This window comes from Azospirillum baldaniorum (assembly GCF_003119195.2).
In the GTDB taxonomy this organism is placed as follows: domain Bacteria; phylum Pseudomonadota; class Alphaproteobacteria; order Azospirillales; family Azospirillaceae; genus Azospirillum; species Azospirillum baldaniorum.
Map to the genome: position 1 here is coordinate 2,243,729 of NZ_CP022253.1, position 56,437 is coordinate 2,300,165.

At 68.9% G+C, this 56,437-nt stretch carries 51 protein-coding genes, 1 other RNA gene and 1 pseudogene (2 of these 53 cut by a window edge); 20 read left to right on the plus strand and 33 right to left on the minus strand.

What is annotated here, in order from left to right:
- The 6 genes from ilvC to Sp245p_RS10680 form a co-directional block, all read right to left on the minus strand.
- Positions 1-129, minus strand: the 5' portion of a protein-coding gene (ilvC, locus tag Sp245p_RS10655; RefSeq protein WP_014239996.1) for a ketol-acid reductoisomerase. Its footprint begins 891 nt before the window's first position; the window shows 129 of its 1,020 coding nt (coding positions 1-129); the start codon lies at positions 127-129; its stop codon lies beyond the left edge, outside the window.
- 175 nt (positions 130-304) lie between these two features.
- A complete protein-coding gene (ilvN, locus tag Sp245p_RS10660; RefSeq protein ID WP_014239995.1) occupies positions 305-811 on the minus strand; it encodes an acetolactate synthase small subunit in 507 nt (168 codons plus the stop codon).
- Between the two features lie 50 nt (positions 812-861).
- On the minus strand, positions 862-2,625 hold the full coding sequence (locus Sp245p_RS10665) for an acetolactate synthase 3 large subunit (RefSeq protein WP_014239994.1): 1,764 nt from the start codon (positions 2,623-2,625) through the stop codon (positions 862-864).
- A 304-nt stretch (positions 2,626-2,929) separates the two neighbouring features.
- On the minus strand, positions 2,930-4,144 hold the full coding sequence (locus Sp245p_RS10670) for an aminotransferase-like domain-containing protein (RefSeq protein WP_014239993.1): 1,215 nt from the start codon (positions 4,142-4,144) through the stop codon (positions 2,930-2,932).
- An 18-nt stretch (positions 4,145-4,162) separates the two neighbouring features.
- Positions 4,163-5,155, minus strand: coding sequence for a tRNA (adenosine(37)-N6)-dimethylallyltransferase MiaA (miaA, locus tag Sp245p_RS10675; protein ID WP_014239992.1), 993 nt, complete (start codon positions 5,153-5,155; stop codon positions 4,163-4,165).
- A 92-nt stretch (positions 5,156-5,247) separates the two neighbouring features.
- On the minus strand, positions 5,248-5,739 hold the full coding sequence (locus Sp245p_RS10680; RefSeq protein WP_014239991.1) for a cupredoxin domain-containing protein: 492 nt from the start codon (positions 5,737-5,739) through the stop codon (positions 5,248-5,250).
- A 162-nt stretch (positions 5,740-5,901) separates the two neighbouring features.
- Between Sp245p_RS10680 and serB the strand changes: the two genes are divergently transcribed.
- Positions 5,902-6,813, plus strand: a complete 912-nt coding sequence (gene serB, locus Sp245p_RS10685) for a phosphoserine phosphatase SerB (RefSeq protein ID WP_014239990.1) — start codon at positions 5,902-5,904, stop codon at positions 6,811-6,813.
- Positions 6,814-6,897: 84 nt separating this feature from the next.
- On the opposite strand, the gene Sp245p_RS10690 is transcribed toward serB, so the two are convergent.
- From Sp245p_RS10690 to hflK, 4 genes are all read right to left on the minus strand, one after another.
- Positions 6,898-8,427: a DegQ family serine endoprotease gene (locus tag Sp245p_RS10690; RefSeq protein ID WP_014239989.1), complete on the minus strand. Its 1,530-nt coding sequence runs from the start codon at positions 8,425-8,427 to the stop codon at positions 6,898-6,900.
- A gap of 257 nt (positions 8,428-8,684) precedes the next feature.
- Positions 8,685-8,873: a DUF2065 domain-containing protein gene (locus tag Sp245p_RS10695; RefSeq protein ID WP_014239988.1), complete on the minus strand. Its 189-nt coding sequence runs from the start codon at positions 8,871-8,873 to the stop codon at positions 8,685-8,687.
- Between the two features lie 121 nt (positions 8,874-8,994).
- On the minus strand, positions 8,995-9,942 hold the full coding sequence (gene hflC / locus Sp245p_RS10700; protein ID WP_014239987.1) for a protease modulator HflC: 948 nt from the start codon (positions 9,940-9,942) through the stop codon (positions 8,995-8,997).
- An 11-nt stretch (positions 9,943-9,953) separates the two neighbouring features.
- Entirely contained in the window at positions 9,954-11,120 is a 1,167-nt protein-coding gene (hflK, locus tag Sp245p_RS10705) for an FtsH protease activity modulator HflK (RefSeq protein ID WP_038528604.1), read from the minus strand.
- Positions 11,121-11,304: 184 nt separating this feature from the next.
- Between hflK and apbC the strand changes: the two genes are divergently transcribed.
- Complete coding sequence (gene apbC / locus Sp245p_RS10710; protein ID WP_014239985.1) at positions 11,305-12,477, plus strand: iron-sulfur cluster carrier protein ApbC; 1,173 nt, start codon at positions 11,305-11,307, stop codon at positions 12,475-12,477.
- Between the two features lie 138 nt (positions 12,478-12,615).
- Positions 12,616-14,424 (plus strand): monovalent cation:proton antiporter-2 (CPA2) family protein, encoded by a 1,809-nt coding sequence (locus Sp245p_RS10715; RefSeq protein ID WP_109138492.1) that lies wholly within the window; start codon positions 12,616-12,618, stop codon positions 14,422-14,424.
- Positions 14,425-14,440: 16 nt separating this feature from the next.
- Here the strand turns inward: Sp245p_RS10715 and Sp245p_RS10720 are convergent, their stop codons facing one another.
- From Sp245p_RS10720 to Sp245p_RS10730, 3 genes are all read right to left on the minus strand, one after another.
- Positions 14,441-15,181 carry an ABC transporter ATP-binding protein gene (locus Sp245p_RS10720; RefSeq protein ID WP_109138493.1) on the minus strand — a complete coding sequence of 247 codons (741 nt, stop codon included), beginning with the start codon at positions 15,179-15,181 and terminating at the stop codon, positions 14,441-14,443.
- The gene (locus tag Sp245p_RS10725) at positions 15,178-16,077 is read right to left on the minus strand and encodes an ABC transporter permease (protein WP_014239982.1); all 900 of its coding nucleotides are present in this window, start codon (positions 16,075-16,077) and stop codon (positions 15,178-15,180) included. Before Sp245p_RS10725 ends, Sp245p_RS10720 begins: the two co-directional genes overlap by 4 nt.
- 159 nt (positions 16,078-16,236) lie before the next feature.
- Positions 16,237-17,205, minus strand: a complete 969-nt coding sequence (locus Sp245p_RS10730; protein WP_014239981.1) for an ABC transporter substrate-binding protein — start codon at positions 17,203-17,205, stop codon at positions 16,237-16,239.
- Between the two features lie 80 nt (positions 17,206-17,285).
- On the opposite strand from Sp245p_RS10730, the gene Sp245p_RS10735 reads away from it, so the two are divergent.
- Together Sp245p_RS10735 and Sp245p_RS10740 are read left to right on the plus strand one after the other, a co-directional pair.
- Positions 17,286-17,489, plus strand: coding sequence for a hypothetical protein (locus tag Sp245p_RS10735; RefSeq protein WP_014239980.1), 204 nt, complete (start codon positions 17,286-17,288; stop codon positions 17,487-17,489).
- Positions 17,490-17,549: 60 nt separating this feature from the next.
- Entirely contained in the window at positions 17,550-17,954 is a 405-nt protein-coding gene (locus Sp245p_RS10740; protein WP_014239979.1) for a DUF983 domain-containing protein, read from the plus strand.
- A 6-nt stretch (positions 17,955-17,960) separates the two neighbouring features.
- On the opposite strand, the gene Sp245p_RS10745 is transcribed toward Sp245p_RS10740, so the two are convergent.
- Both Sp245p_RS10745 and thyX read right to left on the minus strand, forming a co-directional pair.
- Positions 17,961-19,871 (minus strand): O-linked N-acetylglucosamine transferase, SPINDLY family protein, encoded by a 1,911-nt coding sequence (locus Sp245p_RS10745; protein WP_014239978.1) that lies wholly within the window; start codon positions 19,869-19,871, stop codon positions 17,961-17,963.
- Between the two features lie 31 nt (positions 19,872-19,902).
- Entirely contained in the window at positions 19,903-20,841 is a 939-nt protein-coding gene (thyX, locus tag Sp245p_RS10750) for an FAD-dependent thymidylate synthase (protein ID WP_014239977.1), read from the minus strand.
- Between the two features lie 95 nt (positions 20,842-20,936).
- Here thyX and ssrA point away from each other — a divergent pair.
- The 3 genes from ssrA (at position 20,937) to Sp245p_RS10765 (ending at position 22,316) form a co-directional block, all read left to right on the plus strand.
- Positions 20,937-21,313, plus strand: a transfer-messenger RNA (tmRNA) gene (gene ssrA / locus Sp245p_RS10755).
- A 31-nt stretch (positions 21,314-21,344) separates the two neighbouring features.
- Entirely contained in the window at positions 21,345-21,914 is a 570-nt protein-coding gene (locus Sp245p_RS10760) for an SspB family protein (RefSeq protein WP_041810983.1), read from the plus strand.
- Positions 21,915-21,938: 24 nt separating this feature from the next.
- A complete protein-coding gene (locus tag Sp245p_RS10765) occupies positions 21,939-22,316 on the plus strand; it encodes a TfoX/Sxy family protein (protein WP_014239975.1) in 378 nt (125 codons plus the stop codon).
- Positions 22,317-22,320: 4 nt separating this feature from the next.
- Here Sp245p_RS10765 and Sp245p_RS10770 read toward each other — a convergent pair whose 3' ends face one another.
- Positions 22,321-23,028 (minus strand): COQ9 family protein, encoded by a 708-nt coding sequence (locus Sp245p_RS10770; protein ID WP_014239974.1) that lies wholly within the window; start codon positions 23,026-23,028, stop codon positions 22,321-22,323.
- A 1-nt stretch (position 23,029) separates the two neighbouring features.
- Positions 23,030-23,572: a peptide deformylase gene (gene def, locus Sp245p_RS10775; protein WP_014239973.1), complete on the minus strand. Its 543-nt coding sequence runs from the start codon at positions 23,570-23,572 to the stop codon at positions 23,030-23,032.
- 216 nt (positions 23,573-23,788) lie between these two features.
- On the opposite strand from def, the gene rpsU reads away from it, so the two are divergent.
- On the plus strand, positions 23,789-23,992 hold the full coding sequence (gene rpsU / locus Sp245p_RS10780; protein ID WP_012974546.1) for a 30S ribosomal protein S21: 204 nt from the start codon (positions 23,789-23,791) through the stop codon (positions 23,990-23,992).
- A gap of 192 nt (positions 23,993-24,184) precedes the next feature.
- On the plus strand, positions 24,185-25,009 hold the full coding sequence (gene panB, locus Sp245p_RS10785; RefSeq protein ID WP_014239971.1) for a 3-methyl-2-oxobutanoate hydroxymethyltransferase: 825 nt from the start codon (positions 24,185-24,187) through the stop codon (positions 25,007-25,009).
- Between the two features lie 71 nt (positions 25,010-25,080).
- On the opposite strand, the gene Sp245p_RS10790 is transcribed toward panB, so the two are convergent.
- The 4 genes from Sp245p_RS10790 to Sp245p_RS10805 form a co-directional block, all read right to left on the minus strand.
- The gene (locus Sp245p_RS10790; protein ID WP_014239970.1) at positions 25,081-25,368 is read right to left on the minus strand and encodes a DUF1330 domain-containing protein; all 288 of its coding nucleotides are present in this window, start codon (positions 25,366-25,368) and stop codon (positions 25,081-25,083) included.
- A gap of 96 nt (positions 25,369-25,464) precedes the next feature.
- Positions 25,465-26,859: an NAD(P)(+) transhydrogenase (Re/Si-specific) subunit beta gene (locus Sp245p_RS10795; protein WP_014239969.1), complete on the minus strand. Its 1,395-nt coding sequence runs from the start codon at positions 26,857-26,859 to the stop codon at positions 25,465-25,467.
- 2 nt (positions 26,860-26,861) lie between these two features.
- Positions 26,862-27,284 carry an NAD(P) transhydrogenase subunit alpha part 2 gene (locus Sp245p_RS10800; RefSeq protein WP_014239968.1) on the minus strand — a complete coding sequence of 141 codons (423 nt, stop codon included), beginning with the start codon at positions 27,282-27,284 and terminating at the stop codon, positions 26,862-26,864.
- 27 nt (positions 27,285-27,311) lie between these two features.
- On the minus strand, positions 27,312-28,469 hold the full coding sequence (locus Sp245p_RS10805; RefSeq protein ID WP_014239967.1) for a Re/Si-specific NAD(P)(+) transhydrogenase subunit alpha: 1,158 nt from the start codon (positions 28,467-28,469) through the stop codon (positions 27,312-27,314).
- A gap of 422 nt (positions 28,470-28,891) precedes the next feature.
- Here Sp245p_RS10805 and Sp245p_RS10810 point away from each other — a divergent pair, with 422 nt between their 5' ends.
- Entirely contained in the window at positions 28,892-29,140 is a 249-nt protein-coding gene (locus Sp245p_RS10810) for a DUF2312 domain-containing protein (protein WP_014239966.1), read from the plus strand.
- Positions 29,141-29,175: 35 nt separating this feature from the next.
- Here the strand turns inward: Sp245p_RS10810 and Sp245p_RS10815 are convergent, their stop codons facing one another.
- From Sp245p_RS10815 to Sp245p_RS10825, 3 genes are all read right to left on the minus strand, one after another.
- Positions 29,176-31,389: an anthranilate synthase gene (locus tag Sp245p_RS10815; protein ID WP_014239965.1), complete on the minus strand. Its 2,214-nt coding sequence runs from the start codon at positions 31,387-31,389 to the stop codon at positions 29,176-29,178.
- A 237-nt stretch (positions 31,390-31,626) separates the two neighbouring features.
- On the minus strand, positions 31,627-32,319 hold the full coding sequence (locus Sp245p_RS10820) for a cation efflux transmembrane domain-containing protein (RefSeq protein ID WP_014239964.1): 693 nt from the start codon (positions 32,317-32,319) through the stop codon (positions 31,627-31,629).
- Positions 32,320-32,400: 81 nt separating this feature from the next.
- The gene (locus tag Sp245p_RS10825; RefSeq protein ID WP_014239963.1) at positions 32,401-33,339 is read right to left on the minus strand and encodes a cation diffusion facilitator family transporter; all 939 of its coding nucleotides are present in this window, start codon (positions 33,337-33,339) and stop codon (positions 32,401-32,403) included.
- Between the two features lie 184 nt (positions 33,340-33,523).
- Between Sp245p_RS10825 and Sp245p_RS10830 the strand changes: the two genes are divergently transcribed.
- The 3 genes and pseudogenes from Sp245p_RS10830 to Sp245p_RS10840 form a co-directional block, all read left to right on the plus strand.
- Entirely contained in the window at positions 33,524-33,961 is a 438-nt protein-coding gene (locus Sp245p_RS10830) for a CBS domain-containing protein (protein WP_014239962.1), read from the plus strand.
- Positions 33,962-34,142: 181 nt separating this feature from the next.
- Positions 34,143-35,174, plus strand: coding sequence for a response regulator (locus tag Sp245p_RS10835; protein WP_014239960.1), 1,032 nt, complete (start codon positions 34,143-34,145; stop codon positions 35,172-35,174).
- Positions 35,175-35,536: 362 nt separating this feature from the next.
- Positions 35,537-39,055, plus strand: a pseudogene (locus Sp245p_RS10840) (indolepyruvate ferredoxin oxidoreductase family protein); the annotation flags it as partial.
- 54 nt (positions 39,056-39,109) lie between these two features.
- Here the strand turns inward: Sp245p_RS10840 and Sp245p_RS10845 are convergent.
- The 7 genes from Sp245p_RS10845 to Sp245p_RS10875 form a co-directional block, all read right to left on the minus strand.
- A complete protein-coding gene (locus tag Sp245p_RS10845) occupies positions 39,110-40,036 on the minus strand; it encodes a hypothetical protein (protein WP_014239959.1) in 927 nt (308 codons plus the stop codon).
- On the minus strand, positions 40,033-41,703 hold the full coding sequence (locus Sp245p_RS10850) for a tetratricopeptide repeat protein (protein WP_129557164.1): 1,671 nt from the start codon (positions 41,701-41,703) through the stop codon (positions 40,033-40,035). Before Sp245p_RS10850 ends, Sp245p_RS10845 begins: the two co-directional genes overlap by 4 nt.
- 25 nt (positions 41,704-41,728) lie before the next feature.
- The gene (locus Sp245p_RS10855) at positions 41,729-42,394 is read right to left on the minus strand and encodes an SGNH/GDSL hydrolase family protein (RefSeq protein WP_014239956.1); all 666 of its coding nucleotides are present in this window, start codon (positions 42,392-42,394) and stop codon (positions 41,729-41,731) included.
- A 180-nt stretch (positions 42,395-42,574) separates the two neighbouring features.
- Positions 42,575-43,519 (minus strand): anti-sigma factor family protein, encoded by a 945-nt coding sequence (locus tag Sp245p_RS10860; RefSeq protein ID WP_109138496.1) that lies wholly within the window; start codon positions 43,517-43,519, stop codon positions 42,575-42,577.
- Entirely contained in the window at positions 43,519-44,028 is a 510-nt protein-coding gene (locus Sp245p_RS10865; RefSeq protein WP_014239953.1) for a sigma-70 family RNA polymerase sigma factor, read from the minus strand. The genes Sp245p_RS10860 and Sp245p_RS10865 overlap by 1 nt, the downstream gene beginning before the upstream one ends.
- Positions 44,029-44,241: 213 nt before the next feature.
- Positions 44,242-45,513 carry a YeeE/YedE thiosulfate transporter family protein gene (locus tag Sp245p_RS10870; RefSeq protein WP_014239951.1) on the minus strand — a complete coding sequence of 424 codons (1,272 nt, stop codon included), beginning with the start codon at positions 45,511-45,513 and terminating at the stop codon, positions 44,242-44,244.
- Between the two features lie 39 nt (positions 45,514-45,552).
- On the minus strand, positions 45,553-46,515 hold the full coding sequence (locus tag Sp245p_RS10875; protein WP_014239950.1) for a sulfurtransferase: 963 nt from the start codon (positions 46,513-46,515) through the stop codon (positions 45,553-45,555).
- Between the two features lie 262 nt (positions 46,516-46,777).
- On the opposite strand from Sp245p_RS10875, the gene Sp245p_RS10880 reads away from it, so the two are divergent.
- Positions 46,778-47,074, plus strand: a complete 297-nt coding sequence (locus Sp245p_RS10880) for a DNA-binding protein (RefSeq protein WP_014239949.1) — start codon at positions 46,778-46,780, stop codon at positions 47,072-47,074.
- A 77-nt stretch (positions 47,075-47,151) separates the two neighbouring features.
- Here the strand turns inward: Sp245p_RS10880 and Sp245p_RS10885 are convergent, their stop codons facing one another.
- Together Sp245p_RS10885 and Sp245p_RS10890 are read right to left on the minus strand one after the other, a co-directional pair.
- The gene (locus Sp245p_RS10885) at positions 47,152-49,074 is read right to left on the minus strand and encodes a propionyl-CoA synthetase (protein WP_014239948.1); all 1,923 of its coding nucleotides are present in this window, start codon (positions 49,072-49,074) and stop codon (positions 47,152-47,154) included.
- A 183-nt stretch (positions 49,075-49,257) separates the two neighbouring features.
- Positions 49,258-50,382 (minus strand): extracellular catalytic domain type 1 short-chain-length polyhydroxyalkanoate depolymerase, encoded by a 1,125-nt coding sequence (locus Sp245p_RS10890; RefSeq protein ID WP_165359970.1) that lies wholly within the window; start codon positions 50,380-50,382, stop codon positions 49,258-49,260.
- 291 nt (positions 50,383-50,673) lie between these two features.
- On the opposite strand from Sp245p_RS10890, the gene Sp245p_RS10895 reads away from it, so the two are divergent.
- The 5 genes from Sp245p_RS10895 to Sp245p_RS10915 all read left to right on the plus strand — a co-directional run.
- Entirely contained in the window at positions 50,674-51,030 is a 357-nt protein-coding gene (locus Sp245p_RS10895; protein WP_014239945.1) for a hypothetical protein, read from the plus strand.
- A 169-nt stretch (positions 51,031-51,199) separates the two neighbouring features.
- On the plus strand, positions 51,200-53,005 hold the full coding sequence (locus Sp245p_RS10900; protein WP_041811654.1) for a M3 family oligoendopeptidase: 1,806 nt from the start codon (positions 51,200-51,202) through the stop codon (positions 53,003-53,005).
- Positions 53,006-53,085: 80 nt separating this feature from the next.
- Positions 53,086-53,487 (plus strand): bacteriohemerythrin, encoded by a 402-nt coding sequence (locus Sp245p_RS10905; protein ID WP_014239943.1) that lies wholly within the window; start codon positions 53,086-53,088, stop codon positions 53,485-53,487.
- 179 nt (positions 53,488-53,666) lie between these two features.
- A complete protein-coding gene (locus Sp245p_RS10910; protein ID WP_109138498.1) occupies positions 53,667-55,091 on the plus strand; it encodes an FAD-binding oxidoreductase in 1,425 nt (474 codons plus the stop codon).
- Positions 55,092-55,163: 72 nt separating this feature from the next.
- Positions 55,164-56,437: the 5' portion of an ABC1 kinase family protein gene (locus tag Sp245p_RS10915; protein WP_109138499.1), read on the plus strand. 73 nt of this gene lie beyond the right edge of the window; only the first 1,274 of its 1,347 coding nucleotides appear in the window; its start codon is at positions 55,164-55,166; the stop codon falls past the right edge of the window.

The following is a 56,437-nucleotide window of genomic DNA, read 5'->3' on the forward strand; positions in this document are numbered from 1 at the left end:
CACGTCCTTCACACCGCTGTCACGCAGGTTGTTGGCGTGGGCGTGGCCCTGGCTGCCGTAGCCGACGATGACGACCTTCTTCCCCTTGATCAGGTTCACGTCGGCATCACGATCATAATAGACGCGCATGGTGGTCTTCCTTGGATTTTTCGATCTGGTGGTGCGAGTTTTGCGCAGCGGAATTACTCCACCGGCGAAAGGGCCGCGTCAAGCACAAGACTGTTCGGCAGACCTGCAAAAGGACGGCGGGCTGGGTCGCCTCCCTGTCATGGGTGGCGTCATAGCCCGCCGTTTCGGGCCGGGATCAGAACCCGGTGGCTCCCTTCGACATGGCGACGACGCCGGTCCGGCTGGCCTCGACGAGGCCGAGCTGGGCCATCAGCCCGACGAAGTCATCGACCTCCGCCGTCGTGCCGGTCAGTTCGAACACGAAGGAGGTCAGGGTGGCGTCCACGACCTTCGCCTTGAAGATGTCGGCCAGGCGCAGCGCCTCGATGCGGCGCTCTCCGGTGCCGGCCACCTTGACCAGCGCCAGTTCGCGCTCCACCGACGGCCCCTCGTCCGTCAGGTCGTGCACCTTGTGCACCGGCACGAGGCGGTCGAGCTGGGCCTTGATCTGCTCCACCACCATGCGGGTGCCGGAGGTGACCAGGGTGATGCGCGACAGGTGGTCGGCGTTGTTCACCTCCGCCACCGTCAGGCTTTCAATGTTGTAGCCGCGGCCCGAAAACAGGCCGATGACGCGGGCCAGCACGCCCGGCTCGTTGTCCACCAGCACGGCGATGGTGTGCTTCTCGATCTTCTCTTCCACGATCCGTACTCCGCCAGAGGGCCTTCAACCGTTCGTCTTGGTCGCCGCGATCAGACCAGCACCATGCCGTCTTCCGGCGTGGCGTCGGACGGGCTGTCCTCCGGACCGAACAGGATTTCGTTGTGGGCCTTGCCGCCGGGGATCATCGGGAAGCAGTTCTCCTTCGGGTCCACGGCGATGTCGATGATGCAGGGGCGGTCGGTGACGGCCAGCATCTTCTCGATGACCTCGTCCACCTCGGCCACCGTGGTCGCGCGCAGGCCGACGCAGCCCCAGCTTTCCGCCAGCTTCACGAAGTCGGGCAGCGCCTCGGAGTAGCTGTTGGAGTAGCGGGAGCCGTGCAGCAGCTCCTGCCACTGGCGCACCATGCCCATGTACTTGTTGTTCAGGATGAAGATCTTGACCGGGGCGCGGTACTGCACCGCCGTGCCGATCTCCTGCATGTTCATCAGGAAGGACGCCTCGCCCGACACGTCCACCACGATGGCGTCGGGGTGGGCGAGCTGCGCGCCGATGGCCGCCGGCAGGCCGTAGCCCATGGTGCCCAGGCCGCCGGAGGTCATCCAGCGGTTCGGCTCGTCGAAGGGCAGGAACTGGGCGGCCCACATCTGGTGCTGGCCGACCTCGGTCGTCACGTAATGGTTCTTGCCGCGCAGCGCCTCGCGCAGCCGCTCCAGCGCGTACTGCGGCTTGATGACCGCCTCGGTGCGGTTGTAGTTCAGGCAGTTGCGGGCGCGCCAGCCCTCGACCTGACCCCACCACTCCTTCAGGGCGGTCTGGTCGGCACGCTTCTGGCGGGCCTTCCAGATGCGGATCATGTCTTCCAGAACGGCGCCGGCGTCACCGACGATGGGGATGTCCACCGCGACGTTCTTGTTGATCGAGCTGGGGTCGATGTCGACGTGGATCTTCTTCGAGCCCGGCGCGAACTCCGACAGCTTGCCGGTCACGCGGTCGTCGAAGCGGGCGCCGATGTTGATCATCACGTCGCAGTTGTACATGGCGAGGTTCGCCTCGTACGTGCCGTGCATGCCCAGCATGCCCAGCCACTGCGGGTCCGACGCCGGGAAGGCGCCCAGCCCCATCAGGGTCGAGGTGATCGGGAAGCCGGTCATCTTCACGAACTGGGTCAGCAGCTTCGCCGCGATCGGGCCGGCGTTCACCACGCCGCCGCCGGTGTAGAAGATCGGGCGCTTGGCGGTGGCGATCAGCTCGATGGCCTCCTCCACCCGGGCGATCTCGGGCTTCACCTGCGGGCGGTAGGTCTTGTGCTTGACCTCGGTCGGCGGGATGTAGGTGCCGTCGGCGAACTGCACGTCCTTCGGGATGTCGACCAGCACCGGGCCGGGACGGCCGCTGCGCGCCACGTAGAAGGCCTCGTGCATGGTGCGGGCCAGCTGGTTGACGTCCTTCACCAGATAATTGTGCTTGGTGCAGGGGCGCGTGATGCCGGTGGTGTCAGCCTCCTGAAAGGCGTCGTTGCCGATCAGGTGGGTCGGCACCTGCCCCGACAGGCAGACCAGCGGAATGCTGTCGCACAGCGCGTCGAGCAGGCCCGTCACGGCGTTGGTGGCGCCGGGGCCGGAGGTCACCAGCACGCAGCCCACCTTGCCGGTGGAGCGGGCGTAGCCTTCCGCGGCGTGCACGGCGGCCTGCTCGTGCCGGACGAGGATGTGCTTGATGTCGTTCTGCTGGAAGATGGCGTCGTAAATCGGAAGTACCGCGCCGCCCGGATAACCGAAGATGATGTCTACGCCCTGATCCTTCAGGGCCTTGATGACGATCTGCGCGCCGGTCAGCTTCTGTTCGGGCATAGCTCACGACCTTCCAATGGGGGCCCCTCTTTTCACGGGCGGCCCTGTTCCTTCTCAAACCCCGGCGATGGCCTGCTGGGAAAACAAGGGGTTATCCCCAAAGGCGAAGGCCGGGACCGGCAAACTAGACAATCCGTCCGTCTTTGGTCAACCCATTTTGCGAATGATCGAAAAGATTTTTTGCCGCAGTTTTTCCAAATATTTCGCAAGCTGGAAAGACCGCCCTCCCCGCAAAGCCGCCCGCACACGCGAACGGCCTGCCCCGCGGGTGCGGAGGCAGGCCGTTGCGCGGGGGCTGGCGGAGTTAAGCCGCGACGGTCTGAAGCAGGCCGCAGAGGCGGCGGATGCCTTCGCGGATGCGCTCCGGGTTGTTGTTGGAGAAGCTGAGGCGCAACGTGTTCTTGCCCGAGCGGTCGGCGTGGAAGGCCGAGCCGGGGACGAAGGCGACGTTGGCGTCCTTGATGGCACGGGCCAGCAGGTCCACCCCGTCGGTGCCCTCCGGCAGCTCGATCCAGACGAACATGCCGCCTTCCGGCTTGGTCCAGGTCACCCCGGCCGGGGCGAACTCGGACAGCGCGGTCAGCATGGCGTCGCGGCGCTCCTTGTAGCCGGCGCGCAGGCGGCGGATGTGGCTGTCGAAGTTCTGCGACACCACGTCGTGCAGCACGATCTGGTTGATGGTGCTGGTGTGCAGGTCGCCGGCCTGCTTCATCAGGACCAGCCGGTTGATGACCTCGGCCGGGCCGTTGATCCAGCCCACGCGCAGCGCCGGCACCATCGTCTTGGAGAAGGAGCCGCAGAAGAGCACGTTGGTGATCTTGCCACCGTTGCGGGCGGCGTCCAGCGCGACCATGGACGGGATCGGCTCGCCCTCATAGCGCAGCTCGGTGTAGGCGGCGTCCTCGACGATCGGCACGCCGTGCTTGGCGCAGAGGTCGAGCAGCGCCTCGCGGCGGGCCAGCGAGATCGTCGTGCCGTTGGGGTTCTGGAAGTCGGGGACGAGGTAGAAGAACTTCGGCTTCTGCTCCAGCGCCGCCTCCACCGCGGCGAGGTCCGGCCCCTCGGCGTCGCCGGGAACGGAAAGATACTGCGGCTCGTAGGGCGAGAAGGCCTGGAGCGCGCCGAGATAGGTGGGGCGGGTCACCAGGATCTTCTCGCCCGGCCCGATCAGCAGCTTGCCGACGAACTCCAGCGCCTGCTGCGATCCGCTGGTCACCAGCACCTCGTCCAGCCCGGCCTGGATGCCGCGGCGGCCCAGATAGGCGCAGATCCACTCGCGCAGCGGCGTGAAGCCCTCGCTGATGGTGTATTGAAGCGCGCCGCCGGCCCCGCTGTTGGACTGGAAGATCTTCTCATAGGCGCGGGCAATGGCCGCGGTCGGGAAGAAATCGGGGTCCGGGATGCCCCCGGCGAAGGAGATGATTTCCGGCCGTTCGAGCAGCTTCAGCAGCTCCCGGATTTCCGAAGCTCCCATACCGGCGACGCGACCGGCAAACACGTTTCCCCAATCGACCGTCACTTTCAATCCTCCTGAGGGTCAACGACGCAACGTCGTTTCAAGATAGGTCAGTATTGCTTCACTAAGTGGTCTTGTGTAGAGCGAATTGATCGTATGGCAGCCATGCAGCGCGGAGGCCGGAGGCCGCGCCGCGAGCTGGTGGCGGAACCATGTGACCTGCCGCTTCGCATAGCGGCGCGTCGATTGCTGAGCCAGCGCAATGGCTTCGTCGAGGGTCAGCGCACCGCGCAGATGGTTGCGCAGTTCCGGCACGCCCAGCGCCTTCATCGCCGGCAGGTCGGGATCGAGGCCGAGCGCGTCGAGCCGCCGCACCTCCTCCAGCGCCCCCTGCCCCATCATCACCCGGAAGCGGCGGTCGCAGTTGGCGTAGAGCGCGTCGCGCGGCGGATCGATCACCAGCACAGAGAACAGCAGCCCCTCCGGCGCGCCCTCGGCGCGCTGGGTCTGCCAGTGGGACAACGGATGGCCGGTGGCCTCCAGCACTTCCCAGGCGCGGGTCAGGCGGGTGGTGTCGCCGGGGTTCAGCTTGGCCGAGGCCGGGTCACGGCCCACCAGCTCCGCGCGGAACGCCTCGCCCCCCAGCTCCTGGAGCCGGGCGTGGGCGGCCTTGCGGACCTCGTCGGGGACGGCGGGGACGGCGCTCAAGCCCTCCATCAGCGTGCGCAGGTAGAGGCCGGTGCCACCGACGACGATGGGCAGCCGCCCGGCGGCGTGAGCGGCGGCGATCTCGGCCAGCGCCATGTCGCGCCAGCGCGCGGCGGACCCGCGCTCCGCCGCCGGCAGCACGCCGTAGAGCCGGTGCGGGGCCAGAGCCAGATCCTCCGCCCCCGGACGGGCGGTCAGCACGTCCAAGTCGGCGTAAAGCTGCATGCTGTCGGCGTTGATGACCGTGCCGTTGCGCGCCAGGGCAATGTCGAGCGCCATGCCCGACTTGCCCGAGGCCGTCGGACCGCCGATCACCACCACATGCCGGTGCTGCACATCCCGGTTCCGCGGGCTGTCCTCTGCCATGTCGCCTTGCCTGACGTTCCTCCGGCTACAGCGTATGGCAGGGGAAGGCTCGGCTTGGCAAGGGCGACCGGTGCGGCGACCGGTGCGGGGCCTCAGCGAACCGTGATCGTCCCGGTCATGCCAAAGCTGCTGTGCAGCGGTTCGTGGCAGGCCAAGTCATAGGTTCCGGCCTCGACCGGAACGAACTCCACCACGTCGGCTTGGCCGGCGGGGATTTCCAGATTCACCAGGGCCGGCGTCTCGACGGCGCCTTGCGCGGTGGTGACCCGCCGTACCGCGATGGCTTTGAAGAAGCCTTCGGAGGTGAAGGTGTGCGCGACGGTCCCGCGGTTCTCCAGCGTCAGGCGGTACGGGGTTCCCCGCTCGAAGGCCAGGCGGTCGGGCTGGAACCGGAACTCGTCCAACTGCACGGTCACGGGGCGGGCCTGCGCCCAATCCACCGCCGAGACGCGCGCCGCCACGTCGCCGACATAGCCGGGCGGCGGGCGCTGCGCCAGATCGGTCCCGGCGCCGCATCCGGTCAGGAGGAACAAGGTGAGTGCGAGAATGGGCGGGGTAAGAAGGGTGGCAGGCCGCTGGATCATGGACGAGCCCTCCGGCGATTTGAGCCGAAACGCGGCGGGAGGCTTCCGGGTCCCCGGCGCGGAATGTCTACGACGCTTGGCGGAGTGGGTTGGCGCAAACTCCCGGCTGTGCTAGGGAGCGCGCGCGCCCTTTCCCCCACGGCTCTTCCAGGATCGCCCGCCATGAGCGCTGTCGTTACGCTGATCGCCGCCGCCTCCGCCGTTCTCGACGAGCAGGCCGTGCAGGCCGCCCGCGCGTCCCTGACCGCGCTGGGGGCCGACACCGCCAAGCCGGACTGGCTGGCGCCGGACCGCGCCTGCGACATCGCCGAGGAAGGGCTGGTGCCCGAGCAGGCCGAAGCCGCCGTGCGCCACGCGCTGGCCAATCTTGCGTTGGGCGGCCTTGCCGTGGACGTCATCGCCCAGAAGCCGGGCAGCCGGAAGAAGCGCCTGCTGGTCGCCGACATGGAATCGACGATCATCGAGCAGGAGATGCTGGACGAGTTGGGCGATTACGTCGGGCTGAAGGACCACATCGCCGCGATCACCGCCCGCGCCATGAACGGCGAGATCGACTTCAAGGGCGCGGTGCGCGAGCGGGTCGCCCTGCTCAAGGGCCTGAACGAGAGCGTCGTCGACGAGGTGTGGCAGCGCGCCACCCTGATGCCCGGCGCCAGGACGCTGGTCTCCACCATGCGCGCCAACGGGGCGACCTGCGTGCTGGTCTCCGGCGGCTTCCGCTGCTTCACGGAGCGGGTGCGCCAGTGGGTCGGCTTCGACGACGACCGCGGCAACGTGCTGGAGGTGGTGGACGGCGTCATGACCGGCGCGGTGGTCGAGCCGATCCTCGACAAGGACAGCAAGCTGGAGGCCCTGCTCGCCTACGCCGGGGAGCGCCACGTCCCGACCGTCGAGACGATGGCCGTCGGTGACGGCGCCAACGACCTGCCGATGCTGCTGGCCGCCGGGCTGGGCGTCGCCTTCCACGCCAAACCGACGGTGGCCGCCCAGGCCCGCGCCCGCGTGGACCATGGCGACCTCACCGCCCTGCTGTTCGCCCAGGGCTACAGGATCGGGGAGTTCGTGGAGGGCTGACCACCCACCAACGCACCTCACAAAGCGAAAGGGCACCGGCGGTCTCCCGCCGGTGCCCTTTTCGTTTGGGGACAGCCCCCCGGATCAGCCCTGGCTGAGCGGGATGGCGACGAAGCGCAGGTCGCCGTGACGGTCCACCAGCAGCAGGATGGACTTCTTGCCCTGCTCCTTGGCCTTCTGGATCTTGGACGTCACGTCCTCCGGCTTGCGGACCTCCTCCTGGCCGACCTCGATGATGACGTCGCCGGCGCGGATGCCCTTCTCCGACGCGGTGGAGTTGCCGGCCACCTCGGTCACCACGACGCCCTTCAGCTCGGGCTTGATCTCGAACTGCTGGCGCAGCTCCGGCGTGATGTTGGTCAGCTTCAGGCCCAGCGTCTCGGTCGGCTTCTGGGCCGGGGCCTGCTGCGGCTGGCGGCGCTGCTCCTCCGGATTGGCGGCGAGAAGACCCGATTCCTCGGCGGCCTCAAGCTCGCCCACCTTCACCTGGAGCTGCTGCGACTTGCCCTTGCGCCACACCTCGATCGGGACGGCCTTGTCGATCGGCGTTTCGGCGACGACGCGCGGCAGGCGGCGCATCTCGTTGATTTCCTTGCCGTCGAACTTGGTCACCACGTCGCCCGCCTGGATGCCGGCCTTGGCCGCCGGGCCGTTCGGGGTGATAGAGGCGACCAGTGCGCCCTTGTGGCCCTGCAGGCCCAGGCTCTCGGCGATCTCCGGGGTCACGCCCTGGATGCGCACGCCCAGCCAGCCGCGGCGGGTCTTGCCGTACTCGCGGAGCTGCGCGACCACCTGCTTGGCGAGGTTGGACGGGATGGCGAAGCCGATGCCGACCGAGCCGCCCGACGGCGAAAAGATCGCCGTGTTGATGCCGATGACCTCGCCGTTCAGGTTGAACATCGGGCCGCCGGAGTTGCCGCGGTTGATCGAGGCGTCGGTCTGCAGGAAGTCGTCGTAGGGGCCGGCGTTGATGTCGCGCTGGCGCGCCGAGATGATGCCGGCGGTGACCGAACCGCCCAGGCCGAACGGGTTGCCGATGGCCAGCACCCAGTCGCCCACGCGCATGGCGTCCGAATCGCCGAAGGGCACGGCGACCAGCGGGTGGCTGGTGGTGATCTTCAGCAGGGCGACGTCGGTCTTCGGGTCCTTGCCGATCAGCTCCGCCTTGATGTTGGTGTCGTCCTGCAGAATGACGGTGATCTCGTCGGCGTCCTGGATGACGTGGTTGTTGGTGACCACGTAGCCGTTCTTGGCGTCGATGATGAAGCCGGAGCCGAGCGAGGTCGACTTGCGCGGCTGCTGCGGCTGGTCCTGCTGCTGACGGTCGAAGAAGTCGCGGAAGAATTCCTCGAACGGCGAGCCCGGCGGGAACTGCGGCATCTCAGGACGGGCGCCCTGCTGGCGCTGCGGCACCGCCTGGCTGGTGGAGATGTTGACCACGGCGGGCAGCAGCTTTTCCGACAGGTCGGCGAAGCTGGTCGGCGCCGGGCGCGACTGGGCCATGGCGGGGGTGCCGACGGCGGCGGACAGCCCCAACAGGAGAGCGGCGATCAGCGGCACGACGCGCAGCCGGCGGCCGGATTCGGCGCGGTGGATGGGGTGGTTCGGGTTCAACTCAGCTCTCCCTGCCGGACATCCGGCACCTTCTTGTTCCAATCGGCCATCTGTTCCAATCGGCCCGCGGTTTCATGCGAATCGCGGTCCGAGGGGGCGCTTCACCGATCCGTGTGCCGGATGTAATCCCCGCGCGTCACCGCTTCAAGCAAAGGCGCACGGGTCCCATCCGCCACGGAGGACGCGCGAGTATAGAAGTCGGAGTATGGCCGGAAAATGGCGGCGCGGTCCAGCGACGCGCGCGCGGCAAAAGGGTGTCAGGCGCCGCGCAGAAGCCAGACGAATCCGACGCCGGCCATCGCCGTCACCAGCCCGACGGTGCGCAGCCGGTTCTCCGGCATCGTCAGCGCTTCGACGATCAGACGCCGCATCGCGGACGGGAACAGCGCGTAGAGCACGCCCTCGATCACCAGGACCAGGGCCAGCGCGGTGAGAAAATCCGTCATCGGTCGGGCGGCATTTCCGAGAAGGAAGTCTGGGCGGGAAGACAAAATCGGGGTGGGAGAACGGGAGCCCCCACCCCACCCCCTCCCCCGGGACGGGGGAGGGGGAGACGAGCGCGACGTCTTACTGCTGCTGGGCGGTCGCCGGGGCCGGGGCCCGCTGCGGCACGGCACCGCTGCCCGAGGCCGGCGCCGGCTGGCCGTTGCCGCCACCGGTGATGTCGCCGAAGTAGCGGAAGAACTCGCCGGTCGGGGACAGCACCATGGTGGTGTCGTCCTTGTTCAGCGACTTCCGGTAGGCTTCGAGCGTCCGGTAGAAGCTGTAGAACTGCGGGTCCTGCGACGTCGCCTCGGCGATCATCTTCAACGCTTGGTTGTCGCCTTCACCGCGCAGGATCTGCGAATCGCGCTGCGCCTCGGCCAGGATGACGGTGCGCTCGCGGTCCGCGCGGGAGCGGATCTGCTGCGACTGCTCCTGACCCTGGGCGCGGGCCTCGGCGGCTTCGCGCTCACGCTCCGACCGCATGCGGGCGAAGATCGATTGGCTGGTTTCCTCCGGCAGGTCGGCGCGGCGGATGCGGACATCGACGATCTCGATGCCGAAGCGCTTCGCCTCGTCGTTCACCTGCCCGCGGATGTCGTTCATCACGCGCGGACGCTCGTCCGACAGGATGGCGAGCAGCGTCACGCTGCCGAGAACGCGGCGGAGCGCCGAGTTCACGATGGCGTTCATCCGCGTCTCGGCCACCGCCTCGTTGCCGGCGGTCTGGTAGAAGCGCAGCGGGTCCAGGATGCGGTAGCGCGCGAAGGCGTCCACGTCCAGGCGCTTCTGGTCGGCCAGGATGACCTGCTCCACCGGCGGGTCGAGGTCGAGCACGCGGCGGTCGAGGATGCGGACTTCCTGGATGAAGGGAACCTTGGCCTTCAGGCCGGGTTCGCGGATGACGCGCATCGGCTCGCCGAACTGGAGGACGAGCGCCTGCTGCGCCTCGTTCACCGTGAACAGCGAGGCCGAGGCGAGCACGCCCGCGGCGAGGATGCCGATGCCGGCGACCAACAAAGTGCGGTTCATGGCATCCCTCCTCAACGGGCCGGCTGCTGGCCGGCGGGCCGCGCCGGAGCAGGCTGAAGCTGGTTGAGCGGCAGGTAGGGAACCACGCCCTGGGCACCCTGCGCGTTGCCGTCGATGATGACCTTGTTGGCGCCGCTCAGGATCTCTTCCATGGTCTCCAGATACATGCGCTTGGCGGTCACGTCCTTGGCGGTCGAGTAGGCGTCGAACACCTTGCGGAAGCGGTCGGCGTCACCCTGGGCCAGGTTCACGACCTGCTCGCGGTAGGCGGACGCTTCCTGGATCAGCCGTTCCGCGTCGCCTCGGGCGCGCGGGATAACATCGTTCCGGTAAGCCTCGGCCTCGTTGCGGGCGCGCTCGCGGTCGGCGCGGGCGCGCTGCACGTCGTTGAAGGCGTCGATGACGGGCGACGGCGGGTCGGCCTTCTGCAGCTGCACCTGCGTCACCTCGATGCCGCCCTCATAGTCGTCCAGCATGGCCTGGAGGAGCTGGCGGGTGGAGGTTTCGATCTGCTGGCGGGCCTCGGTCAGGGCCGGCTGCAGGTCGGTGCGGCCGATGACCTCGCGCATCGCGCTTTCCGCCGCCTTCTTCACGGTGGCCTCGGGGTCGCGGATCTTGAACAGATACTCGCCCGCGTCCTTGATGACCCAGAAGACGGTGAAGTCGATGTCGATGATGTTCTCGTCGCCGGTCAGCATCAGCGACTCGTCGGGAACGTCACGGTCGCCGCGACGCCCGTCGCCGGCCGAGCGGTAGCCGACCTCGATGCGGTTGACGCGCGTCACCTTGGGCATCAGCACCGTTTCGATGGGCGACGGCAGATGGTAGCGCAGACCAGGCTGCTCGGTGCGCACCCACTGGCCGAAGCGCAGCACGACGCCCTGCTCGTCCGCCTCGACGCGGTAGATGCCGCTGGCCAGCCAGACCACGGCCAGCAGGCCGACGACGAGCGCGATGCCCCGGCCGCTGCCGACGCCGCCCGGCATCACCCGCTTCAGGCGGTCCTGGCCGCGGCGCAGCAGATCTTCCAGGTCCGGCGGCTGCGGCCCTCCACCGCCGCCGCCACCGCCGCCTCCACCGCCACCCGGCGGACGGCCCCACGGATTCTGACCGCCACCACCCGGCGGAGGACCCCAGGGGCCGCCACCGCCGCCCCCTCCCTGATTGCTCCACGGCATTCCGTTCGTTCCCCTTCGCGCTCTCTCAATTCTTGGGACGGAAATTCCGGAAAACAAATCGTTTCCAGACCGTCCGATCCCTTTACCATTATTGTCCGCCGGCCCTATAGTGCCCATCCCATTCGGGGAAGGATTTCACCGACGGATATCCGCCAATATCGGGAAGGAAGCGGAGTTTTCAACCATGGCGCAGGTCAGCGAAGCTCAAGTCCTTGAAGCTCTGAGGACGGTTGTCGATCCGGAACGGGGCAAGGACGTCGTCAGCCTCGGCATGCTTTCCGGCCTTGTCGTGCGTGACGGGCACGTCGCCTTTTCGATCGAAGTGGACCCCAAGCGCGGCGCCCAGGCCGAGCCGGTGCGCCACGCCGCCGAGAAAGCGGTGGAGGCCCTGCCGGGCGTTCTGTCGGTCACCGCGGTCCTGACGGCGCACCGCCCCGCCGGCCAGGGTGCCGCCCCGCAGCAGGGCCACGGGCACGATCATGGGCACTCCCATGGCGGCCATGGCCATTCCCACGGCGGCCATTCCCATGGGCAGCCGTCGGAGCAGAAGCCGCTGGTGCCGGGCGTGAAGGCCATCGTCGCCGTCGCGTCGGGCAAGGGCGGAGTCGGCAAGTCCACCACGGCCAGCAACCTCGCCCTCGCCATGGCGGCGAACGGGTTGAAGGTCGGGCTTCTGGACGCCGACATCTACGGCCCGTCCATGCCGCGCATGCTGGGCATCTCCGGCCGACCGACCAGCCGCGACGGCAAGATCCTGGAGCCGATGGAAAACTACGGCATCAAGGTGATGTCGATGGGCTTCCTGGTGGCCGAGGACACGCCGATGATCTGGCGCGGCCCGATGGTGATGAGCGCGCTCCAGCAGATGCTGCGCGACGTGAACTGGGGCACGCTCGACGTTCTGGTGGTGGACATGCCGCCGGGCACCGGCGACGCCCAGCTCACCATGGCGCAACAGGTGCCGCTGGCCGGGGCGATCATCGTCTCGACCCCGCAGGACATCGCTCTGCTCGACGCCCGCAAGGGGCTGAACATGTTCCGCCGCGTGGACGTGCCCGTCCTCGGCATCATCGAGAACATGAGCTACTTCTGCTGCCCCAACTGCGGCCACCGCACGGACATCTTCAGCCACGGCGGCGCCCGCAAGGAGGCGTCCGACCTGGGCATGGAGTTCCTCGGCGAGGTCCCGCTGCACCTCGACATCCGTGAGACCTCCGACCAGGGCCAGCCCATCGTGGTGTCCCAGCCCGAGTCGGAGCACGCGAAGGTGTACCGCGGGATTGCCAAGCGCGTGTGGGAGAAGATCGCCGGCGAGCAGGGTCCGGCGCGGGCCGCGCCGCGGATCGTGGTGTCGTAAGGGGACGTGCTTGCCCCCACCCTCCCCACTTCGTGGGTCCCCTCCCTCCCCCGCTAACGCAGGGGAGGGCCTAAGTTCCCTCCCCTGCGTTAGCGGGGGAGGGTTAGGGTGGGGAAAAGCCTTTAGGGGGTGGGGCCGATGCCGGACTTCGTGACGTTGGTGGTGCTGCTGGCCGCCGTGGTCCTGGCGGTGCCGGTGGCCAAGAGGATCGGCTTCGGCGGGCCGCTCGGCTATCTCGCGGCGGGGCTGGCCATCGGGCCGGGCGGGCTCGGGCTGGTGACGGACGTCGAGGCGATCCGGCACGTCTCGGAACTCGGCGTCATCATGCTGCTGTTCCTGATCGGGCTGGAGTTGCGCCCCGCCCGCCTGTGGGTGATGCGACGATCGGTCCTGGGGCTCGGCGGCGCCCAGGTCGCGGTGACCGCCGTCGTGATCGCCGCCGCCACCATTTTCCTGCTGGGGTTCACCCCCGCCGCCGCCGCGGTGACCGGATTCGGCCTCTCGCTGTCCTCCACCGCCATGGTGCTGCCCATGCTGGCGGAACGGGAGTTGCTGACCACCAACGCCGGACGCAGCGCCTTCTCGATCCTGCTGTTCCAGGACCTCGCCATCATCCCGGCGGTGGCGCTGCTGCCCCTGCTCGGCCACGGCGCCGGGGAGGTGCCGGACGCGGGAACCGCGTGGCTGGCCGTGCTGAAGGCCGGCGGAGCGATCGCGGTGATCCTGGCCGGCGGGCGCTATCTGCTGCGCCCGGTGCTGCGCATCGTGGACGGCGCCCGGACGCCGGAGATCTTCACCGCCACCGCCCTGCTGATCGTGCTGGGCACCGCCCTGTTCGCCGCCTGGGCGGGGCTGTCCATGTCGCTCGGCGCCTTCATGGCCGGGGTTCTGCTGTCCGATTCGGAGTACCGGCACGAGGTGCAGGCCGACATCGCGCCGTTCGAGGGGCTGCTGCTCGGCCTGTTCTTCGTGTCGGTGGGCATGGGGGCCGACGTGGCGGCGCTGATGGCCGAGCCGGTGCGCTACCTGTCGCTGGCGCTTGGGCTGATGGCGCTGAAGGCCGCAGTGCTGTTCGGGCTGGCCCGCCTGTCCGGCCTGCGTCCGGGCGGCTCGACGCGGCTGTCCACCGTGCTGAGCCAGGGCGGCGAGTTCGGCTTCGTGCTGTTCGGGCTGGCCGTCGGCGTCGGGGCGATGACCGGGGGGCAGGCGGCGACGGCCATGCTGGTGGTCACGCTGTCGATGATCGCCACCCCCTTCGTCTTCGCGGCGGAAGAGCGCTGGCTGGCGCCGCGGCTGATCGTGAAGCCCGTCCGCCCCTACGACACCATCGCGCCGGACGGGGAGCCGCCGGTGCTGATCTGCGGCTTCGGCCGGGTCGGGCAGATCGTCGGCCGCGTGCTGCGGATGCGCGGCATCCCCTTCACGGCGCTGGAGCAGAGCGCCGAGCAGGTCGACGTCGTGCGGCGATTCGGCAACAAAGTCTATTACGGCGACCCGTCGCGGCTCGACCTGCTGCGCGCCGCCGGAGCGGACAAGGCCAAGGTGCTGGTGGTGGCTCTGGAGGACATGGAGCAGTCGCTGCGCGTGGTCGAGCTGGCGACGCGCCATTTCCCCCACCTCGTCATCCACGCCCGCGCCCGCAACCGCCGCCACGCCCATTTCCTGATGGACCGCGGGGTCACGCATTTCGTGCGCGAGACCTACGATTCCAGCCTGCGGCTGACCGGCGGCGTGCTGGAATCGCTGGGCCTGCCGCCGGAGGAGACCCGGCACACGCTGGACACCTTCCGCGAGCACGACGAGCGCACGCTGATCCGGCAGCACGCCGTGCACTACGACGAGAACCGCCTGATCCAGACCTCCCGTCAGGCCGCCGCCGAGCTTCAGGCCCTGTTCGAGGCCGACCGCGAGGAACCGGATGGGGAGCCGGACCGCAAGACCGTCTGACGCCCCTCCCCCGGCCTCACCCGATCAGCAGGCTGTCGTCGGTGATGTCCTCGCCGCCGCGCTGCTTGGCGAACAGGGCCAGCAGATGCGGCACGTCCAGCCCGGCGCGCTGCTCCCCCGACACGTCGAGCACGATCCGCCCCTCGTGCAGCATCACCGTGCGGTCGCCATAGTCCAGCGCCTGCCGCATGGAGTGGGTGACCATCAGCGTGGTCAGCCGGTTCTCCTCGACGATGCGGCGGGTCAGGCCGAGCACGAACTCCGCCGTTCCGGGGTCAAGCGCCGCCGTGTGCTCGTCGAGCAGCAGGATCTTCGACCCGGCGAGCGTCGCCATCAGCAAGCTGACCGCCTGCCGCTGCCCGCCGGACAGCAGGCCCATGCGGTCGTGCAGCCGGTTCTCCAGCCCCAGCCCCAGCTCGGCGATGCGCCCGCGGGCGGCGGCCAGCGCCATGTTCTCCTCGATGGTCAGAGCGGTGCAGCTTCCGACCATCGGGTCCTGGAAGACGCGGGCGACCAGCGAGGCGCGCTTCGGCGTCGCCCAGCGGGTGACGTCCACGCCGTCGATGGCGATGCGGCCCTCCTCGGCGATCACGTCGCCGGCCAGCGCGCCCAGGAAGGTGGACTTGCCGGCGCCGTTGGAGCCGATAACGGTGACGAACTGCCCTTCCGGGATCGTCAGGTCGACGCCGCGCAGGGCGTGCTTTTCCAGCGGGGTGCCGCGCCCGAAGGTGACGTGGATGCCGTTGACCGTGATCATCGGGCGGCCTCCCTCTTCTTCGACGCGGCTTTCAGCCGCATCCGCGGCAGGATCAGCGCCACCGCGACCAGGACGGCGGTGACGAGGTTGAGGTCGGAGGCCTGGAGCCCGATGGCGTCCGCCGACAGGGCAAGCTGGACCGCCAGACGGTAGAGGATGGAGCCGACGACGCAGCCGACCAGCGCCCACAGCATCGCGCGGGCCGGCAGCACCGTCTCGCCGACGATCACCGCGGCCAGACCGACCACGATGGTGCCGATGCCGGTGGTCACGTCGGCGAAGCCGTTGGTCTGGGCGAACAGCGCGCCGGCCAGGGCGCACAGCCCGTTCGACAGGGCCATGCCGGCGTAGATGTGGAAGTCCGTCTGAACCCCCTGCGCGCGGGCCATCCGGGCGTTGACGCCGGTCGCCCGCATGGCGAGGCCGAACTCGCTGTTCAGGAAGCGGGTCAGCAGCAGGACAATCACGACGACGACGACCAGCACGACGAGCGGCCGCACCACATGGTCGGGCAGCCCCAGCCCGTAGAAGGGCGTCAGCACCGTGTCCTGCATCAGCAGCGCCACGTTCGGGCGGCCCATCACGCGCAGGTTCACCGAGAACAGCGCGATCATGGTCAGGATACTGGCCAGCAGGTGCAGGATCTTGAAGCGGACGTTCAGCGTCGCCGTGACCAGCCCGGCCATCGAGCCGGCCAGCGCCGCGACGAGGCTGGCGATCCACGGGTTGACCCCGGCGACCAGCAGCGTGGCGCAGACCGCCGCCCCCAGCGGGAAGCTGCCGTCCACCGTCAGGTCCGGAAAATCGAGCACCCGGAAGGACAGGTACACGCCGAGGGCGACCAGCGCGTACACCAGCCCGATCTCGACGGCCCCGAAGAAGGCGATTTCACTCATGATCGGTCCTTGGGGCGTGTCGAGGCGGGCCCCCACCCAAACCCTCCCCCGCTCCGCAGGGGAGGGCTTAAACTCCTCCCCCTGCGAAGCGGGGGGAGGTCGGGAGGGGGGCCCTCCGCAACCACTCCCCCTCAATGAAACAACTTACTGCGAAACAACTTACTGCCCGACCACCTTGGTCGCGCGCTTGGTCACCGCCTCGGGGATGGTCACGCCCATCGCCGCCGCGGATTTCGGATTCACGAACAGGTCGGTGCCCTTGGCGAAGGTCACCGGAACGTCGCCCGGCTTCTCGCCCTTGAGGATGCGGACCACGGCCTCGCCGGTCTGGCGGCCAACCTGCCGGTAGTCGAAGCCGATGGACGCCACCGTGCCGCGCGCCACGCTGTCGGTGTCGGCGGAGAAGACCGGCAGCTTGGCCTGCTGACCCACCGCGACGACGCTCTCCAGCGCCGAGACGACCGTGTTGTCCAGCGGCACGTAGATCGCGTCCGCCTTGCCGACGAGGCTGCGGGCGGCGGGCTGGGCGTCGGCGGACTTGGTGGCGGTCGCTTCGACAACGGTCAGCCCGGCCTTCTGCGCCTCGTCCTTCAGCGCCTTGACCAGCGAGACGGAGTTCGGCTCGCCCGCGTTGTAGAGAACGCCCAGACGCTTGACCGACGGCACGATCTCGCGAATCAGCGCGACATGCTCGGCCACCGGGGCCATGTCCGACACGCCGGTCACGTTGGCGCCCGGCTTCTCCAGGCTGCGGACGAGCTGAGCGCCGACCGGGTCGGTCACCGCGGTGAAGACCACCGGAATCTCGCGGGTCGAGGCGACGACGGCCTGGGCGGAGGGGGTGGAGATCGGAACGATCACGTCCGGACGGGCGCCGGCGAACTGGCGCGCGATCTGCGCGGCGGTCGCGGGGTTGCCCTGGGCGCTCTGATACTCGACCTTCAGGGTGTCACCCGGCGTGTAGCCCGCGGCCTTCAGCGCCTCGATCACGCCGTCGCGCGTGGCGTCCAGCGCCGGATGCTCGACGATGGCGGTGATCGCGACGGTCTTGGTCTGGGCGAAGGCGGCGGCGCTGGTCAGCGCGACAGCCGCTGTGGCGGCGGCGAGAAACAGGCGGGTGATCGTCATGGCTCCAGGCTCCCGGAGGGGGTTTGTGCATCCCGTAGACGCCCAGGGGCCGGTCCGTCAACTGCCGGAGCAGGAATCCGATGAGCGAAGACCCGCACGACGCCCGACTCCACGCCCGACTCCAAGCCCTCGAATCCGCCATCGCCGACATCGAGGCGGAGGCCCGCGCCGCCGCGCACGCGCTGTGCGCCCATGAGCTTCAGATGCGGCTGGAGAACATCGCCCGCCGCGTGGAGGCCCTGCGCGCGGCGCAACCCCGGGGTGCGGGCGACGGAACGGCGTGACGATCGGTCGCTCCCTCCCCATATGAGGCCCTTCGGGGAGCGGATCGCAGAGGTACGGTCATGACGGCGGAAGACAGGACGGTGGAAGACGGCACTCAGGACGGCGCGCGGTCGAAGACGACGGCGGCGCTGCGCGGGCTGATGGGGCAATGCCCGGCCTGCGGACGCGGGCGCCTGCTGCGGAACTACCTGAAGCCGGTCGACCACTGCGCCCATTGCGGCGAGGCGTTCGGCCATCTGCGCGCCGACGACGCCCCGCCCTGGATGACCATCCTGATCGTCGGCCACATCATCATCCCGGCGGTGCTGTCGGTCGAGCAGCGCTACGAGCCGGCGACCTGGGTGCATCTCACCATCTGGCCGTTGCTGACCCTGTTGCTGACCGGCCTGCTGCTGCCGCGCTGCAAGGGCGTGGTGCTGGGGCTGCTGTGGAGCACCGGCGCGCCGGGGTCGGAGCGCGCCTGATCCTCTTCAGTCGAAACTGAGGGCGAAGCTCGCCCGCCCCTGCCCGGCCTGGAAGCGCTGCCACATCACGCCGAAGGCGGCCTCCAGCGCGCGGGTGAAGCGCACGCCGTTCAGCGCCGGGGATGCCGCCAGCCGGTCCCGCAGCCCGCCGCGCAGGGCCGCCAGCACCGCCGGGTCGGCCACCAGCGCCGCCGCCTTGGCAACGTAGCCGTCCGGTCCGTCGGCCACCAGATCGGACAACCCCGCCGAGGCGAGGTGCGTCACCGAATGGCGGGCGCAGAAGCGGTCGCCGTCCAGCGTCACCACCGGCACGCCCATCCACAGCGCCTCCAAAGTCGTCAGACCGCCGGAATAGGGAAAGGGGTCGAGCGCCACGTCGACCTCCCCATAGCCGGCCAGGAACTCCCGGTGCGGCGCCCCGCCCCGCAGATCGACCCGCGCCGGGTCCAGCCCGGCCCGTTCGAACAGGGCCAGCGTGCGCGCGGCGGTGCCGGCGTCGTCCAGCCCCGGCGTGCGCAGCAGCAGGCGGGAACCGGGGACGGCGCCCAGCACGCGCGCCCACAGCGCCGCGACTTCCGCGTTCAGCTTGGGCAGCGCGTTGAAAGACCCGAAGGTGGTGTGGCCGCGCGTCACCAGCGGCAGCGGAGCCACGGCCGGCGCGTCCTCGGGCGGCGCCCAGGGGACGTAGGCGTCGGGCATGCGCACGACGCCCTCGATGCACCAGCCGTCCGATCCCGGCGGGCTCTGCCGCGAATCGGAAATCAGATAGTCCATGGCCGGCAGGCCGGTGGTGCCGACATAGCCCGCCCAGGTCGCCTGCACCGGCGCCGCGCGGCGTGCGAAGACCGGCAGGCGGTTGCCGAAGGTCTGGCCGGCCAGATCGACCAGGATGTGGATGCCGTCCGCCTGGATGCGCTGGGCCAGAGCCGCGTCGTCCATGCCGGTGGTCCAGACCCAGTGGTCGGCGTGGGCCATCAGCCGCTCGGTCTTCCAGTCCGGGTTGGCGGTGTTGGCATAGCAGACGACCTCGAAGGCCGAGCGGTCGTGGTTCGCCAGCACCGGCTCCAGGAAGAAGCCCACGGGGTGTGCGCGGAAGTCCGGCGAGACATAGCCGATGCGGATCTTCGGGGCCGGAGCGGCCACCGCGGGCGCCGGGCGGTCGGGGTAGCGGGCGCCCCAATCCGCGTGGGCCTGGGCGATGGCCGGCATGGCCAACCCCGGCACGAACTGCATCAGGTAGAGGCGCGAGGCGTGCAGCGAATCGACGGTGCCGTGCTGCGCCACCACGGCTTCGATTTCCGCTAGGGCCTCCGCCGCCCGCCCCTGCATGGCGAGCACGCGGGTGGCGCGGTTCGCCCGCACCTCCGCCCGGCCCGGCGCCAGGGCGAGCGCCGCCCCATAGGCGTCGTCGGCCTCGCCCAGCCGGTTCATTTCGGCCAGCGCGTTGCCGAGGTTGTAGGGGTGCGCCCAGTTGGCCGGATCGAGCCGCCCGGCCCTCTCATAGAGCGTCACCGCCTCCGCCCGCCGCGCCTGGGCGCGCAGCAGCACGCCCAGATTGGCAACGGCCACCAGCGTCTTCGGGTTCAGCGCGATGGCACGGCGGAAGAAGGCCTCCGCGCGGGCCGAATCGCCGGCCCGGCGCACCGCCTCCGCCATGGAGAGCAGCCCGTCCATCGCCATCTCCAGCGACGGATCGAGGTTCAGCGCCCCGGCATAGGCGTTGGCCGCCCCGGCGACGTCGCCCAGGCTTTCCATCACCAGCCCATAGTTGGCCCACCAGACGGGGACCGAGGGATAGGCGGCGATGGCCCGCCCGATCAGCTCCAGCGCCTCGTCGAACCGCCCGGCCTGCGCCGCGACGAGACCCTGGCGGTGAAGTCCATCGGCCTCGTGCGGAGTCATCGGGGGCGGCGTCATGGCGGTGATCCTTCGAAGATTGGAACGGGCGTTACTCGGCGCGGCCGAGCTGGTCCATCAGCTCCCGCCATTCGCGCTTGGACAGGCCGCTGGCCTCCTGGGTCACGGCCTCGCCGGAGAGCAGGCGCTTCACGACCTCCAGTCCGGTCTTCGACATGTGGGTGCCGCCCAGCCGGTACTCGCTGAAGGCGTCGAACACGGCGGGGACCCAGCGCTTCACCACGTCCAGCATGGCCTCCGCGTAGACGCGGATCTCGTACTGGGCGTGCGGGTCGGCGCGCAGGCTGAGGAAATGCAGAAGGTTGTGGAGATCGACCTTCCAGTACCACTGGGTGTAGTAGTTCAGCGTCAGGTTCATGCGCGCCAGTTCGCGCGCCAGTCCCTGGCGGCCCTCCTCGATGGTGGTGCCGTCCTCGCGCTGGTTCAGCATCTCCTCGTAGTGGGCGTAGACGGCCTCCGAATCGTCGCGCAACAGCTTCATCACCGACGCCGCCTCGTCGCCCTGGAGGACGTCGCCGCGGCCCTGCCGGTTGACGACGGCCTGGGCGCCCAGGTTCTCGGGCGTCGGGATGTAGAACTCGCGGTCGAGGATGGAGTAGCGCGCGGAGTATTCGTTCACGTTCGCCGTACGGTGGCGAATCCACTGGCGGGCGACGAAGATCGGCAGCTTGACGTGGAACTTGATCTCGCACATCTCGAAAGGGGTCGAGTGGCGGTGGCGCATCAGATACTTGATGAGGCTGGCGTCCTCGGTGACCTTCTTGGTGCCCTTGCCGTAGGACACGCGCGCCGCCTGGACGACGGCCGAATCGTCGCCCATGTAGTCGACGACCCGCACGAAGCCGTGGTCCAGGACCTCCAGCGGCTCATAGAGGATTTCCTCCAGGGCCGGAACGGTGGCGCGGCGGGTGGTGGCGGTGACGGCGCGCAGGCGGTCGATCTCGGCGCGCTGCTCGGGCGTGATCGGCATGGGTACTCCGGGGACTGAATTCGGGCGGCACTCTACGTCCGCGAACCCGGACAGTCACCCCCTTCGCAAGGGCGTCGGGTCAGAATCCGTCGCACCCCCTTTCCATCTTCGGACGAAGGGCCTATATTGGGTCCGTCGGCAGCAGCCGACTATGGCGATAAACGCCTTGCGGAATAAGCGTTGTGGACCCGGGGGCGGTACCCGGCGCCTCCACCAAACAAACCACCGGTCTCTCGGGCGTTGCCGTAGGGAGCGGGTTCGTTGGGGGCGAAATAGGATCGACACGCGTGGTAAAGGCATGGTCTTCGCCCGGCATGGTTCCGCCGTTATCGGGCCATTGCAATAGTTGCCAACGACAACGTTGCTCCGGTCGCCGTTGCCGCCTAACGGCGGTGACTGACCGAAATCAATCCCCGATGGGTAGCACCTGAGGGTGGGGCCGTGGGCCGCCTAGCAACAGAAGGCCCACACTTACCCGTCTGGCGTTAAGGACCCGCCCAAGAATGCCGAGAGAGCAGTTGCGTTATGACCGCATGGTCGAGGCCGCCCTGCGCGGTGTCGTCCGTGACGCGCTCCGCCAGGTGACGGACCGCGGGCTCCCCGGCGATCATCACTTCTACCTGACCTTCCGGACGGGTTACCCGGGCGTCGACATCCCCGAATATCTGTCGTCCCAGTATCCCAACGAGATGACCATCGTCATCCAGTACCAGTTCTACGGGCTGGAGGCGCTGGACGATCATTTCGAGGTGACGCTGAGCTTCAACAACGTGCATGAGCGGCTGGTGATCCCCTACGCCGCCATCACCACCTTCGCCGATCCGTCGGAGAATTTCGCCCTCCAGTTCCAGCCCGTGGAGCCCGCCGAATCGGCGGAGATCGCCACCATCCCCGCGCGCGAGGCGTCGGAGAAGAAGGCTGCGGACGGCAAGGACGGGGCGAAGCCGTCTATCGCGAAGCTCGCCAAGTCGGACATCGGCAAGGCCGAATCCGGCAAGCCTGACTCCGACCGTTCCGGCGAGGAGCCGAAGCGCGGCGAGGTCGTCGCGCTCGACGCCTTCCGCAAAAAATAGGCTTTCACCAACAGGCTCCCGAGCATGGCCACGGTCAGCGAACTCGTCCGTTTCCTGTGCGAGTCGCTGACGCCGCTGGGGGCCATCACCGCCCGCCGCATGTTCGGCGGTTACGCGGTCTATTGCGACGGCGTCGTCTTCGCCCTGGTCGCCCGCAACATCCTGTATTTCAAGACCGACGACGGCAACCGGCCGGAGTACGAGGCGCTGGGCCTGCGCCCCTTCAAACCCTTCGACGACAAGCCGACGGTCCTGCCCTACTTCCCCCCGCCCGACTCGGCGCTGGACGACCCGGACGAGCTTCTGCTCTGGGCCCGTCCGGCCCTGGCGGCGGCGATCCGCACCGCCGCCGTCAGGAAACCGTCCCGCAAGAAAGCTGCCCTTAAGAAGGCCGGGGCCTGAGTCGTCAGATGTTCTCGGCCATATGGGCGGAGGCGGTGTCCACCGGAGCGGCGCCGGCACGCTGGCGGACCTGACGGGCGAAGCGCGCCGGACTCGGCAAATGGCTGAGCAGACGGCCGGCGCGGCCCATGGCGGACATCGCCTTGCCCATGCTCATCACGTCGCCGAGCCGGCGGTCCACGAAGGCCCAGGTCTCGGCATGGCCCTCCGACCGGTCGTCCAGCCAGTAGAAGGTCGCGGAGCTGAGCACCGCGGCCAGCGTGGCGCGCTTGGTGTAGTGGTTGAAGTCGGTGGCCGTGTCGCCCGCCGCGAACCACATGGCGTCGACCGTGCGGTAGAGCATGGTCAGCCCCATGCCGAGATTCTGCGGCATGGCGAGATAGGCGAGCAAGCGGCGCTTGGCCTCCATGTGCGGTTCCAGCACCTCGAAATGGGTGCGGATGGCGAGCGCGATCTTCTCCCCCACCCTCATCTCGTCGAGCGGGTGCTTGTCCAATTCGGCCAGCATGCGGCGGTCGGTCCAGGCACCGAAATGCTCGGCCAGTTCCGGCACGCCGCCGGGGAAGGCGCGGTGCATGGTCGCCGTGTCGTAGCCGGCCATCTGGGCGCCGTCGCGCAGCGCCTGGAGGCTCCAGCCGTCGAACACGATGTTGGGAAGCGTGGACAGCAGGATGTCGTCCCGCACCGCGTCCATATCCAGCGCAGCGTCCATGTCAGTCTCTCCCCTCCTGCTGTTCCAGCGCCTCGGTCACGTGATGCGCCTCGTCGGTGAAGGCCAGATAGCGCAGATCGGTCATCCGGTCGATGTAAAGCACGCCGTCCAGGTGATCGCACTCGTGCTGGATGACGCGGGCGTGGAAACCCGACGCCTCGCGCTCGATGGGTTCGCCGTCCAGCCCGACTCCGCGGTAGCGGATGCGCGCGAATCGCGGAACGACGCCGCGCAGCTCGGGAATCGACAGGCAGCCCTCCATCCCGTGCTCCACCCCATCGTCCAGCGGCTCGATCACCGGGTTGATGAGGACGGTCGGCTCCACCGACTCGCCGCCGGAACGCATGGCGGGAACGCGGAACACGATCATGCGCAGCGATTCGTGCACCTGCGGGGCCGCCAGCCCGACTCCGGGCGCGTCCAGCATGGTGTCGATCATGTCGGAAGCCAGCCGCCGGATCTCCGGGGCCGTCGGGTCGGGCACAGGGTCTGCGACCTTGCGCAGCACCGGGTGCCCCATGCGGGCGATCTTCAACAGGGCCATGCCCTATTATCTGGGCGCCACGGGCCACCGGGCAACCGTTTTGCCCACGCATTGTCGCAGCGGAACACGCAGGGTTGGAAGACTCCGCTTCACAGGCGGCCCCGTCCGTGCTACATAAAGGTCCACACAAGGGGTGCGCCCGAAAGCGCATGCCTGTCGCATGCCTGTTTGTTGCTTCATGGCAACTCGGCTCACTTGATAAAGGTGACGGTTAACGTGCAAGTTCTGGTCCGAGACAACAACGTCGATCAGGCCCTCCGCGCGCTGAAGAAGAAGATGCAGCGCGAGGGCATTTTCCGGGAAATGAAGCTGCGCCGGAACTACGAGAAGCCCTCGGAGAAGCGCGCGCGTGAGAAGGCTGAGGCGGTGCGTCGCACCCGCAAGCTGCTCCGCAAGCGTATGGAGCGCGAGGGCTATTAATCCTCAGGCGCGTTTCGCGCCGGATTGACAGGCGCGCTTCGGCGCGCCGGGCATCCAAGCGCGTTCGCGCGCTTGCCCCTCTTGTGTCTTGCACCTGCCGCCCCGCGCCTGCGCGTGGGCGGTTTTGGTGCATCTGCGGCCCGCTTCGCCGCACAAACATCTGCCAAGAAAATACAAAGGGGAGGGTCGCCAATGAGCGCATCCAAGGACACTCCGCGCGTTTCCGTGCCGGCGCTGCGCGCGCGCAAGGGCGGAGAGCCGATCGTCTGCCTGACCGCCTACACGACTCCGGTCGCCCGCCTGCTGGACCCGCACGTCGACCTGCTTCTGGTCGGCGACTCGCTGGGCATGGTGGTCTACGGCTTCGACAGCACGCTTCCCGTGACGCTCGACATGATGATCGCCCACGGCGCGGCCGTGGTGCGTGGGTCGCGCCACGCCTGCGTGGTCGTCGACCTGCCCTTCGGCAGCTACCAGGAGAGCCCCCAGATGGCCTTCCGCAACGCCGCCCGCGTCATGGCGGAGAGCGGCGCCCAGGCGGTGAAGGTGGAAGGCGGGCTGGAGATGGCCGAGACGGTGGCCTATCTGACCACCCGCGGCGTGCCGGTGATGGGCCATGTCGGGCTGCTGCCGCAGTCGGTCAACGCGCTCGGCGGCTACAAGGCGGTGGGCCGCGATCCGGAAGCGGCGGAGCGCATCCGCGCCGATGCCCGCGCCATCGCCGAGGCCGGCGCCTTCTCCCTGGTCATCGAGGGCACGATGGAGTCGCTGGCCCGCCAGATCACCGATGATGTGACCATCCCGACCATCGGCATCGGCGCGTCCCCCGCCTGTGACGGGCAGGTCCTGGTGTCCGACGACATGTTCGGCCTGTTCGGCGAGTTCCAGCCCAAGTTCGTCAAGCGCTACGCCCAGCTCGGCACCGCCATCGGCGAAGCCGCCGCGACCTACGCCGCCGAGGTGAAGGCCCGCAGCTTCCCCGGTCCGGAGCATTGCTTCGGCGTTAGGAAGGCGTAAGACCCCCTTCCCTTTCCCAAAAGAAAAAGCCGTGCGGCTCCGCACGGCTTTTTTTCTTGTTCCGGGGAGCGTCAGGCGCCGTCCACCACGATCATGCGGAAGTCGGCGGCGTCCTTCCGGGCCTCGCGCGCTTCGCGGTACTCGGGGCTGTCGTAGAAGGCCTTGGCGGCGGCGTAGTCCGGGAATTCCAGGATGACCACGCGGTTGGGCTGCCAGCCGCCTTCCAGCTCCTCCGCCTGCCCGCCGCGGGCGATGAAGCGCCCGCCATTTTGGGCGACCGCGTTCGGGGTCAGCTTCTTGTAGTTTTCATAGGCCGCGGGATTCGTCACGTTCACGTCGGCGATGATGTAGGCGGGCATGGCGTCCTCTCTCCGTTTCTTGTGATGGCAAAAAGAAACCCCCGGGGCGAGCCGGCCCCGGGGGTTCATCCTACTCCACGGCCGTGACGCCGCGGGTTACTCCATCGACTTCACGACCTCTTCGGTGACCTTCTTGGCGTCGCCGAACAGCATCATGGTGTTGGGGCGGAAGAACAGCTCGTTCTCGACGCCGGCGTAGCCGGCGGCCATGCCGCGCTTGATGAAGAACACCGTCTTGGCCTTCTCGACGTCGAGGATCGGCATGCCGTAGATCGGCGACTGCGGATCGGTCTTGGCCGCCGGATTGGTCACGTCGTTGGCGCCGATCACGAAGGCCACGTCCGCGGTGCCGAAGTCGCGGTTGATGTCCTCCAGCTCGAACACCTCGTCGTAGGGCACGTTGGCCTCGGCCAGCAGCACGTTCATGTGCCCGGGCATGCGCCCCGCCACCGGATGGATGGCGTACTTGACCTCGACGCCTTCCTTCTTCAGCAGGTCGGCCATCTCGCGCAGCGCGTGCTGGGCCTGGGCCACCGCCATGCCATAGCCGGGGACGATGATCACCGACTGGGCGTTCTTCATGATGTAGGCCGCGTCCTCCGGCGAGCCGGCCTTGACCGTGCCGCGCTCACCGCCGCCGGCCGCCGCCGACGCCGCCCCGCTGTCGCCGCCGAAGCCGCCCAGGATGACGTTGAAGATCGAGCGGTTCATGCCCTTGCACATGATGTAGGACAGGATCGCGCCCGACGAGCCGACCAGCGCGCCCGTGACGATCAGCAGGTTGTTCTGCAGCGTGAAGCCGATGCCCGCCGCCGCCCAGCCCGAGTAGCTGTTCAGCATCGAGATGACCACCGGCATGTCGGCGCCGCCGATCGGCAGGATCAGCAGGAAGCCGAGCGCCAGAGCAACCAGAACGATGATCCACATCGCCACGCCGGAGTTGCTCTGCACCAGCCAGACGATGAGCAGGATGGTCAGCACACCGAGGGCGGCGTTGAGGTGGTGCTGGAAGGGGAAGACCAGCGGCTTGCCGGTGACCAGGCCCTGCAGCTTGGCAAACGCGACGATCGAGCCGGTGAAGGTGATGGCGCCGATGGCGGTGCCCAGCGCCATCTCGACCAGCGAGCCCTTGGCGATGGCGCCGGGCACGCCGATGCCGTAGGCCTCGGGCGAATAGAAGGCCGACAGCGCCACGAACACCGCGGCCAGACCGACCAGCGAGTGGAAGGCGGCGACGAGCTGCGGCAGGGCGGTCATCTCGATCTTCTTGGCGATGACGTAGCCGATGCCGCCGCCGATCGCGATGCCGAGCACGATCATCCAGTAGGACTGGACGATGGGCAGGGCCAGCGTGGTCAGCACGGCGATGGTCATGCCGGCCATGCCGAAGAAGTTGCCCTGGCGGGAGGTCTCCGGGCTGGACAGGCCGCGCAGGGCCATGATGAAGCAGACCGAAGCGACCAGATAGAGAAGGGCGGACAGGGTTTCCATGGTTACTTGCCCTTCTTCTTGAACATCGACAGCATGCGCTGGGTGACCAGGAAGCCGCCGAAGATGTTGACGCTGGCCAGGATGACCGCGAGGAAGCCCATGATCTTGGAGAAGCCGAACCCCGCGGGGCCGGCGGCGATCAGGGCACCGACGATGATCACCGAGGACACCGCGTTGGTCACCGCCATCAGCGGCGAGTGCAGCGCCGGCGTCACCCGCCACACCACGTAGTAGCCGACGAAGCAGGCCAGCACGAACACCGTCAGGCCGGTGATGAAGAAGTTGCCGTGGCTCGCCGCGTCCGCGACGGGAGCGGCGTGGCCGAGCGCGGCGGCCTGGGCGGCGAGCGCGTCGATCTGCTGGCTGGCCGCGGCGAGCTGGGCCTTCAGCTCGGCGACGCGGTTGGACAATTGAGTCTGATCCATGTGTCTCTCCCTAATTCCGTCCGGCCTTTAGACCGTCTGGCCGGCGAAGGCGGGATGAACGACCTGCCCATCGCGGGTGAGCGCGATGGCCTTCACGATCTCGTCGTCCCAGTTGAGCGTGACGCCCTTCTCCTTGTCGTGCAGCGACTGCAGCAGAGCGAGCAGGTTCTTGGCGTAGAGCAGCGAGGCGCTCTCGGCGATGCGGCTGGGGTAGTTGGCGTGGCCGACGATCTTCACCCCGTTCTCCGTGGTGACGACCTTGCCCAGCTCCGAGCCCTCGACGTTGCCGCCCTGCTCCACCGCCAGATCGATCAGCACCGAGCCCGGCTTCATCGAGGCGACATGCTCGCGCGTCACCAGGATCGGCGCCTTGCGCCCGGGGATCAGCGCCGTGGTGATGACGATGTCCTGCTTCTTGATGTGCTCGGCCACCAGCGCCGCCTGCTGGCGCTTGTAGTCGTCGGACATCTCCTTGGCGTAGCCGCCCGCCGTCTCGGCCTGCTTGAACTCGTCGTTCTCCACCGCGACGAAGCTGCCGCCCAGCGACTGCACCTGCTCCTTGACCGCCGGACGCACGTCGGTCGCCGAGACGATGGCGCCCAGCCGCTTGGCCGTGGCGATGGCCTGCAGCCCGGCGACGCCGACACCCATGATGAAGGCGCGGGCCGGCGGCACCGTGCCCGCCGCGGTCATCATCATCGGGTAGGCGCGGCCGTACTCGCTGGCCGCATCGATCACCGCCTTGTAGCCGGCGAGGTTGGCCTGCGAGGACAGCACGTCCATGACCTGGGCGCGGGTGATGCGCGGCATGAACTCCATGGCGAAGGCGTTCACCCCGGCCGCGGCGTAGGCCGCCACGTGGTCGCGGCTGTTGTAGGGGTTGAGGATGGCGAACAGCAGCGCGCCGCGCTTGATCAGCGCCAGCTCGTCGAGGTCCCCCTCCCCGGCCAGCAGCGGGCGCTGCACCTTCAGCACGATGTCGGCGTCGGCCAGCGCCGACGCGGCGTCCGGCGCGATCTCCGCGCCGGCGTCCTGATACACCCGGTCCGGCAGGTTCGAGCCCAGACCGGCCCCGGTCTCCACGACCACTTCCAGGCTGAGGGCTTTGAGTTTCTTGACCGTCTCCGGAGACGCCGCGACGCGATTCTCGCCCGCGCGCCGCTCCCTGGGTATGGCGATTTTCATGGTTCTTTATCTCCCCTGCCGCAAGTGGCCGATTTGCGTGCAATCGGCCTAGACCGTCGGCATCAATGCCGGATTTATGTGACTTTGTGAAGCTCTTGAGCGTCGATGGTATTACCAGCGGTGATGGGTGCGGCGCAACAGCCCGGAGAGGGTTGGCACGCCCGCGTGCAACGGAAAGTGCAAGGTCGCCGCTTTCGCACGCTCCCGCCATCGGTCTTTCGCATCAGGCGTCCTCCGACACGGCGCTCGTCGCCACGGGCGTATCCCACTATCCGGGCACACCCGGCCGAGACCTTGCGCGCTTTGCCGCGCCCTGTGGCATCCGTGCCGATGACGCCGGGAGTCGCTTGCCATCGACGGCGCCCGCCGATATCGTCCGCGCCGGATTCCCCGGAAGCACCCAATTTGAGGTTACCCTTATCATGTCCGACGTCGGCGGCATTGCGGCGGATCGCCTGAAATCCTTCGTGGAGCGCATCGAGCGCCTGGAAGAAGAGAAGCGCGGCCTGCAGGAGGACATCAAGGAGGTCTACTCCGAGGCCAAGGGCACCGGTTTCGACACCAAGATCATCCGCCAGATCATCCGGCTGCGCAAAATGGACAAGGCCGACCGCCAGGAGCAGGAAGCCATCCTGGAACTCTACAAGGAAGCGCTGGGGATGGTGGAGTAACCACCCCCGGCTCCTTCCCCGTTACGCCGCCCCGATCAAGCCGCAGCGTCCGTCAGGGCGCCGGCGGCCAGCCGGTCCATCACGTTGCCCAGCAGGGCGAGACCGGCCCCACCGTCGAGCGACAGGATCGACTCGGGGTGGAACTGCACGGCGGCGAGCGGAAGCCGCCGGTGCTCGACCGCCATCACCAGACCGTCGGCGGTCTCCGCGGTCACCGTCAGGTCCGCCGGCAGCCGGTCGCGCCGCGCCACCAGCGAGTGGTAGCGCCCAACCCTCATCCGCTCCGGCAGGCCGGCGAACAGCGCGCCGCCCAGCACACGGACCTCCGTCGCCTTGCCGTGGACCGGCTCCGGCAGCACGTCCAGCGCACCGCCGAACCGCTCCACCATCCCCTGCAAGCCCAGGCAGACGCCGAACACCGGCAGGCCGAGCGCCAGCGCCGCGTCGATGGTGCCGGCCACGTTGAAATCCGCCGGGCGCCCCGGACCGGGGGACAGCACGACCAGATCCGGCCTCCGCTCCGCCAGCGCCGCCCGCGCGTGGCCGTGACGCAGCGTCATCACCGACGCGCCGGTCTGGCGCAGGTAATCGGCCAGCGTGTGGACGAAGCTGTCGTCGTGATCCACCAGCAGCACCCGCCGGCCCCGCCCGCCGTTGGGAGCCGCCGGAAGAGCGCACGCCACGCCTTCCGTCACCCCGCGGATGGCGTCGCGGAAGGCGGCGGCCTTCAGGCGGCACTCCGCGTCCTCCGCGTCCGGGTCGCTGTCGGACAGCAGGGTCGCCCCGGCCCGCACGTAGGCGACGCCCTCGGCCATGCGGATGGTGCGCAGGGTCAGGCCGGTGTCCATCCCGCCGTCGAAGCCCAGCCGGCCGAAGGCCCCGCCGTACCAGCGCCGCGGCGACTGCTCCGTGTCCTCCAGGAACTGCATGGCCCAGCGCTTGGGCGCCCCGGTCACCGTCACCGCCCAGGTGTGGGTGAGGAAGGCGTCCAGCGCGTCCAGGCCGGGCCGCAGCCGCCCCTCGACATGGTCCACCGTGTGGATCAGGCGGGAGTACAGTTCGATCATCCGCCGCCCGATCACCCGGACGGACCCAGGCTCGCACACCCGCGCCTTGTCGTTGCGGTCGACGTCGGTGCACATGGTCAGTTCGGCCGCGTCCTTGGCCGAGGTCAGCAGGCGAAGGACCTGCGCGGCGTCGCCCAGCGCGTCGGCCCCGCGCGCCACGGTGCCGGAGATCGGGCAGGTCTCCACCCGCCCGCCCATTCGACCGCCCGCCACCCGCACATACATTTCCGGGCTGGCGGCGACGAGGAACTCGCCCCGCCCGAGGTTGACGAAGGCCTCGTAGGGCGCCGGGTTGGCGGCGCGCAGCCGGCGGAACACCGCCGAGGGGGCGTCGGCGCAGGGCTCGGCGAAGGTCTGGCCGGGCACCACCTCGAACAGGTCGCCGCGGCGGAAGGCGGCCTTGGCGGTCTCGACGACGCGCTGATACGCGCCGGGCGCGTGGTCGCATCCGCCCTCGGCGTTGGTGTCGGGGCGGTACGGGTGGTCGCGCCCGGCGCGCTCCAGCCCCTCGGTGCTGCCCGCCGCCGTGGCGAACTCATACTCGACGAGCCGCGCGAGTCCTGCGACGGGGTCCAAAACGACGAGCCGGTCCGGCAGGTAGAGCACCAGATCGCGCTGGTCGTCCGGCCGCTCCAGCCGCAGGCGGATCGGCTCGAACTGGAAGGCGAGGTCGTAGGCGAAGGCCCCGTAGAGGCCGAGCAGCGGGTCGTCGGGGGCGGCGAACAGGTTCAGCACCGCGCGCAGGACCGAGAAGAGGGAGGGCTGGCGGCTGCGCTCCTCCTCCGGGAAGGGGTGCTGGGGCTTGCGGACCAGGGCGGTGACGCGCGACGGCGCCTCCTCCAGCCCGGCCAGCGCCTCCAGGCCGCGCAGGGCCTCGGCAACGGCCGGCAGCAACACCCGGCCCCGCGCGTTCAGCGCGTCGATGCGCAGCGTCCGCCCGCGCGCCGTGACGGCCAGCGGCGGATCGGTGAAGCCCAGCGCGTGGCGGCGGTAACGGCCCGGCGCCTCTACCCCGCTGGAGAGCAGCAGGCCGCGGCGACGGTCGAGCGCGTCGATCACCGGATCGAGGGCGCCCTGCGGGTCGAGCGCCGTGGCGCAGCGGGTCACGGCCACGCCGCCGCGCGTTTGGAAACGCAGCGGTTCGAGGAGGCTGGGCGAGGCGAGGAGGTCGGCGGGGTACATGGCGGAGTCTCCGATGGTCGATCCGTTGGTGGACGGACACCCGGAGTTCCCTTGCTCGACACCTGGATTCCCTGGTCAGGAAAAAGGCCGCCCGGAAGCTCCGGGCGGCCTTTCGATGGTGTGTGCGCTCACGCGCGTCGGCTGGCCGGCCCGGTTAGACGGGCCACCACCAACGACACGACAGGGAGGGCGCAGCGAAAATCATGGCGTCGAGTTCGCCACAGGGATGCGGCCCTGTCAAGCCCCCTTGCCCAGCTCGGTCGGGTCAACGGGGGCATGCCACGCGCGCAGTTCGGCCACCGCCTGCCGCAGCGCCGTGACGGCGGCGGACAGCACCGTGGCGGCGATGACCGCGGCGACCAGATGGTCCGGCCAGCCCTGCCCCATCGTCCAGGCGCCCGCCGCCGCCATCATCACCGCGGCGTTGGTCAGCACGCCGTTGCGGGCGCACAGCCAGACCGCGCGCAGCGACACTCCGCCGCGCCGTCCGGCGAACAGCAGGACTGCCACCGACAGGCTCGCTCCCACGCCGAGAAGCGCGACGAGGCTCATCACCGGCGCGTCGGGAACCGTGCCGGCGTAGGCGCTCCACGCCGTCGCGGCCACCACCCCCAGCCCGAGGACGGTCAGCGCCAGCCCTCGCGCCAGCGTGGCCCAGCCACGGGCCTCCAGCCCCCGCCCCATGATCCACAGGCCGACGCCGTGGGCCAGCGCGGCCGCCAGGGCATCCAGCGCGCTCGCCCGCAAGGCCATGGACTGCGTCTCCAGCCCCGCGGCCAGGGCGACGGCGGCCATCAGCCCGTTGACGACCAGCGCCATGCGCAGGGTGCGGCGGTAGTCGGCCTGCCACCCACCCTTTGGCAGCCCGCCGTACGGACGACCGCCGCCCCCGCCACTCCCGCAAGAACCGCCACAGCAATTGCCAGCCATCCCGTCACCCTCCCGCGCCACGCGCTCCGTTTCTCACGGAAAGCTAATGGACGCGCTCCGGCCCGTCCATAGGACAGGCCGTCATTCCGCCCATTCCGGGTCGCTGGTGAAGACGATGGTGAGCCAGCGGTCGGGGCCTTCGCCACCGATCGCCGCACCCACCTCGTCGCGGATTTTGTCCCACGCCTCCAGCGTGCGCGGCGGCCAGCCGCTCGGGACGATGAAGAACAGCTCGATCTGCCGTCCCCGCCCCACCCGCGCGACATAGGCGCGGTAAGAGGAAAAGCCGTGCCGCCGCACGATGTCCGACGCGACGGCGTCGACGTGCCGCTTGAGGTCGGCGGGCGTGACCAGCAGGATGTCGGCCAGCGCCCGCCGCATCGTGCCGACCGGGATGGGAATGACCACCAGACAGACCAGGGCCAGCGCCGCCGGGTCGATGTAGGGCGACATCCATTGAAGCCGGGTGCCCTGGATCAGATACCCGAAGACGAAGGCGACGAGCAGCGCCGCGGTGAGCGCCGCCGACATGATCCAGGCCTTCGCGTCGAGCGCCAGGAAATCGGAGCGGACCGTCCGGTTCGCCCGCGTCGCGAAGACCGCCATGCCGGCCGCCACGAGAACGGTCACCGCCGCGTAGACGATCGCGTGGTCGAAGGCGAGGTCGCGCCCGCCGGTCATCAGACTGCCTACGGCGTTGATGAGCGCGTAGATCGCCGCCCCAATCAGCAGGGTGGCGTTCAGCCCGAGGACCATGGGTTCGAGATGCCAGAAGCCCATGGTGAAGCGCTCGGCCAGCTTGCCGCGGCGCGGGCCGCCAGTGCTTAAGGCGGCGGTCGAGGCGGCGATCAGGTTGGACACCAGCAGCGTCACCATCGTCATGCTGGCGTCCACCAGCGCATAGATGCCGTCGAAGACGATGGCGAAGGAGCCTGACAGCAGGCCGAACAGGATGCCGGCACCCGCCAGCAGCACCGTGACGGCGATGGACAGGCGAAGAACCTTCTGCTCGGTGGTCATGCGCGCGCTCCCTTTCCCCCGCCACCCGACGGTTGCCATGCATTCATGCATAGCGGCCCCGTCGAAGCGGCAAAACCGATTTTCCAATCCGGACCGCCAAGCCCTTGCCGGAACCGCCGGTCGCTCCAGGCTCATTCCGAATCGGATCCCGCCGATTCGCCAACCCCAAAGAGGGAGGGTGGACATGACCGTCGTTTCCGAGGTTCTGAACCGCAAAGGCCACAATGTCGCATCGATCCTGCCGTCCGAATCCATCCGGACCGCCGCCCGCACGCTGACCGACCGGCGCATCGGCGCCCTGGTGGTGTGCGACCGCCGGGGCCGGCTGGCCGGCATCCTGTCGGAGCGCGACATCGTCCGCGCCGTGGCGATGCATGGCGCCGACGCGCTCGACATGCCGGTGGAGGATCTGATGACCCGTCAGGTCAAGACCTGCCGGCCGGAGGACACGATCAAGGACCTGATGCAGATGATGACTCTGCGCCGCCACCGCCATGTGCCGGTCTGCAACGAGGCGGGCGATCTCGCCGGGGTGATCTCCATCGGTGACGCCGTGAAGGCCCGCCTGGACGAGCAGGCCCACGAGGTGGCCGTCCTGAAGGATCTGGCATTGGTCCGCTAGAGGCACCCCGGACCTCGACCAAGTCCCCGGACGGGGGAGCCGAAGACCAGGCGCTCTCCATGAGGCGAAGAGGCTCCCCCGGTCGCGCGCCGATTGGCGCTAACACGTCTCCGCGTCCTGAAATCCCAGGGCGGCGTTCGGATATTCGGTAACGCTTCGTTCCCGAACCTTCGGACCCGACATGCCGCGCCGCTACCCGACCCATCTGAAGATCCTGGTCGTCGAGAACAACCCGCTGCTGCTGCGGGCGCTGCGGGACATGCTGGAACATTGGGGGGTCGGTCAGGTCGCCCCCGCCGCCAACGGGCAGGAGGCCATGGAGCTGCTGCGCCGGGAGCCCTACGACCTGATGGTCACCGACTGGGTGATGGAACCGGTGGGCGGCGGGCAGCTCGTCCGCTGGGTGCGCGGCTCGGCCAGCTGCCTCAGCCCCGATCTGCCGATCATCGTGCTGACCGCCAACGCCGACGTCGCCACCGTGCGCGCCGCCTGGGACGCCGGGGCGGACACCGTGCTCGCCAAGCCGGCCTCCGCCGCCACCATCGCCCGGCGGATCGAAACCGTGCTGAACAACCCGCGGCGGGGCGGCCGCTCCCAAGCCGAGGCGGCAACGGCGAAGCCGACGAACAACAACACGCCGCAGCATTCCCGCCCGGCGCCGGCCCGCCCGGTGATCTCCTCCGCCCCTGCGCCGCTGCGCCTGCCGCCTCCGCCGCCCCGCCTGTCCGGCCCGTCCACGGCGGGAACGGGTCCGCTGCGCTCGACCGACCCGAAGATGGTCCGCCTGGTGCTGGCGCTCGACCGGATGGAGAGGGCGCTGGCCTGCCCCGACGCGCTGGGCACGCGGCTGCGCCACGCGGTGTCCGACCTGCAGTTGGCCGCCTCCGGCAACGCCGCGGCCACCGCCATCGTCGCGTCGCTGTCCACTTGCATTACCTGGGTGGACCATGACGGGGAGAGCTTCCAGGAGGCGGTGCAGGCCCATATGGACGCCCTGCGCTGGACCATCAGCATCGGCGGCGGGGCCGACTCCTCCGCCGCCCTGCGGGTGATGATCGTCGCCCTGCGCGCCATGGTGCGCAGCCTCAGCCTGCGCGACGGCAACGGCCCCAGCCTGTGGCCGGACGGCACCTTCGGCGCTCCGGATCACGGGAGCGAAGCGGGTCATTCCGCCGGTCATTCTCCTGATCATTCTCCCCTGCCGCCCGCCTGAAGACTTCCCATATCGGGTAAGGAGCCCCCACCCTAACCCTCCCCCGCTAACGCAGGGGAGGGTACGGACGCCGTTTCGCAGAAGGCACCCTCCCCTGCGCAGCGGGGGAGGGCCGGGGTGGGGGCAAGGGTGACGCACTCATGGACGCGAGCGGGAATGTCCCGCCGAAGGGCGATTCCCGCCCGTCCGTTTCACAGCGCTGCGAGCGCCGGACCGTTCCTTGCTTTTTGCAGGAGGAGGCCCGGCGCCGGTTGCCGAATAAGACAGCCTTCGTTACCTTTTTGCTTGTCGAACAAACACAAGAAGCGGCGCGGCGAACGCGCCCCGAACAGCGCTTTTCAGGGCGCCACAAAGGGGATGGAACAATGGCTCTCGCAACCGTGACCCTTGATGACAAGTACGCGCTTGAACAAGGGCGCGTGTACCTGACGGGAACCCAGGCGCTGGTGCGCCTTCCGATGATGCAGCGCCAGCGCGATCTTGCCGCCGGATTGAACACCGCCTGTTTCATTTCGGGTTACCGCGGATCGCCCTTGGGCGGCTTCGACCAGAATTTGTGGAACGCGCGCAAGTTCCTGGAGAAGAACCACATCCGCTTCCAGCCCGGCGTGAACGAGGAGCTGGGCGCCACCGCGGTGTGGGGCAGCCAGCAGGTCGGCATGTTCCCCGGCGCCAAGTACGACGGCGTCTATTCCATGTGGTACGGCAAGGGTCCGGGCGTCGACCGGTCGGGCGACGTGTTCAAGCACGCCAACGCCGCCGGCACCTCGCGCAACGGCGGCGTGCTGGTGCTGACCGGCGACGACCACAACGCCAAGTCCTCGACCTTCCCGCACCAGTCCGAACACGCCTTCATGCACGCGATGATCCCGGTGCTGAACCCGTCGGGCGTGCAGGAGATCCTGGATTACGGCCTGATCGGCTGGGCGATGAGCCGCTATTCCGGCTGCTGGATCGCCATGAAGACGATTGCCGAAACGGTGGACACCTCGGCGTCGGTGACCATCGACCCGCACCGCGTCAGCCCGATCGTCCCCGCCGACTTCCCGATGCCCCCAGGCGGCCTGAACATCCGCTGGCCCGACCCGCCGCTGGAGCAGGAATACCGGCTGATGAAGCACAAGCTGTACGCCGCCCTGGCGTTCGCGCGTGCCAACCGGCTGGACAAGGTGATGATGGCCTCGCCGCGCCCGCGCTTCGGCATCGTCACCACCGGCAAGAGCTATCTGGACGTCCGGCAGGCCTTCGACGAGCTGGGCATTACCGAGGAGATGGCCGCCGACTGGGGCCTGACCGTCTACAAGGTCGGCATGCCCTGGCCGCTGGAGCGCGACGGCGTGCGCCACTTCGCCGAGGGGCTCGACGAGATCGTCGTGGTCGAGGAGAAGCGCGCGGTCATCGAGAACCAGCTCAAGGAGCAGCTCTACAACTGGCATCCTGACGTCCGCCCGAAGGTGGTCGGCAAGTTCGACGAGCATGGCGAGTGGATCCTCCCCTCCGCCGGCGAGCTGTCGCCTGCGCAGATCGCCGTGGTCATCGGGCGTCGGCTGGAGCGCTTCGTCGACAACGAGACCCTGAAGCGCCGCGTCGCCTTCCTCGACGCCCAGGAAAAGCAGAAGGCCCATCAGGCCCGTGTCATCCGGAAGCCGACCTTCTGCTCCGGCTGCCCGCACAACACCTCCACCCATGTGCCGGAGGGCAGCCGGGCGCTGGGTGGCATCGGCTGCCACTACATGGCGACGTGGCTGGACCGCAAGACCGACACCTTCACCCAGATGGGCGGCGAGGGCGTGCCTTGGGTCGGTCAGGCGCCCTTCACCGAGGAAAAGCACATCTTCGCCAACCTCGGCGACGGCACCTACTACCACTCCGGCATCCTGGCGATCCGGCAGGCCATCGCGGCGAAGGCCAACATCACCTACAAGATCCTGTTCAACGACGCCGTGGCGATGACCGGTGGCCAGCCGGTGGACGGCACACTGACCGTACAGTCGCTCGCCAACCAGCTCCGCGCCGAGGGCGTGGGCCGCATCGTCGTCGTCTCCGACGAGCCGGAGAAGTACGGCATCGGCGACGGCCTGCCGCAATACACCAGCGTCGAGCACCGCGATGACCTGGAGCGCGTGCAGAAGGAGATGCGCGAGGTGTCCGGCGTCAGCGTCCTGATCTACGACCAGACCTGCGCCACCGAGAAGCGGCGCCGCCGCAAGCGCGGCAAGCTGGTCGATCCGGCCAAGCGCGTGATCATCAACGAACTGGTCTGCGAGGGCTGCGGCGACTGTTCCGCCAAATCCTCCTGCGTGTCGGTGGTGCCGCTGGAGACCGAGTTCGGGCGCAAGCGCCAGATCGACCAGTCGAGCTGCAACAAGGACTATTCCTGCACCAAGGGTTTCTGCCCGAGCTTCGTGACGGTGGAGGGCGGCCAGCTCCGCAAGCCGAAACCGGCCGCCGCCAAGGCCGGGGCCGACCCGTCCGACCTGCGCACCCCCACCCTCCCCGCGCTCGACCGGCCCTGGGGCATCTACGTCACCGGCGTCGGCGGTACCGGCGTGGTGACCATCGGCGCTCTGCTCGGCATGGCCGCCCACATCGAGGGCAAGGGCGTCGGCGTGCTCGACATGACCGGCCTCGCCCAGAAGGGTGGTGCTGTGACCAGCCACATCCGCATCGCCGCCACGCCGGAGGACATCCATTCCGTCCGCATCGCGGCGGGCGGGGCCGACGCGGTGGTGGGCTGCGACCTGATCGTCGCCGGGGCGGGCGACGCCCTGTCGAAGATGGCGCACGGCCACACCCGCGCGGTCATCAACACCCACGACACCATCACCGTGGACTTCCTGAAGAAGCCGGACTTCACCGTGCCGGTCCGTGATCTGGTGGCCGACATCCGCAAGGCCTGCGGCGAGGGGGCGGTGAACGCCTTCGACGCGACCAAGCTGGCGACCGCGCTGATGGGCGACAGCATCGCCACCAACCCCTTCCTGATGGGCTACGCGTGGCAGAAGGGGCTGATCCCGATCACCGCCGAAGCCATCCTCAAGGCCATCGAACTGAACGGCGTGGCGGTGAAGATGAACACCGACGCCTTCAACTGGGGCCGCCGCGCCGCCGTCGATCTGGCCGCGGTGGAGGCCGCCGCCAACCCGCCGCAGGAGCAGGCCGCCGCCAACGCCAATGGCCACGACCTGTTCATCCTCGACCAGCGCCGCCCGTCGGCCAGCCTGGACGAGGCCATCGCCCGCCGCACCGCCTTCCTGACCGATTATCAGGACGCGGCCTACGCCAGCCGCTACCACGCGCTGGTCGACTGGACGCGGCGCGTCGAGGGGCAGAGGCTCCCCGGCTCCACCGCCCTGACCGAGGCCGTCGCCAAGGGCTACTTCAAGCTGCTCGCCTACAAGGACGAGTATGAGGTGGCGCGGCTCTACACCGACACCGGCTTCGTCGAGCAGGTCGGGCGGATGTTCGAGGGCGACTACAAGCTGGTCTTCCACATGGCCCCGCCGGTGATGGGCGAGACCGGCGAGGACGGCGGCGAGCCGAAGAAGAAGCGCTTCGGCCCGTGGATGCTGAAGGCCCTGCGCCTGCTCGCTAGGGGGAAGCGCCTGCGCGGCAGCCCGCTCGACCCGTTCGGCTGGCTGGCCGAGCGCCGCATGGAGCGCCGCCTGATCGCGGAGTACGAAGCGATCATGGGCGAAATCCTGCACGGCCTGACCCGCGACAACCACGCCACGGCGGTGGAGATCGCCCGCCTGCCGCAGGAGATGCGCGGCTACGGCCCGGTGAAGGCCCGCAACGTCGAGGCGGCCAAGGCGAAGGAGGCCGCCCTGCTCGACGGCTTCCGCCAGCCCGCCGCCCCGCAGCCGATGGCGGCGGAGTGACCGCAAGGTTGGGGACCGAAGCGACCGGGTGCGGGGGGCTTGCCTCCCGCACCCTCAGCGCGGCTGCAGGACGCCGATCTCCGCCAGGGCGGCGCGGTTGCGGGTGACGGCGGCGGCAAGATGGCGCAGGTGCTGCTGCTGAAGAGCCGGATTGGCGAAGGTGCGCAGATAGCCCTTCAGCACATGCTCCCCGAAGTTCAACGAGAGGTCGGCGTCCAGGTGATGCCCCTTCCGGGAGGTGGCGTGGACGACCATCGCCGGATGCCCGTCGAGCACGAAGCCATGGCGGTCCCGGGGGTCCGGCATCGTCACATCGGCCAGAGGCGCGTCGTAGACCTGCCACAGGCGCGCATCGAGCACCTCCACGCAGGCGGGATGGGGCAGAACCAGCGCGTTCAGCACATTCTGTTCCCACAGCGCGTGCTGCGGCACGCCCCGGCAGGTCACCGCCCATTCCGCCAGCAACCCGCGCGACACCCACAGCATCAGCGCCGACATCAGGTACGGCGAGTCCGGGTCGATCCCGCGGTCCCGCAACAGGCGTTCCGCCGGCGTGACGTAATGGCCGCCGCTGTGCAGTTCGTCCATCATGCCGCCGAAGGTCATGCGGTCGACCGTGTCGGTGGTGGCGAGCGCCTTGCCGGAGCGCCGGAGGTCATCCGCCAGCCGCTCGGCCACGGCGAGGTCGAGGGCTCCCACCATCATGTCGGCGTCCAGCCACAGCAGACTGTCCCACGCCTCGCCTGCGCAATAGTCCGACAGGTGCCCCTTGCACAGGTAGGGATGCGCGTCCGCCGGCAGGATCTTCGGGCGGTCGAGCAGCAGGCCGGCGGCGCGCAGGTAATCGCGCTGCCCGTCGGTCAGGCCGAAATCGCAGACGCGCACCCGCTCCAGCGGAAAGCGTCCCGTCAGCCCCTCCAGGAAGGCCAGCGTGGTGATGAAATAGCGCGCGTTGGCGCCGGTCACGCACAGTGTCGTCATGGTCGATCCTGCAAGGGTTCCTTCAATGCCGCCAGATCGCGGCGCAGCCGCTCCACCGGCTCCGTCCAGTCGCCGAACACGGCTTGGCGGTAGAGGCGTGCCGTCGGGTACCAGGGCGAATCCACCCGTCCGCACATCCAGCGCCACTCCGCCCCTTGGTCGAGCAGCACCGCCACCGGCTTTCCCAGCGCTCCGGCGAGGTGGGCCACGGCGGTGCAGGGGCTGATCACGATGTCCAGCGCCTGGATCGCCGCGGCGGTGTCCGCGAAATCGCGAAGCTGCGTCCCCAGGTCGAGGAACGGGCCGAGCGGGGTGTGGCGCTCGAGATCCGCACGGCCATTGGCGACCTGGAGCAGGACGGTCGTCACGCCGGAGACGCCGGTCAGCGGCAGCACCGCCTCCAGCCCCGGCGAGCGCTGGTGGTGATAGGGAAAGGCGACCGAGCCGTGCCAGACCAGACCGGCCTTCACCCCGGTCAACCCGCCCAGCCGGTCCGCCCAACGACGCACCGCCGTATCGGGCGCCCGCAGATAGGGAACGGCGGCGGGCACGCTGTCCAGATCGGTGCCCATCCGGTGGATCAGGCTCATGATGGGGATTTGGACGTCGTGGGCCGGTGGCGGTCCGTCGAGGCCGGACAGGTCGTCCACCAGCTCCGACGCGCGGAACAGGTCGAGCAAACCCTCCGGCCCGTGAAAGACCACACGCATCCCCTGGGCCCGCAGCAGCGGGGCGTAGCGGATGAACTGGATGGCGTCGCCATAACCACGGTCGGCGTGGATCAGCAGCGTCCGGCCCGGCTGAACCCGACCGTCCCAGACAGGCCGGCTGTAGAATCGCGGCGGCGTGAAGGTGGGCAGGCTCAGCCGGGCCTCGTAATCCGCCGCTCCGTCGCGCAGGCGCCCGGCGAGCATCCGCAGCGTCCCCCGCCCCGCCCGCGCCGTGTCCATCCCCGGTGACAGGCGCAAGGCGCGGTCGAAGGCCGCCTCGGCCAGGGCGACCGCGTGCCGTCCCAGCCCGGCGAAGCCCAGGTTGGCCCAGTGCTCGGCCGTGGACGGGTCGAGCGCTGCGGCCCGGCGCAGCGCCGCGCGCGCCTCGTCCTGCCGCCACGCCGCCAGCAGCGCCGCCCCCGCCGCCCCCCAGGCGGCCCCTGTACCACGCAGCACCGCCAGCCGGGCGAAGGCGTCGGCCGCCGCGTCCGGCCGTTCCGCCTTGCCCAGGGCCTCCGCCATGTTGTTCTGGCTGCGGACATGGCCGGGGGCCAGGACCAGAGCGAGCCGGTACAGCACCGTCGCGGCGCCGATATCGCGCGTGTGCAGCCGCAGGTCACCAAGGTCGCAGGCGAGATCGGGCGACAGCACGCCGCAGCGCACGGCGCCGGCCAGCAGGGCCGCCGCCCGGTCCGCCCGCCCCTGGCGCTTCAGGCACTCCGCCTGGCTGCGCGCGTAGGCGGGGTTCTCCGGCGCGCAGGCGGAGGCTCGGCGGAAGCGCGCCTCGCCTCCCGCAGGATCGCCTGCGGAGACGGCCAGCACACCCAGGATGTTCCAGCCTTCCCCGTGGCCGGGGACCAGCGCCAGCGCGCGGACGACCCGGCGCTCCGCCCCCGCCCGGTCGCCCCGTTGAAGCGCGGCGGCGCCCGCGCGGAGAAACTCCATCGCCTCGGTCACGCGGCCCCCTGGATTGACGATCGCATCATGACGGCAGGTCCAGCGCGTTCAGGGCCTCCGCCCAGACCTCGGCGGCGCGGATGGGGTGGAGGTGGTGGTCGCCGGGGTTCGGGCTACGGAACGCCTCGGCGACCAGCCCGCTTTCCGGGTCGGTGATGCGCGGCGTGATGTCGACGAAGGGCAGCCCGCGCGCCGCCGCCTCGTCGCGCAGGCGGGCGTTGTAGCGGTGGGTAAGCTCGGTGCGCTGGCGAAGCGTGGCGGTGACCTCGTGCCGGGCGCGCGCAACCTTGCCGCGGGCCTCGCCGTCGCGGATGGTCGGCAGCACCGCCCCGGTCAGCACCAGCGTGGGATAGCCGCCCTCCAGCAGATCGTCCACGAAGGCGGCGCAGGCGGACACCGACTCCTCCAATTGCCGCTCGACGCAGTCGCCGTGCCTCTGCGCCCGCCACCAGATGACGAATCCGCAATCGACCTCGCCGAGTTGGATCACCGGAATGGCGTTCGGATCGGCGGGCAGCAAGGCGTTCTTGAAGAGAGTGACCGCGTGCGTCTGGCTTTCCGGGTTGCGCAGCCCGATCGAGGTCGCTCCGGGAACCAGCAGACAGCGCGCCGGCCGATCGAGCAGACGGATCGTCGCGGCGATCTCGAAGGCTTGCACGTGGCTGTCGCCGATGAAGTACCAGTCCCGCATGCCCCACGTTCCACACCGCCACCGGCGCATTGTGGAGCGGCGGCGGGGTGGGAGTAAACCGGGAAACGAAAAGCGGGGTCTTGTCTCAACGTGAGCGCCCCAACGGTCTCATCATCCTGGAGAAGCGCGCGAGGGGCGGCGCCCCTCGCAACGGAGTTCGCCTCCCCGCCTCAACTATCCTTAACTATCCTTCGGCTTGTGCGTGTCGCTGATCGGCTGGACGCCGGCGGGCGGCTGATCCTGCTGTTGCTGGGGCTGCTGGTCCTGCTGCTGTTGGGGCTGCTGGTCCTGCTGTTGCGGCTCGGGACGGCGCGGGCCGGCCTTGACGTCGTTGTAGACGGCCTCGGCGACGCGCAGCAGGTCCTCCTTGGACATCCGGCCGGCCAGCGCGTAGGCCAGCGGGCCCTCCACCCAGTAGATGGTCGCCACGTCGCCGTTCTGCGAGAAGCCGAACTTGGCCGGGTTGCCGGAGCGCGGGGCGCCGACGAACAGGGTGACGCGCTTGTTCGCCTCGTTCACGTACATGTACTGGGCGCCGGCCCCCAACTCGGTGGGCAACGACCGGCCGCCGATCAGCCGCAGCCCGACCTTGCCGAGGTCCGGGCCGAAGACATCGCGCCCGACGCGCTTGGACAGCCAGCTGTTCAGCTCGTCCTGGTTGTCGGCGCCAAGCTCGACCTGGAAACGCTCATCGGAGGTGTAGAAACGGTGGGCCTGGGTGGCCTCCTCGGCGAAGGTCTGGAGCGTCTGGCGCTGCTGGACGACCGGCGACTGGTCGACGGCGCCGCGACCCAGCCAGCCGCCGCCGGCCCCGCCGATGATCAGCATCACCGCCGCGGCCATGCGCACCCAGGAGCGGGCGTGCCAGGGGCCGGCGTTGTCGTTGCCGGGCATGCGCCCGCGCAGCTTGCCCGTCAGCTCCTCGACCGGGCCGCTGGCCGGCTCGCGCAGCACGGGGTCGAAGAGTTCGTGCAGCAGCGCGGCCTGGGCGCGGTAATCCTCCGCCCGACGGGCGGCATCCGGGTCGTCGGCCAGCCATCGCTCCACGAAGAGCCGGCGTTCCGGAGCCAGTTGCCCATCCACATAGGCGTGCAGTTCGTCGTCCGTTACGCAATGCGCGTTCATCACTTCACCCGCCTGAGGGCCACGGAGCCCTCGTTCGCCAGCTTCGCCCTGACCGCCTCGCGCGCCCGCGAGAGGCGCGACATGACGGTCCCGATCGGCACGCCGAGCGTCTCGGCGACCTCCTCGTATTTCAGGCCCTCCAGCGCGACGAGGAGCAGCACCTTGCGCTGTTCCTCCGGCAAGTCGTCGAGCGCGCGCATCATCTCGCGCAACTCCACACGTTCCTCCTGCCGGGCCGGCGTCACCAGCTTCGACTCGACGCTGTCCACATCGACCTCGTCGGGCCGCGACGCTTTGGAGCGGACCTGATTGACATGGACGTTGTGCAGGATGGTGAAAAGCCACGCCCGCAGGTTCGTCCCCGCCTTGAAGGTGTCGGCGCGCGCCACCGCACGCGTCAACGCCTCCTGTACCAGATCCTCGGCATCCGAACGGTTGCGCAGCAACGCGCGCGCATAGCGGCGCAGCGACGCAATGTGGACTTCCAGCTCGACCCCGAACGTGCTCAACCGCGCACCCGATTGTTGCCTCAAAGGCTCCACGGACCGCCGGGTGGCGGATCATGGCACTCCTTACAGGTAGGAACGGGTGGCGCGCCCTCCCAGGGCCGAGCCCCATGCAGGACCCGGTACGCCAGGATGAACGCCCCCCGCTCATCGTTTATTCCAGACTTTGATGCCCGTGCAGCAAAAATTCGGCAAAATCGAGGCGGGGGGTTGCGGTCATCTGCGAACAATGCGCCGCGGCAGGGCCAGGCCGGCCCACACACCAACCAGGACGGTCAGGCCGAACACCCAGCCCGACAGGGCGCCGGCCATGGTGCCGGACAGCAGCGTGCCGACCGTGCAGCCCAGCCCGGTCATGCTGCCCCAGCCGAGCAGAAGCCCACCGCCGAGGCCGCGTGCGGCGTCCCTCAGCGTCGGGCGGCGCGGGGTGAACTGGCCGGCGGCCAGCGACGCGGCGAAGCCTCCGGCGACCAGACCGGCGACCAGCAGCCCGTTCGGCGTCAGCCAGCTGTCGCCCGGCACGGTGGCGCAGCCAGCGAAGCCGTCCAGCCCCTCCAGCCGCAGGGGAACGAGCCCGGCCTCGCTGCCCAATTGGCGGGCGGCGCTGCCGATGGCGGAGGTGACCCCCAGCGGCTTGAGCCGCAGGATCACCAGGAAGCCGATCAGCCCGACGCCCAGCCCGCCGATCCAATAGGGCCAACGCCCGTCGAACCAGGAGCGCAGCAGGTCCAGCAGGGTGTGCGGAGGCTCGCGGGCGGGCGCTTCGGAGGCGGAGGCCGCGCGGAAGCGCCAGAGCAGCGCCGCAAGGCCGCCAAGCGCGAGGAGCTGCGCCGCCAGCGACCCGCCATAGCCCAGATGATGGGGCAGCCAGACCACCGGGGCCGTGATGATCGTGGACAGGTAGAGGTCGTTCCAGGTGAGGAAGCCGAGCAGGAAGCCGCCCGCCGCCCCGACCAGAGCGAAGGAGGAGACCGGCGAGCCCTCGCCCAGCCGGTAGAGATGGGCGCTGAAGCAGGAGCCCGACACCGCCATCCCCAGCCCGAAGGCCAGGCCGGCCAGCGCCAGAACCCAGCTCACCGGACCGATGTGGGCGTCGGGCGGCAGGCGTGGGGCGACCGGGTTGGGCACCCAGGCTCCGAAGACGACGTGATAGCCGACCGTCCCCACCGCCAGGGCGAGCAGAATCGCCAGCAGGCCGCGCGGGTCGCGGCGGTCGATGAAGTCGCGGGCGTGGCAGAGGAAGCAGAAGCGCGTCCGTTGCAGAAGCGCACCGAACGCCGCCCCCAGCGTCAGCGCGAAGGCCAGCGACGGGCCGCCGCCGGGCTGCGCGGCCAGCGCGTAGGCCGCCGCCACGACCGCGCCGGCCAGCAGCAGGGGAAGCAGAACCCGCCCGGCCAGCGCGGTGGCGCTGGAAGCCGGGGCGGGAGCTGCGTGAAGCGTCGGGGAAGCCCGCAAGGCGGGCTCCCCGTTGCGGGTCCGGATCGTCATGCGACGGGTATCAGTCGGCCATCCATCCATGGCCACCCGTCACTTGGCCGCCCAGACCGTACCGGCCGGGTTGTTCACCGGGACCCCCACGGCGTTGCCGTATTCGGTCCAGGACCCGTCGTAGTTCTTCACCTGATAGCCCAGCAGCTTGGACAGGGCGAACCAGGTGTGGCTCGACCGCTCGCCAATGCGGCAATAGGTGATGACCGGCTTGGAGCCGTCGATGCCGACCGAGGCGTAGAGCGCCTTCAGTTCCGCCACCGACTTGAAGGTGCCGTCGGCCTCGTTCACCGCCTTGCCCCAGGGAACGTTCGCCGCACCCGGAATATGGCCTGCACGGATCGACAACTCCTGGATGCCCTGCGGGGCGAAGATCTTGCCCTGGTATTCGTCGGGGGAGCGGATGTCCACCAGCTTGGCGTCGCTCTTGCCGTCGGCAACGGCGACCACGTCGGTCAGGCGGGCGCGCAGGCCGGCGTTCACCTTGGAGACGGTGTAGTTGCTGGGCTTCACTTCCGCCGGCTTGCTGGACAGGGCGCGGTTCTCCGCCTCCCACTTCTTGCGGCCGCCGTCCAGCAGCTTCACATTGTCAACGCCGTAGATGTCGAACACCCAGGCGCCCCAGGCCGCGAACCAGTTGTTGGTGTCGCCGTAGAGGACGACCGTGCTGTCCTTCTCCACCCCGGCCTTGGAGAGCAGGGCCTGGAACTGCTCCTTGCCCACGATGTCGCGGCGGACGGTGTCGTTCAGGTCGGTGTGCCAGGAGAAATTCACGCTGCCGGGGATGTGACCGCGCTCGTAGACGCCGGGATTCACGCTGACCTCGATGACCTTCACCTTCGGGTCGCCGAGGTTCTTTTCCAGCCAGTCGGTGGTGACCAGCGGCCCGTCCGTGGCGGCGGCCAGGGCGGATCCGGACATCGTCGTCGCCAGCAGGACGCCGAAGGCGGCGGCGAAATGGCGCTTGGCCAAGCGGATTTTGGAGGGCTGCAGCGTGTTCATCGTATCTCCTGGTTCGTCAGCGGTGCGGAAGCGGATCGGTGAAGCGAGAGACTGGCGCGCCAGATTGAACGGCAATCGCTGTGTTATTATGTCTATTAACCTACAGGGTAAATAGATTTACGGCAAGCGTGAGCCGCCGGCCAGCGAGAGAAAGAACGTTTCCGCAAAAACTTGCGGCAAATTGCCACCGTGCGCGGATGAATCGGCGACTCCGGCGCGCGGCTTGGCAAGAATGGGCGCACTGCGTCATAAGGGCGGAGCCATGGCACGCCATCACGACACCATCGAGATCCTGGTCACCGCCCGCCACCTGGAGGCGCAGGGCATCCGGCCGACCGCGCGCATGGTCCGGCTGGCCCTGGGCGGCGGAAGCAACGCCGCCATCGCCCAGGCGCTGGCCACGACGGAGCTGACCCCGCTGGAGGAACTGATCCGGCGGCGGCGCGATCAACTTGATCTGGAATTGACCGAGGCCCGCCATGCGCTGGCGGCGTTGGAGGCGGAACAGGCGCGGCTCGACGAATTGGCCGAATCCCTGTCCACCCTGGACAAGGCTTAGCGGAAAAAGAAAACCCCTCCCCCGGACAGTGCCGGGGAAGGGGTTTCGGACGCCGCGCCGGTTGCAGGCGGAAGCGGTCAGCCGACCTGATGCGTCTTGGCGTAGCCCAGCGACTGCAGCGCTTCGGCGATTTCCGGCAGGATGCCCGGATCGTCGATGGTCGCCGGAGTCTTGTAGTCCTGGTTGTCCGCGATCTTCTGCATGGTGCCGCGCAGAATCTTGCCGGAGCGGGTCTTCGGCAGGCGTTCCACCACCACGGCGCGCTTGAAGTCGGCGACCGGGCCGATCTGCTCGCGCACCAGTTGGACCACCTCCTTGACGATCTCCTCGTGCGGGCGGGTCACGCCGGCCTTCAGGCAGAGGAAGCCCAGCGGCACCTGCCCCTTCAGGTCGTCGGCCACGCCGATCACCGCGCATTCCGCCACGTCCTTGTGGCTGGCCAGAACCTCCTCCATGCCGCCGGTGGACAGGCGGTGGCCGGCGACGTTGATGATGTCGTCGGTGCGGGCCATGATGTAGACGTAGCCGTCGTCGTCGATGAAGCCCGCGTCACCGGTCTGGTAGTAGCCGGGATAATCGGACAGGTACGACTTCCTGTAGCGGTCGTCGGCGTTCCACAGCGTCGGCAGCGTGCCCGGAGGCAGCGGCAGCTTCACGCAGATGGCGCCGATGTCGCCGCGCGGCACTTCCTTGTTCTCGGCGTTCAGGATCTGCACGTCCCAGCCCGGCATCGGGCGGGTGGCGGAGCCGTACTTGATCGGGAAGAGATGCACGCCCAGCGGGTTGCCGGAGATCGCCCAGCCGGTTTCGGTCTGCCACCAGTGATCGATGACCGGAACGTTCAGATTGTCCTCGGCCCAATGCAGCGTGTCGGGGTCCGACCGCTCGCCGGCCAGGAACAGGGCGCGGAAGTGCGACAGGTCGTACTTCTTCAGCAGTTCGGCGTTGGGGTCCTCGCGCTTGATGGCTCGGAAGGCGGTCGGGGCGGTGAACAGCGTGCCGATCTTGTGCTGCTCGATCACCCGCCAGAAGGTGCCGGCGTCCGGCGTGCCCACCGGCTTGCCTTCGAACACCACCGTGGTGCAGCCGTGCAGCAGCGGTCCGTAGACGATGTAGGAGTGGCCGACGACCCAGCCCACGTCCGACGCCGCCCAGTACACCTCGCCCGGCTCGACGTTGTAGATGTTCTTCATCGTCCACTTCAGCGCCACGGCGTGGCCGCCGTTGTCACGGATCACGCCCTTCGGCTGGCCCGTGGTGCCCGAGGTGTAGAGGATGTAGAGCGGGTCGGTCGCGGCGACCGGCACGCATTCCGCCGGTTCGGCCTTGGCGACGGCCTCCGCCCAATCCACGTCGCGGCCTTCGACCAGGGTGGCGGTTTCCTGCGGGCGCTGGAAGACGATAACGCTGGACGGCTTGTGCTCCGCCTGCTCGATGGCGGCATCGAGCATCGGCTTGTACTTGACGACGCGGTTCGGCTCGATGCCGCAGGAGGCCGAGACGATGGCCTTCGGCCGGGAGTCGTTGATGCGGGTCGCCAGCTCGTGCGGGGCGAAGCCGCCGAACACCACCGAATGCACCGCGCCGAGACGCGCGCAGGCCAGCATGGCGACCAGTGACTGCGGGATCATCGGCATGTAGAGGATGACGCGGTCGCCCTTCTCCACGCCCTGGGCGCGCAGCGCGCCGGCGAAGCGGGCGACCTGATCCTGAAACTCGGCGTAGGTGATGGTCTGCACGGTCTTGGTGACCGGGCTGTCGTAGATGATCGCCGCCTGGGCGCCGCGTCCGGCCTCCACATGGCGGTCGACGGCGTTGTAGCAGGTGTTCAGGACGCCGCCGGTGAACCAGCGGTAGAAGGGAGCGTTGCTGTCGTCCAGCACCTTGTCCCAGCGCTTGATCCAGGTGATGTCTTCCGCCGCCTCGCCCCAGAATCCGTCGGGGTCGGACAGGGAACGGGCGTGGATCTGGTTGTAGCGATCGGCCGAGCTTTGGCTCATGGGGGGCGTCCCTTATATTTTGTTTGGTTCGCGTTTCTCCGCAGCCGCGCAATGAACGTTCACGCAGCGGCCCCAATCTGCGTCAGATCTGCATCGTTTGGCAAACGGCATTCCGGAAGGTGCGGCGGGCTGTCGCACCACTTTGGTGAGTGCCGGACCCGCCCGCCGCCCTTCCGGCGGGTGTTACTGTTCCAGTTGCAGGAAGCCGGCGGCCAGCGCGGCGCCGCAGAAGCCGACATCCTCGATGTAGGTCTTCGTCTCCGACACCCGCACCCGCCCGCAGGGACGCTGCGGGTTGCCGGTGTCGATGGGCATGACGTGGCCGACGTCCTTCAGAAGCACCGTCTCCACCCACAGGGCGTTGGCACCCACCGGGGCGTAGCCTTGCCGCACGGCGCGCTCCGGCCAGGAGGGTTCCTGCCCGATGACCACCGGAGCGTCGGTCTTCAAACCATGGAAGGCCGTCCATTGGTTGGTCAGGTAGAGGGCGTTCTGCGGGTCCACGGTGCAGTCCGCCGTCCCCTGGACGATCAGCACGCGCGGACGCCCGGCAGGGTGCTGGGCGCGCTGGACCGCTTTCGTCCATTCGCGGCTGTCGTAGCCGCCGGAGCGCGCCTTCACCTCGGCGCAGCCGCGCGACACGGAGATGCCGCAGAGGGACGCGGCCGACTGCATGCTCTGGGCGCACAGTGCCGGAACGCCAGCGAAGAGCGCCCCGCCCGCGAAGACCTGCGGGAAGTCGGCCAGCAGGGTTGCCGCCATGCCCGCCCCCGCCGACAGGCCGGTGACATAGACACGCCCGTCCTCGATTCGGGGACCGTCGCGGTCAAGCCCCTTGCCCGCGCGCACCGCGTCGACCATGGAGACGATAGCCCCCGCTTCCCGTGGGACACCGCCCTTCAGCGAACTGGTCAGGCGGTCGGCGAAATTGAAGCAGCCGAGCGGGTTGCCATAGCGGGAGGCCCCTCCGACCATGGCAAAGGCATTGTGCTGCTGCTCCGGCAGCAGGACGATAAGGCCGTAGCGGTCAGCTATGTCCATCCATCCGGAATCCGTGAAGAAAGACGACGCATCCTGCTCGCAGCCGTGAAGAAGGACCAGAAGCGGAGCCTTGCCCCGCACCCGCGCGCCCACGGATACGTAAACGCTCGCCTTGAGCGCACTGCCCTGGGCGTTGAAGGCATCGCCCGGCAGTTCGTCCCAACGATACTGACGCGGTGACAGCGCCGAGGCATGCCCCGACAAAAGGGTCGATAGCCCGATGATCGCCACCGCCAGCGACACGCGCAGCCATGCTCCTAGCGCCATAATGCTCTCTCCGTTTCTCCGTAAGGACCGATGATGCCGCCTGTCACGATTGCGGACAAGGCAGCATATAAAGCAATGATGACTTATCAGACAGCCAATCTCCGCGCCAATTTGATCAATCATACTGCGGTATGTTATTCTACAATCTTGCAGTCAATCTTGGCTTATTCTTCGTTAAGAGTGGATGATCATCCGAGCGAAAATCGACTGGCGCGGATATCGGCATCGCATCCAGTTATCGCTGGCCATTGTTGCTGGCCTAACCAGCGCCGGAACGCTATGCATGTCACCATGAGCAGCGACCCGCCCGTCTTCGGCATCCGCCCGATCCTGACCGTCGTCCACCCGAACGGCGAACGGCTGATCGTGGCCCGGCTGACCAGTCTCGGCGGGTCCAGCCAGTCCAACCGCTTCGTCCTGCGCCGCGCCGATTTCCGCGCGCCGTGGGAGCAGCCGGACAAAGGCTATTTCGGTTATGCGGAGGTCGCCCGCGCGCTCGACGCCAACGGCTGGCGCGGCTGCGCCATCGAGGCGATGCCCACCACCGACCTCGAGGAGCGGCGGACCCGCCAGCTCGCCCGCAAGAAGCTGCACCTGCAATGCGTGGAAGCGGCGATCCGCCGCGCGCAGGAAAGCCAGACTCCCTGAGCGGGCGCCGCAGCACAGCCTTCCCCCGAACCCGCGCGGCGCTTATATCCCGTTCCAAGCACAGAACGGCCAAAGCCCAGAATGGCCAAAGCCCAGAACGGAGGGACAGATGACCTGCAGCGCCACCCGGCACCCGATTGGCGATTTCCTTGGCGCTCCCCAGACCACCATGCCCGACACCGCCCTGGCCTCCACGGGAGACGGCCCGGACCTCGGCGCCCTGCCCTCCTGGGACCTGACGGACCTCTATCCGGGCATGGATTCGGCGGAACTGAAGGCCGACCTGGAGCGGATGGAACGCGCGTCCAAGGACTTCTACGAAAAGTACGCGACCAAGCTGGCCGGGCTGGACGGCAACGCCTTCGCCGCCGCCATCCGCGAGTACGAGCACATCGACGAGGTGCTGTCGCGGGTGATGTCCTACGCCGGGCTGGTCTACAACGGCAACATGACCGACCCGACCATCGCCAAGTTCTACCAGTCGGCGCAGGAGCGGGTGAACGGCATCTCCACCCACCTCGTCTTCTTCACGCTGGAGATCAACCGGCTGGAGGACAAGGTGCTGGACGCCAAGCTGAAGGCGTCGAAGGACCTCGCCCGCTACGCCCCCTGGCTGCGCGATGTCCGCCTGTTCCGCGAACACCAGCTTTCCGACGAGGTCGAACGCCTGCTCCACGAGAAGCATGTGGTCGGGCGCGCCGCCTGGAACCGCCTGTTCGACGAGACCATCGCCAGCTTGCGCTTCCCCATCGGCGGGAAGGAGCTGACCTGCGCGGAGGCGCTGAACCGCCTGTCCGACCGCAACCCCGCGGTCCGCAAGGAGGCCGGGGCGGTGATCGGCCGGGTGATGGGCGACAACATCCGCCTGTTCGCCCTGGTCACCAACACGCTGGCCAAGGACAAGGAGATCGACGACAAGTGGCGCAACTACAAGGCGCCCACATCGGCCCGCAACCTGTCCAACCGCGTCGAGGACGAGGTGGTGGACGCGCTGGCCGCGGCGGTGAAGGACGCCTACCCGGCCCTGTCCCACCGCTACTACGCGATGAAGGCCAAGTGGTTCGGGCAGGACCATCTGGACTACTGGGACCGCAACGCGCCGCTGCCCGACGACGCCGACCGCAGCATCCGCTGGGACGAGGCGCGCGATCTCGTTCTGGGCGCCTACGGCCGCTTCTCGCCGGATCTGGCGGCGCTCGGCAAGCGCTTCTTCGACAACGCCTGGATCGACGCGCCGGTGCGCCCCGGCAAGGCGCCGGGCGCCTTCGCCCACCCCACGGTGCCCAGCGTCCACCCCTATCTGCTGGTCAACTACCAGGGCAAGACGCGCGACGTGATGACGCTCGCGCATGAGCTGGGCCACGGCGTACACCAGATCCTGGCCGGCGGCCAGGGGCACCTGCTGTCCGACACGCCGCTGACCCTGGCGGAGACCGCGTCGGTGTTCGGCGAGATGCTGACCTTCCGCGCCCTGCTCGACCGCGAGACCGACCCGAAGCGCCGCAAGATCATGCTGGCCTCCAAAGTCGAGGACATGCTGAACACGGTGGTCCGCCAGATCGCCTTCTTCGACTTCGAGCGCCGCGTCCACACCGAGCGCCGCGAGGGCGAACTGACGGCGGAGCGGCTGGGCGAGATCTGGATGGCGGTGCAGACCGAAAGCCTCGGCCCGGCGCTGCGCTTCGACGAGGGCTACCGGAACTATTGGTCCTACATCCCGCACTTCATCCACTCGCCCTTCTACGTCTACGCCTACGCGTTCGGCGACTGCCTGGTGAACTCGCTCTACGCGGTCTACCAGGAGTCGGAGACGGGCTTCGCGGAGAAGTATCTGGCGATGCTGTCGGCGGGCGGCACGCTGCGCCACCAGGAGCTTCTCGCCCCCTTCGGTCTGGATGCCAGCGATCCGGCCTTCTGGCAGAAGGGGCTGAACGTCATCCGCGGCTTTGTTGACGAGCTGGAAAATCAGCCCTGAACGGATTTTCTTGACGGACGTCAAGAATCCCTAATTGCAGGATGGGTATGGTGCCTCCAACGATCCCTTCGGAGAGCACCATGCCCACCCTCTCGATCCCCGCCTGGAGCCCGTCCCTGGAAGTCGGCAACACCATCATCGACGCCGACCACAAGGAGACCATCGAGCTTCTGGCCGAAGCCGCCAAGGCGTCGGACGCCGACCTGCCCGCCCATTTCACCGCCTTCGCCCAGCACCTCCGCGACCATCTGGCCCGTGAGGAGGAGCTGATGCACCAGTACGGCTTCCCGCCGACGCCCATCCACGTCCACGAGCACAACCGCGTCCGTCTGGAGCTGGAGGGCATCGCCAAGCGCATGGCCGCCGGCAATCAGGCGCTGGTCCGCGGCTATCTGACCGAGGTCGTGCCGGAGTGGTTCATCAACCACAAGAACACCATGGACAGCGCCACCGCCGCCTGGATCCGCAGCCAGGGCGGCTGATCCACCACCCTCCACCGTCGAAGCCGCGCGAACACCGAATTGAGGGGTGGCTCCGTCCGGAAGAACACCGGATGGAGTCCTTTCCCGGATGGCCTGTGCAGGGGTGAAACTTTACCCTTGTTGCGCCAATCCGCTCCGGATATTCGCGAAAATTGCTGCTTTGACGTGGGAGGTGCTTGATGGGCGATTTCACGCTTCGCACCGCCGACCGGCGGGACGCGACTCTTTCCGAGGACGCCGTCAACGATCTTGCCGCCCGTCTGCGCGGCCCGCTGCTGACCCCGCAGTCGCCGGGCTATGACGAAGCCCGGACGATCTGGAACGCCATGATCGACCGCCGGCCCGGCCTGATCGCCCGCTGCGCCGGTGCCGCGGACGTCATGCAGGCGGTGCGCTTCGCGCGGGAGAACGGGCTGCTGGTCTCCGTGCGCGGCGGCGGTCACAACATCGCCGGCAATTCCCTGTGCGATGGGGGGCTGCTGATCGACCTCGGCGCCCTGCGCTTCGTCCATGTCGACCCCATCAGCCGGACCGCGCGGGTGGCCCCCGGCGCCACGCTGGGCGACCTGGACCGGGAGACCCAGGCTTTCGGGCTGGCCGTGCCGGTCGGCATCAACTCGACCACCGGCATCGCCGGGCTGACGCTGGGCGGCGGGTTCGGCTGGCTGACCCGCAAATACGGGCTGACGGTGGACAATCTGCTGTCCGCCGACGTGGTCACCGCAGACGGGAAGTTCCTGCGCGCCAGCGCCGACGAGAACGCCGACCTCTTCTGGGCCATCCGCGGCGGCGGCGGCAACTTCGGCGTCGTCACCTCCTTCACCTTCCGCCTGCATCCCGTGGGGCCGATGGTGTTCGCCGGGCTGGTCGTCCATCCCTTCGCCGGGGCCGGCGACCTGATGCGCCGCTACCGCGACGCCACGGCGGCCCTGCCGGACGAGGCCACCGCCTGGATGGTGCTGCGCAAGGCGCCGCCCCTGCCCTTCCTGCCGCCGGACGTGCATGGCAAGGAGGTGGTGGTCATGCCCGTCATCTGCGCCGGCGACGACGAGGCGGCGGCCCGCAAGGCGCTGGAACCGGTGCTGTCGCTGGGCACGCCCGTCGGCGAGCATATCGGCCTCATGCCCTACGCGGCGTGGCAGGCGGCCTTCGACCCGCTTCTGGTGCCGGGCGCGCGGAACTACTGGAAATCGCAGAACTTCACCGGGCTGGAGGACGGGCTGATCGACCTGCTGGTCGAGGAGGCCGCGAGGCTGCCCTCCGACCAGTGCGAGATCTTCGTCGGTCTGCTTGGCGCGGCAGCCAACCGCGTGCCGGCGGACGCCACCGCCTACCCGCACCGCGACGCCCTCTTCGTCATGAACGTGCACGCGCGCTGGAACACTTCGCCGGAGGACAGCGCCTGCATCCAATGGGCGCGCGGCGTCTCCGACCGGACCGCCCGCTACGCCACGGGCGGGGTCTATGTGAACTTCGTCACCGACGACGAACAGCGCGTCCAGGCCGCCTACGGGCCGAACTACGAACGCCTGCGGGCGCTGAAGGCGAAATACGACCCCGACAACCTCTTCTGCGTGAACCAGAACATCGCGCCGGGCGGGTGACGGCGCCGTTGCGTTCCGGTTTCGTCCAGCCTGGGACTCGCCTTTCGGCCCCGCCGCACCCACCTATTCGGCATGCCGAACACGGATGAGAACAGGCTTGGCGGCCGGATCGCGCGGTATGCGCGAGTCGGAACCGCCGTGGGGGGCCTTGCGGCCCGTTTCGCCGGAGAACGGGTGCTGGGCATCCCCCTGGAGCGGGATCGCCACGCCGCCGAATTGCGCGCCGCGCTGGGGGGGCTGAAGGGACCGCTGATGAAGGTGGCGCAACTGCTGTCCACCATCCCCGACGCCCTGCCCCGCGAGTATGTGCAGGAGCTGTCGCAGCTCCAGGCCGACGCGCCGTCGATGGGCTGGCCCTTCGTCAAGCGCCGCATGGCGAGCGAGCTGGGCCCCGCTTGGCACAAGCGCTTCCTGCACTTTGAAAAGACCGCCGCGGCGGCGGCCTCGCTGGGGCAGGTTCACCGGGCCGTCGGGCTGGACGGGCAGACCCTCGCCTGCAAGCTCCAATACCCGGACATGGCCTCCGCCGTGGAGGCGGACCTGCGCCAGCTCGGCCTGATCTTCGCCATCTTCGAGCGCACCGACAGCGCCATCTCCACCAAGCAGATTCAGGCCGAGATCGGTGCCCGGCTGCGCGAGGAGCTGGATTACGAGCGCGAGGCCAAGCACGCCCGCCTCTACCGCGCCATGCTGGCCGACACTTCCGGCGTCCATGTGCCGGCAGTGGTGCCCGACCTGTCCACCCGCCGCCTGCTGACGCTGGAATGGGTGGAGGGCCGCAAGATCCTCGACTTCGTCAAGGACCATCCGGACGCCCGCGACGCGCTGGCGATGAACATGTTCCGGGCCTGGTACGTGCCCTTCTACGGCTACGGGATCATCCACGGCGACCCGCATCTGGGGAACTACACGGTGCGGCCCGACCGCTCCATTAACCTGCTGGATTTCGGCTGCGTCCGCGTCTTCCCGGCCCGCTTCGTGAAGGGGGTGATCGACCTCTACGACGCGCTGCAGACCGGCAACCAGGACAAGGCGGTGGAGGCCTACCGCACCTGGGGCTTCGGCAACCCGACCAAAGAGCTGGTGGACGTGCTGAACATCTGGGCGCGCTTCGTCTACGCCCCGATCATGGACGACCGCAGCCGCCGCATCGAGGAGACGAACTCCGGCCACTACGGCCGCGAGACCGCCGCCAAGGTCCACGCCGAGCTGCGCCGGGTCGGCGGGGTGGAGGTGCCGCGGGAGTTCGTCTTCATGGACCGCGCGGCCATCGGGCTGGGCTCCGTCTTCCTGCATCTCCAGGCCGAGGTGAACTGGTACCGGCTGTTCCAGGAGATGATCCAGGG

Coding starts and splice junctions, on each gene's coding strand:
- Sp245p_RS10665 (WP_014239994.1), bottom strand. CDS start 2,625: ATGCCCGAACAGAAGCTGACCGGCGCGCAGATCGTCATCAAGGCCCTG.
- miaA (WP_014239992.1), bottom strand. CDS start 5,155: ATGGCAGAGGACAGCCCGCGGAACCGGGATGTGCAGCACCGGCATGTG.
- Sp245p_RS10680 (WP_014239991.1), bottom strand. CDS start 5,739: ATGATCCAGCGGCCTGCCACCCTTCTTACCCCGCCCATTCTCGCACTC.
- serB (WP_014239990.1), top strand. CDS start 5,902: ATGAGCGCTGTCGTTACGCTGATCGCCGCCGCCTCCGCCGTTCTCGAC.
- Sp245p_RS10695 (WP_014239988.1), bottom strand. CDS start 8,873: ATGACGGATTTTCTCACCGCGCTGGCCCTGGTCCTGGTGATCGAGGGC.
- hflC (WP_014239987.1), bottom strand. CDS start 9,942: ATGAACCGCACTTTGTTGGTCGCCGGCATCGGCATCCTCGCCGCGGGC.
- hflK (WP_038528604.1), bottom strand. CDS start 11,120: ATGCCGTGGAGCAATCAGGGAGGGGGCGGCGGTGGCGGCCCCTGGGGT.
- apbC (WP_014239985.1), top strand. CDS start 11,305: ATGGCGCAGGTCAGCGAAGCTCAAGTCCTTGAAGCTCTGAGGACGGTT.
- Sp245p_RS10715 (WP_109138492.1), top strand. CDS start 12,616: ATGCCGGACTTCGTGACGTTGGTGGTGCTGCTGGCCGCCGTGGTCCTG.
- Sp245p_RS10720 (WP_109138493.1), bottom strand. CDS start 15,181: ATGATCACGGTCAACGGCATCCACGTCACCTTCGGGCGCGGCACCCCG.
- Sp245p_RS10725 (WP_014239982.1), bottom strand. CDS start 16,077: ATGAGTGAAATCGCCTTCTTCGGGGCCGTCGAGATCGGGCTGGTGTAC.
- Sp245p_RS10730 (WP_014239981.1), bottom strand. CDS start 17,205: ATGACGATCACCCGCCTGTTTCTCGCCGCCGCCACAGCGGCTGTCGCG.
- Sp245p_RS10735 (WP_014239980.1), top strand. CDS start 17,286: ATGAGCGAAGACCCGCACGACGCCCGACTCCACGCCCGACTCCAAGCC.
- Sp245p_RS10740 (WP_014239979.1), top strand. CDS start 17,550: ATGACGGCGGAAGACAGGACGGTGGAAGACGGCACTCAGGACGGCGCG.
- Sp245p_RS10745 (WP_014239978.1), bottom strand. CDS start 19,871: ATGACGCCGCCCCCGATGACTCCGCACGAGGCCGATGGACTTCACCGC.
- thyX (WP_014239977.1), bottom strand. CDS start 20,841: ATGCCGATCACGCCCGAGCAGCGCGCCGAGATCGACCGCCTGCGCGCC.
- Sp245p_RS10760 (WP_041810983.1), top strand. CDS start 21,345: ATGCCGAGAGAGCAGTTGCGTTATGACCGCATGGTCGAGGCCGCCCTG.
- Sp245p_RS10765 (WP_014239975.1), top strand. CDS start 21,939: ATGGCCACGGTCAGCGAACTCGTCCGTTTCCTGTGCGAGTCGCTGACG.
- Sp245p_RS10770 (WP_014239974.1), bottom strand. CDS start 23,028: ATGGACGCTGCGCTGGATATGGACGCGGTGCGGGACGACATCCTGCTG.
- def (WP_014239973.1), bottom strand. CDS start 23,572: ATGGCCCTGTTGAAGATCGCCCGCATGGGGCACCCGGTGCTGCGCAAG.
- panB (WP_014239971.1), top strand. CDS start 24,185: ATGAGCGCATCCAAGGACACTCCGCGCGTTTCCGTGCCGGCGCTGCGC.
- Sp245p_RS10790 (WP_014239970.1), bottom strand. CDS start 25,368: ATGCCCGCCTACATCATCGCCGACGTGAACGTGACGAATCCCGCGGCC.
- Sp245p_RS10795 (WP_014239969.1), bottom strand. CDS start 26,859: ATGGAAACCCTGTCCGCCCTTCTCTATCTGGTCGCTTCGGTCTGCTTC.
- Sp245p_RS10800 (WP_014239968.1), bottom strand. CDS start 27,284: ATGGATCAGACTCAATTGTCCAACCGCGTCGCCGAGCTGAAGGCCCAG.
- Sp245p_RS10805 (WP_014239967.1), bottom strand. CDS start 28,469: ATGAAAATCGCCATACCCAGGGAGCGGCGCGCGGGCGAGAATCGCGTC.
- Sp245p_RS10810 (WP_014239966.1), top strand. CDS start 28,892: ATGTCCGACGTCGGCGGCATTGCGGCGGATCGCCTGAAATCCTTCGTG.
- Sp245p_RS10815 (WP_014239965.1), bottom strand. CDS start 31,389: ATGTACCCCGCCGACCTCCTCGCCTCGCCCAGCCTCCTCGAACCGCTG.
- Sp245p_RS10820 (WP_014239964.1), bottom strand. CDS start 32,319: ATGGCTGGCAATTGCTGTGGCGGTTCTTGCGGGAGTGGCGGGGGCGGC.
- Sp245p_RS10825 (WP_014239963.1), bottom strand. CDS start 33,339: ATGACCACCGAGCAGAAGGTTCTTCGCCTGTCCATCGCCGTCACGGTG.
- Sp245p_RS10830 (WP_014239962.1), top strand. CDS start 33,524: ATGACCGTCGTTTCCGAGGTTCTGAACCGCAAAGGCCACAATGTCGCA.
- Sp245p_RS10835 (WP_014239960.1), top strand. CDS start 34,143: ATGCCGCGCCGCTACCCGACCCATCTGAAGATCCTGGTCGTCGAGAAC.
- Sp245p_RS10845 (WP_014239959.1), bottom strand. CDS start 40,036: ATGACGACACTGTGCGTGACCGGCGCCAACGCGCGCTATTTCATCACC.
- Sp245p_RS10855 (WP_014239956.1), bottom strand. CDS start 42,394: ATGCGGGACTGGTACTTCATCGGCGACAGCCACGTGCAAGCCTTCGAG.
- Sp245p_RS10860 (WP_109138496.1), bottom strand. CDS start 43,519: ATGAACGCGCATTGCGTAACGGACGACGAACTGCACGCCTATGTGGAT.
- Sp245p_RS10870 (WP_014239951.1), bottom strand. CDS start 45,513: ATGACGATCCGGACCCGCAACGGGGAGCCCGCCTTGCGGGCTTCCCCG.
- Sp245p_RS10875 (WP_014239950.1), bottom strand. CDS start 46,515: ATGAACACGCTGCAGCCCTCCAAAATCCGCTTGGCCAAGCGCCATTTC.
- Sp245p_RS10880 (WP_014239949.1), top strand. CDS start 46,778: ATGGCACGCCATCACGACACCATCGAGATCCTGGTCACCGCCCGCCAC.
- Sp245p_RS10885 (WP_014239948.1), bottom strand. CDS start 49,074: ATGAGCCAAAGCTCGGCCGATCGCTACAACCAGATCCACGCCCGTTCC.
- Sp245p_RS10890 (WP_165359970.1), bottom strand. CDS start 50,382: ATGGCGCTAGGAGCATGGCTGCGCGTGTCGCTGGCGGTGGCGATCATC.
- Sp245p_RS10895 (WP_014239945.1), top strand. CDS start 50,674: ATGAGCAGCGACCCGCCCGTCTTCGGCATCCGCCCGATCCTGACCGTC.
- Sp245p_RS10900 (WP_041811654.1), top strand. CDS start 51,200: ATGCCCGACACCGCCCTGGCCTCCACGGGAGACGGCCCGGACCTCGGC.
- Sp245p_RS10905 (WP_014239943.1), top strand. CDS start 53,086: ATGCCCACCCTCTCGATCCCCGCCTGGAGCCCGTCCCTGGAAGTCGGC.
- Sp245p_RS10910 (WP_109138498.1), top strand. CDS start 53,667: ATGGGCGATTTCACGCTTCGCACCGCCGACCGGCGGGACGCGACTCTT.